The organism is Paenibacillus turicensis, assembly GCF_050461185.1.
GTDB classification, from domain to species: domain Bacteria; phylum Bacillota; class Bacilli; order Paenibacillales; family Paenibacillaceae; genus Fontibacillus; species Fontibacillus turicensis_A.
Map to the genome: position 1 here is coordinate 1 of NZ_JBCMOR010000007.1, position 57,671 is coordinate 57,671.

The 57,671-nt window shown below is 36.5% G+C and carries 60 protein-coding genes, 1 pseudogene and 1 riboswitch (1 of these 62 running past the window's edge); of the genes and pseudogenes, 22 read left to right on the forward strand and 39 right to left on the reverse strand.

The window, feature by feature from the left end; all coding sequences use genetic code 11:
- Window positions 1–463 precede the first annotated feature (463 nt).
- Both ABE099_RS12450 and ABE099_RS12455 read left to right on the forward strand, forming a co-directional pair.
- Complete coding sequence (locus ABE099_RS12450) at window positions 464–1,057, forward strand: TetR/AcrR family transcriptional regulator (RefSeq protein ID WP_430031103.1); 594 nt, start codon at window positions 464–466, stop codon at window positions 1,055–1,057.
- Window positions 1,054–1,866: a CPBP family glutamic-type intramembrane protease gene (locus ABE099_RS12455; protein ID WP_430031105.1), complete on the forward strand. Its 813-nt coding sequence runs from the start codon at window positions 1,054–1,056 to the stop codon at window positions 1,864–1,866. Before ABE099_RS12450 ends, ABE099_RS12455 begins: the two co-directional genes overlap by 4 nt.
- Here the strand turns inward: ABE099_RS12455 and ABE099_RS12460 are convergent.
- Together ABE099_RS12460 and ABE099_RS12465 are read right to left on the reverse strand one after the other, a co-directional pair.
- Window positions 1,859–2,938 (reverse strand): glycosyl hydrolase, encoded by a 1,080-nt coding sequence (locus tag ABE099_RS12460; RefSeq protein ID WP_430031107.1) that lies wholly within the window; start codon window positions 2,936–2,938, stop codon window positions 1,859–1,861. The two genes, ABE099_RS12455 and ABE099_RS12460, sit on opposite strands and share 8 nt — an antisense overlap.
- 100 nt (window positions 2,939–3,038) lie before the next feature.
- Window positions 3,039–3,983, reverse strand: a complete 945-nt coding sequence (locus tag ABE099_RS12465) for a substrate-binding domain-containing protein (RefSeq protein WP_430031109.1) — start codon at window positions 3,981–3,983, stop codon at window positions 3,039–3,041.
- 258 nt (window positions 3,984–4,241) lie between these two features.
- Between ABE099_RS12465 and modA the strand changes: the two genes are divergently transcribed.
- A complete protein-coding gene (gene modA / locus ABE099_RS12470; RefSeq protein ID WP_430031561.1) occupies window positions 4,242–5,012 on the forward strand; it encodes a molybdate ABC transporter substrate-binding protein in 771 nt (256 codons plus the stop codon).
- Window positions 5,013–5,678, forward strand: coding sequence for a molybdate ABC transporter permease subunit (gene modB, locus ABE099_RS12475; protein WP_430031111.1), 666 nt, complete (start codon window positions 5,013–5,015; stop codon window positions 5,676–5,678). It abuts the gene before it with no gap.
- A gap of 39 nt (window positions 5,679–5,717) precedes the next feature.
- On the opposite strand, the gene ABE099_RS12480 is transcribed toward modB, so the two are convergent.
- The 12 genes from ABE099_RS12480 to ABE099_RS12535 all read right to left on the reverse strand — a co-directional run bounded on the left by ABE099_RS12480 (window position 5,718) and on the right by ABE099_RS12535 (window position 16,661).
- A complete protein-coding gene (locus tag ABE099_RS12480; RefSeq protein WP_430031113.1) occupies window positions 5,718–5,885 on the reverse strand; it encodes a hypothetical protein in 168 nt (55 codons plus the stop codon).
- 308 nt (window positions 5,886–6,193) lie between these two features.
- On the reverse strand, window positions 6,194–7,561 hold the full coding sequence (locus ABE099_RS12485; protein ID WP_430031115.1) for an NCS2 family permease: 1,368 nt from the start codon (window positions 7,559–7,561) through the stop codon (window positions 6,194–6,196).
- A gap of 97 nt (window positions 7,562–7,658) precedes the next feature.
- Window positions 7,659–7,758: riboswitch (purine riboswitch) on the reverse strand.
- Window positions 7,759–7,884: 126 nt separating this feature from the next.
- The gene (locus ABE099_RS12490; protein ID WP_430031117.1) at window positions 7,885–8,436 is read right to left on the reverse strand and encodes a DUF5823 family protein; all 552 of its coding nucleotides are present in this window, start codon (window positions 8,434–8,436) and stop codon (window positions 7,885–7,887) included.
- Window positions 8,437–8,478: 42 nt separating this feature from the next.
- Entirely contained in the window at window positions 8,479–9,357 is an 879-nt protein-coding gene (locus ABE099_RS12495; protein WP_430031563.1) for a helix-turn-helix domain-containing protein, read from the reverse strand.
- Window positions 9,358–9,578: 221 nt separating this feature from the next.
- Window positions 9,579–10,616, reverse strand: coding sequence for an NAD-dependent epimerase/dehydratase family protein (locus ABE099_RS12500; protein WP_430031119.1), 1,038 nt, complete (start codon window positions 10,614–10,616; stop codon window positions 9,579–9,581).
- 172 nt (window positions 10,617–10,788) lie between these two features.
- Window positions 10,789–11,613: a MerR family transcriptional regulator gene (locus ABE099_RS12505; RefSeq protein ID WP_430031121.1), complete on the reverse strand. Its 825-nt coding sequence runs from the start codon at window positions 11,611–11,613 to the stop codon at window positions 10,789–10,791.
- A 44-nt stretch (window positions 11,614–11,657) separates the two neighbouring features.
- Window positions 11,658–12,179: a ClbS/DfsB family four-helix bundle protein gene (locus ABE099_RS12510; RefSeq protein ID WP_430031124.1), complete on the reverse strand. Its 522-nt coding sequence runs from the start codon at window positions 12,177–12,179 to the stop codon at window positions 11,658–11,660.
- A gap of 198 nt (window positions 12,180–12,377) precedes the next feature.
- The gene (locus ABE099_RS12515; RefSeq protein WP_430031126.1) at window positions 12,378–13,736 is read right to left on the reverse strand and encodes a sensor histidine kinase; all 1,359 of its coding nucleotides are present in this window, start codon (window positions 13,734–13,736) and stop codon (window positions 12,378–12,380) included.
- Window positions 13,721–14,389: a response regulator transcription factor gene (locus ABE099_RS12520; RefSeq protein WP_430031128.1), complete on the reverse strand. Its 669-nt coding sequence runs from the start codon at window positions 14,387–14,389 to the stop codon at window positions 13,721–13,723. The genes ABE099_RS12515 and ABE099_RS12520 overlap by 16 nt, the downstream gene beginning before the upstream one ends.
- Before the next feature lie 31 nt (window positions 14,390–14,420).
- Window positions 14,421–15,191, reverse strand: coding sequence for a lantibiotic immunity ABC transporter MutG family permease subunit (locus tag ABE099_RS12525; RefSeq protein ID WP_430031130.1), 771 nt, complete (start codon window positions 15,189–15,191; stop codon window positions 14,421–14,423).
- A 1-nt stretch (window position 15,192) separates the two neighbouring features.
- Window positions 15,193–15,948 carry a lantibiotic immunity ABC transporter MutE/EpiE family permease subunit gene (locus ABE099_RS12530; protein WP_430031132.1) on the reverse strand — a complete coding sequence of 252 codons (756 nt, stop codon included), beginning with the start codon at window positions 15,946–15,948 and terminating at the stop codon, window positions 15,193–15,195.
- On the reverse strand, window positions 15,945–16,661 hold the full coding sequence (locus ABE099_RS12535) for a lantibiotic protection ABC transporter ATP-binding protein (protein ID WP_430031134.1): 717 nt from the start codon (window positions 16,659–16,661) through the stop codon (window positions 15,945–15,947). Before ABE099_RS12535 ends, ABE099_RS12530 begins: the two co-directional genes overlap by 4 nt.
- A gap of 173 nt (window positions 16,662–16,834) precedes the next feature.
- Between ABE099_RS12535 and ABE099_RS12540 the strand changes: the two genes are divergently transcribed.
- Together ABE099_RS12540 and ABE099_RS12545 are read left to right on the forward strand one after the other, a co-directional pair.
- Window positions 16,835–17,359 (forward strand): PadR family transcriptional regulator, encoded by a 525-nt coding sequence (locus tag ABE099_RS12540; RefSeq protein ID WP_430031136.1) that lies wholly within the window; start codon window positions 16,835–16,837, stop codon window positions 17,357–17,359.
- Between the two features lies 1 nt (window position 17,360).
- On the forward strand, window positions 17,361–18,113 hold the full coding sequence (locus ABE099_RS12545) for a CPBP family intramembrane glutamic endopeptidase (RefSeq protein ID WP_430031138.1): 753 nt from the start codon (window positions 17,361–17,363) through the stop codon (window positions 18,111–18,113).
- Here ABE099_RS12545 and ABE099_RS12550 read toward each other — a convergent pair.
- Window positions 18,056–19,216, reverse strand: a complete 1,161-nt coding sequence (locus tag ABE099_RS12550) for a VanZ family protein (protein ID WP_430031140.1) — start codon at window positions 19,214–19,216, stop codon at window positions 18,056–18,058. The two genes, ABE099_RS12545 and ABE099_RS12550, sit on opposite strands and share 58 nt — an antisense overlap.
- 161 nt (window positions 19,217–19,377) lie before the next feature.
- On the reverse strand, window positions 19,378–20,223 hold the full coding sequence (locus tag ABE099_RS12555; RefSeq protein ID WP_430031142.1) for a Cof-type HAD-IIB family hydrolase: 846 nt from the start codon (window positions 20,221–20,223) through the stop codon (window positions 19,378–19,380).
- 202 nt (window positions 20,224–20,425) lie between these two features.
- On the opposite strand from ABE099_RS12555, the gene ABE099_RS12560 reads away from it, so the two are divergent.
- The 3 genes and pseudogenes from ABE099_RS12560 (at window position 20,426) to ABE099_RS12570 (ending at window position 22,047) form a co-directional block, all read left to right on the forward strand.
- Complete coding sequence (locus tag ABE099_RS12560; protein WP_430031144.1) at window positions 20,426–21,025, forward strand: DUF2812 domain-containing protein; 600 nt, start codon at window positions 20,426–20,428, stop codon at window positions 21,023–21,025.
- A gap of 122 nt (window positions 21,026–21,147) precedes the next feature.
- Window positions 21,148–21,240, forward strand: a pseudogene (locus ABE099_RS12565) (helix-turn-helix domain-containing protein); the annotation flags it as partial.
- 36 nt (window positions 21,241–21,276) lie between these two features.
- Window positions 21,277–22,047 (forward strand): ImmA/IrrE family metallo-endopeptidase, encoded by a 771-nt coding sequence (locus tag ABE099_RS12570; RefSeq protein WP_430031146.1) that lies wholly within the window; start codon window positions 21,277–21,279, stop codon window positions 22,045–22,047.
- Here ABE099_RS12570 and ABE099_RS12575 read toward each other — a convergent pair.
- A complete protein-coding gene (locus ABE099_RS12575; RefSeq protein ID WP_430031148.1) occupies window positions 22,028–22,705 on the reverse strand; it encodes a Type 1 glutamine amidotransferase-like domain-containing protein in 678 nt (225 codons plus the stop codon). The two genes, ABE099_RS12570 and ABE099_RS12575, sit on opposite strands and share 20 nt — an antisense overlap.
- 136 nt (window positions 22,706–22,841) lie before the next feature.
- On the opposite strand from ABE099_RS12575, the gene ABE099_RS12580 reads away from it, so the two are divergent.
- Window positions 22,842–23,777: a helix-turn-helix transcriptional regulator gene (locus tag ABE099_RS12580; RefSeq protein ID WP_430031150.1), complete on the forward strand. Its 936-nt coding sequence runs from the start codon at window positions 22,842–22,844 to the stop codon at window positions 23,775–23,777.
- A gap of 19 nt (window positions 23,778–23,796) precedes the next feature.
- Here ABE099_RS12580 and ABE099_RS12585 read toward each other — a convergent pair whose 3' ends face one another.
- Complete coding sequence (locus tag ABE099_RS12585; RefSeq protein ID WP_430031152.1) at window positions 23,797–24,735, reverse strand: NADP-dependent oxidoreductase; 939 nt, start codon at window positions 24,733–24,735, stop codon at window positions 23,797–23,799.
- A gap of 249 nt (window positions 24,736–24,984) precedes the next feature.
- Entirely contained in the window at window positions 24,985–25,620 is a 636-nt protein-coding gene (locus ABE099_RS12590) for a GNAT family N-acetyltransferase (RefSeq protein WP_430031155.1), read from the reverse strand.
- Between the two features lie 269 nt (window positions 25,621–25,889).
- Between ABE099_RS12590 and ABE099_RS12595 the strand changes: the two genes are divergently transcribed.
- Window positions 25,890–26,429, forward strand: coding sequence for a TetR/AcrR family transcriptional regulator (locus ABE099_RS12595; RefSeq protein ID WP_430031157.1), 540 nt, complete (start codon window positions 25,890–25,892; stop codon window positions 26,427–26,429).
- A gap of 238 nt (window positions 26,430–26,667) precedes the next feature.
- Window positions 26,668–27,159, forward strand: a complete 492-nt coding sequence (locus tag ABE099_RS12600; protein ID WP_430031159.1) for a cysteine hydrolase family protein — start codon at window positions 26,668–26,670, stop codon at window positions 27,157–27,159.
- Between the two features lie 65 nt (window positions 27,160–27,224).
- Here ABE099_RS12600 and ABE099_RS12605 read toward each other — a convergent pair whose 3' ends face one another.
- Window positions 27,225–27,701: an NTF2 fold immunity protein gene (locus tag ABE099_RS12605; RefSeq protein ID WP_430031161.1), complete on the reverse strand. Its 477-nt coding sequence runs from the start codon at window positions 27,699–27,701 to the stop codon at window positions 27,225–27,227.
- Window positions 27,702–27,831: 130 nt separating this feature from the next.
- Between ABE099_RS12605 and ABE099_RS12610 the strand changes: the two genes are divergently transcribed.
- Together ABE099_RS12610 and ABE099_RS12615 are read left to right on the forward strand one after the other, a co-directional pair.
- Window positions 27,832–28,728, forward strand: a complete 897-nt coding sequence (locus ABE099_RS12610; protein ID WP_430031163.1) for an ABC transporter ATP-binding protein — start codon at window positions 27,832–27,834, stop codon at window positions 28,726–28,728.
- Window positions 28,725–29,510: an ABC transporter permease gene (locus ABE099_RS12615; RefSeq protein ID WP_430031165.1), complete on the forward strand. Its 786-nt coding sequence runs from the start codon at window positions 28,725–28,727 to the stop codon at window positions 29,508–29,510. The genes ABE099_RS12610 and ABE099_RS12615 overlap by 4 nt, the downstream gene beginning before the upstream one ends.
- A gap of 44 nt (window positions 29,511–29,554) precedes the next feature.
- Here the strand turns inward: ABE099_RS12615 and ABE099_RS12620 are convergent, their stop codons facing one another.
- The 7 genes from ABE099_RS12620 to ABE099_RS12650 form a co-directional block, all read right to left on the reverse strand.
- Window positions 29,555–30,157 carry a response regulator gene (locus ABE099_RS12620; RefSeq protein ID WP_430031167.1) on the reverse strand — a complete coding sequence of 201 codons (603 nt, stop codon included), beginning with the start codon at window positions 30,155–30,157 and terminating at the stop codon, window positions 29,555–29,557.
- Window positions 30,138–31,829, reverse strand: coding sequence for a hypothetical protein (locus ABE099_RS12625; RefSeq protein WP_430031169.1), 1,692 nt, complete (start codon window positions 31,827–31,829; stop codon window positions 30,138–30,140). Before ABE099_RS12625 ends, ABE099_RS12620 begins: the two co-directional genes overlap by 20 nt.
- Window positions 31,830–32,147: 318 nt before the next feature.
- Window positions 32,148–32,627, reverse strand: coding sequence for a GNAT family N-acetyltransferase (locus ABE099_RS12630; protein ID WP_430031171.1), 480 nt, complete (start codon window positions 32,625–32,627; stop codon window positions 32,148–32,150).
- A 62-nt stretch (window positions 32,628–32,689) separates the two neighbouring features.
- Window positions 32,690–34,180 (reverse strand): alpha/beta hydrolase family protein, encoded by a 1,491-nt coding sequence (locus tag ABE099_RS12635; RefSeq protein WP_430031173.1) that lies wholly within the window; start codon window positions 34,178–34,180, stop codon window positions 32,690–32,692.
- A gap of 200 nt (window positions 34,181–34,380) precedes the next feature.
- A complete protein-coding gene (locus ABE099_RS12640) occupies window positions 34,381–35,157 on the reverse strand; it encodes a DUF1295 domain-containing protein (RefSeq protein ID WP_430031175.1) in 777 nt (258 codons plus the stop codon).
- On the reverse strand, window positions 35,144–36,991 hold the full coding sequence (locus tag ABE099_RS12645; RefSeq protein ID WP_430031177.1) for a DegV family protein: 1,848 nt from the start codon (window positions 36,989–36,991) through the stop codon (window positions 35,144–35,146). The genes ABE099_RS12640 and ABE099_RS12645 overlap by 14 nt, the downstream gene beginning before the upstream one ends.
- A 4-nt stretch (window positions 36,992–36,995) precedes the next feature.
- Window positions 36,996–37,385: a DUF2177 family protein gene (locus ABE099_RS12650; RefSeq protein WP_210091270.1), complete on the reverse strand. Its 390-nt coding sequence runs from the start codon at window positions 37,383–37,385 to the stop codon at window positions 36,996–36,998.
- A gap of 177 nt (window positions 37,386–37,562) precedes the next feature.
- Between ABE099_RS12650 and ABE099_RS12655 the strand changes: the two genes are divergently transcribed.
- Complete coding sequence (locus ABE099_RS12655) at window positions 37,563–38,141, forward strand: TetR/AcrR family transcriptional regulator (protein ID WP_430031179.1); 579 nt, start codon at window positions 37,563–37,565, stop codon at window positions 38,139–38,141.
- Window positions 38,142–38,530: 389 nt separating this feature from the next.
- On the opposite strand, the gene ABE099_RS12660 is transcribed toward ABE099_RS12655, so the two are convergent.
- On the reverse strand, window positions 38,531–39,028 hold the full coding sequence (locus ABE099_RS12660; RefSeq protein ID WP_430031181.1) for an LURP-one-related/scramblase family protein: 498 nt from the start codon (window positions 39,026–39,028) through the stop codon (window positions 38,531–38,533).
- A gap of 90 nt (window positions 39,029–39,118) precedes the next feature.
- Window positions 39,119–39,838 carry an HAD family hydrolase gene (locus ABE099_RS12665; RefSeq protein WP_430031183.1) on the reverse strand — a complete coding sequence of 240 codons (720 nt, stop codon included), beginning with the start codon at window positions 39,836–39,838 and terminating at the stop codon, window positions 39,119–39,121.
- A 393-nt stretch (window positions 39,839–40,231) separates the two neighbouring features.
- On the opposite strand from ABE099_RS12665, the gene ABE099_RS12670 reads away from it, so the two are divergent.
- Complete coding sequence (locus tag ABE099_RS12670; protein WP_430031566.1) at window positions 40,232–41,149, forward strand: endo-1,4-beta-xylanase; 918 nt, start codon at window positions 40,232–40,234, stop codon at window positions 41,147–41,149.
- Between the two features lie 157 nt (window positions 41,150–41,306).
- On the opposite strand, the gene ABE099_RS12675 is transcribed toward ABE099_RS12670, so the two are convergent.
- The 3 genes from ABE099_RS12675 to ABE099_RS12685 all read right to left on the reverse strand — a co-directional run bounded on the left by ABE099_RS12675 (window position 41,307) and on the right by ABE099_RS12685 (window position 43,003).
- Complete coding sequence (locus ABE099_RS12675) at window positions 41,307–41,789, reverse strand: YehR family protein (protein WP_430031185.1); 483 nt, start codon at window positions 41,787–41,789, stop codon at window positions 41,307–41,309.
- A gap of 231 nt (window positions 41,790–42,020) precedes the next feature.
- Entirely contained in the window at window positions 42,021–42,479 is a 459-nt protein-coding gene (locus ABE099_RS12680; protein WP_430031187.1) for a YehR family lipoprotein, read from the reverse strand.
- A 155-nt stretch (window positions 42,480–42,634) separates the two neighbouring features.
- The gene (locus tag ABE099_RS12685) at window positions 42,635–43,003 is read right to left on the reverse strand and encodes a hypothetical protein (protein WP_430031189.1); all 369 of its coding nucleotides are present in this window, start codon (window positions 43,001–43,003) and stop codon (window positions 42,635–42,637) included.
- 204 nt (window positions 43,004–43,207) lie between these two features.
- Between ABE099_RS12685 and ABE099_RS12690 the strand changes: the two genes are divergently transcribed.
- Genes ABE099_RS12690 through ABE099_RS12705 form a run of 4 tightly spaced genes read left to right on the forward strand, consistent with a single transcriptional unit; the run spans window position 43,208 to window position 46,236 of the window.
- Window positions 43,208–44,335: a helix-turn-helix domain-containing protein gene (locus tag ABE099_RS12690; RefSeq protein ID WP_430031191.1), complete on the forward strand. Its 1,128-nt coding sequence runs from the start codon at window positions 43,208–43,210 to the stop codon at window positions 44,333–44,335.
- Complete coding sequence (locus ABE099_RS12695) at window positions 44,328–44,540, forward strand: PLD nuclease N-terminal domain-containing protein (protein WP_430031193.1); 213 nt, start codon at window positions 44,328–44,330, stop codon at window positions 44,538–44,540. The genes ABE099_RS12690 and ABE099_RS12695 overlap by 8 nt, the downstream gene beginning before the upstream one ends.
- A complete protein-coding gene (locus ABE099_RS12700; protein ID WP_430031195.1) occupies window positions 44,537–45,475 on the forward strand; it encodes an ATP-binding cassette domain-containing protein in 939 nt (312 codons plus the stop codon). Before ABE099_RS12695 ends, ABE099_RS12700 begins: the two co-directional genes overlap by 4 nt.
- Complete coding sequence (locus ABE099_RS12705; RefSeq protein ID WP_430031197.1) at window positions 45,472–46,236, forward strand: ABC transporter permease; 765 nt, start codon at window positions 45,472–45,474, stop codon at window positions 46,234–46,236. The genes ABE099_RS12700 and ABE099_RS12705 overlap by 4 nt, the downstream gene beginning before the upstream one ends.
- Window positions 46,237–46,267: 31 nt before the next feature.
- Here the strand turns inward: ABE099_RS12705 and ABE099_RS12710 are convergent, their stop codons facing one another.
- Window positions 46,268–46,795 (reverse strand): flavodoxin domain-containing protein, encoded by a 528-nt coding sequence (locus ABE099_RS12710; RefSeq protein WP_430031569.1) that lies wholly within the window; start codon window positions 46,793–46,795, stop codon window positions 46,268–46,270.
- A gap of 1 nt (window position 46,796) precedes the next feature.
- A complete protein-coding gene (locus tag ABE099_RS12715) occupies window positions 46,797–47,288 on the reverse strand; it encodes a MarR family winged helix-turn-helix transcriptional regulator (protein WP_430031200.1) in 492 nt (163 codons plus the stop codon).
- Between the two features lie 178 nt (window positions 47,289–47,466).
- On the opposite strand from ABE099_RS12715, the gene ABE099_RS12720 reads away from it, so the two are divergent.
- Window positions 47,467–48,339: a hypothetical protein gene (locus tag ABE099_RS12720; protein WP_430031202.1), complete on the forward strand. Its 873-nt coding sequence runs from the start codon at window positions 47,467–47,469 to the stop codon at window positions 48,337–48,339.
- Window positions 48,332–49,234, forward strand: a complete 903-nt coding sequence (locus tag ABE099_RS12725) for a hypothetical protein (protein WP_430031205.1) — start codon at window positions 48,332–48,334, stop codon at window positions 49,232–49,234. Before ABE099_RS12720 ends, ABE099_RS12725 begins: the two co-directional genes overlap by 8 nt.
- A gap of 156 nt (window positions 49,235–49,390) precedes the next feature.
- On the opposite strand, the gene ABE099_RS12730 is transcribed toward ABE099_RS12725, so the two are convergent.
- The 5 genes from ABE099_RS12730 to ABE099_RS12750 form a co-directional block, all read right to left on the reverse strand.
- A complete protein-coding gene (locus tag ABE099_RS12730) occupies window positions 49,391–52,489 on the reverse strand; it encodes a type I restriction endonuclease subunit R (protein WP_430031207.1) in 3,099 nt (1,032 codons plus the stop codon).
- 188 nt (window positions 52,490–52,677) lie between these two features.
- Complete coding sequence (locus ABE099_RS12735; RefSeq protein ID WP_430031210.1) at window positions 52,678–53,913, reverse strand: restriction endonuclease subunit S; 1,236 nt, start codon at window positions 53,911–53,913, stop codon at window positions 52,678–52,680.
- Window positions 53,910–55,457, reverse strand: a complete 1,548-nt coding sequence (locus ABE099_RS12740) for a type I restriction-modification system subunit M (protein WP_430031212.1) — start codon at window positions 55,455–55,457, stop codon at window positions 53,910–53,912. Before ABE099_RS12740 ends, ABE099_RS12735 begins: the two co-directional genes overlap by 4 nt.
- Before the next feature lie 271 nt (window positions 55,458–55,728).
- Window positions 55,729–57,267 (reverse strand): glutamine-hydrolyzing GMP synthase, encoded by a 1,539-nt coding sequence (guaA, locus tag ABE099_RS12745; protein ID WP_430031214.1) that lies wholly within the window; start codon window positions 57,265–57,267, stop codon window positions 55,729–55,731.
- Window positions 57,268–57,345: 78 nt separating this feature from the next.
- On the reverse strand, window positions 57,346–57,671 hold the end of the coding sequence (locus ABE099_RS12750; RefSeq protein WP_430031217.1) for a transglutaminase-like domain-containing protein. It continues 2,158 nt past the right edge of the window; only the last 326 of its 2,484 coding nucleotides appear in the window; its start codon lies off the right edge, out of view; it ends in the stop codon at window positions 57,346–57,348.

Genomic DNA, 57,671 nt, shown 5'->3' on the forward strand with positions numbered 1-57,671 from the left:
TATTGAAAAGAGCGATAAGCTCATTTTGAATCTGACGAGATTAATTCATTGAAATTAATCTACTGATTTTTGAATTCCACTTTCGTGAAATTCACTCACTCGTTGTTTAGTTTTCAAAGATCAACTTTGTTACTTTTTGTTGATTTGCTTAGTTAAAAGCTTTGTTTCAGTGTTAATTGCGTTCTCAGCAGCAACTCTTATAATATATCATCTTTCGATCGGTTATGCAAGTCTTTTTTTCAAAAAGTTTTTTAAGCTCTTGTTTAAATCTTATTCTCACTCTTCTTTAAAAGTCTTGTTTCTCGACCGGATTCATAATATATCACGATTATAAAAAAGAAGCAAGTCTTCCAATCATATTTTTTTAACTACCATTATATTTTGGATTTTACTTTACAGTAGCTTGTCTCAACTGATATTATTGAATTTAAATTCAATGAAATTATTTTCAAGGAGATTCAAGATGACTAAACGTGATGAGCAAAAGGAACAACGTCGAATTAAAATACTAGAGACTGCTTTAGATTTATTTATTCGTAAGGGATATGGTGAAACCAAAATTGCTGATATTGCTAAGGCCGCTAATATGAGTATGGGTCTGCTGTTTCACTACTTCAGCTCGAAAGAAGCATTATATGAAACACTGATCAAAATCGGATGTGAGAAGCTAAAGATGGATTTACCTATTTCAAGTAATTCATCTATCGAGATATTTAAAACTGCGGCTGAGAATATTTTATCCTTAATTACATCTAGTCCTTTTGCTGCAAAAATGTTTGTCCTTATGGAAAATGCTAATCATCTTGATATTTTGCCACATGAGGTCAAACAACAATTAATAGAAGGAGACACAATTATTCAGAAAAGTATTTCTATTATCAAAGAAGGACAAAAACGTGGAGAAATTAAAGAAGGTGATCCAGAAGCTCTTTCTGTAGCTTTTTGGTGCTCAATTCAAGGCATTGCTCAACATATCGCACTATATCCAAGTGCAACATGTCCTGAAGCAGACTGGTTAATATCTATTCTTGAGAGGAAAAGGAGCGATTCTGCATGACAACAAAAATAAAAACAAAAACAAGTTTAATTATTTTTATAATTGTAGCTTTAGCAAGCGGATGGCTTGGTGTGCTATTAGATTTAGTCATTAAAAATAACGAACAAGGGAATTCCCTTGGTATGTTGTTATGGTTGGTGTTACCTCTTTTAACTTCTATTATATTAAGATGGATTAACCGCGACAGTCAGGGATTGGGAATTAGATTGAATTTTAACAGGAATCTAAAGTGGTATTTTGTAGCCTTAATCGTTTATATACTAATCACAATGATCACAGTAGGCATAGGGATATTATGGGGAAGCACTACTATTAAGCTTGAACTTAATATCGTACTTCCGTTAATTGGTTCGGCACTTGTTACCTCATTTATTAAAAATATATTCGAGGAGTTTGCTTGGCGAGGTTATTTAACTCCAAAACTGATTGAGCTTAAAGTTAATGATTGGTTGATCTACATTATTTCAGGTCTTGTTTGGGCATTGTGGCATGCCCCCTACTACTTCTTCTTTTTACCTGGTCATTATTTTGAAACGCTATCGAGAGTAGATACCCTTTTAGTTGGATGTATACTTATGGTGATTTGGAATGTGATGTTTGTTGAGATCTATCGTATAACTAAGTCAGTATGGCCCACGGTTCTAATGCATGCCGTCGAAGATGCTGTGCCTACTTTATTAACTACCGGAGGATTCATTATATTTACAAAATATGATTTATGGCTAAACCCCATCACTGGAATTGTTGCTACAATATTAATTTTAGCTAGCGGGCTTGTGCTTCGGCGTGTACGCATGAGAATTAGTTAAGCTGTGCTTCAGCAAGCAACGGAAATAAGTTATCAAAAGCATGGGTGTTATTATCAAAAACATACCCTCCAGCATATTTACCATGTTGGGTTTGGAAATAAAGCATTCGCTTGTTCCATTTCTCCGCCCATTCCGTATCATTCTGCTGGAGTGCGAGCAAAATAGCTAATGCATATACAGCAGGTGATTCATACTCCACCGAAGGTTGAAGGGTATTACGATTATAAGCACCATATATTTTATGATGTTGTGCATATTGCTCCTGTAAAAACTGAAGCAAAGGCTTATTATCCATCCCTGCCTCTCCTAAATGCAAAGCTACAATTAATTGATCAATCAAATTCACCTTTTCATCATAGGTGTATTTTCCTGACCCTATTTCATACAGCTTAGGATAAAACAAGGTGTCTTTAGGCATATGCTCTAAAATGGCAATGTATTTGTCATAATCTTCAGAGTTCATAAGCTGATATTTTTTCATCAACTTAAAGGCATCCACATCTACATACACTAAGCTTAATGTAGGTGAATAATAATGATTAGCTTCATCATAAAAGTCCACAAGATAACCTTCGAGGCGGGTTTTGTCCATAAGATAAGTGTTAATCTTTTTTGCTAATTGAAGATCAGCTTGATCGCCCCATAGTTCATAGGCTTGTAGCAAAGCACGAATAATACGTAGGTCATCTCCTAACGCGTTCGTAGTAACATGGGATACTCCATCTTTATCAAGTTTCCAATAAACATGTCCTTGTGGGCTCATAAATTTACTGCGAAGTTGTTCAGCCATTTCAGAAAACAATTTCTGATCCTTGATCGTGATTCCATATTCTAGCCATAAGCCAAGTGATTCAGACAAAGCCTCTCTGCCTGCGACAACATTAGGATCTGTTGAAGGCGCATCCTGCAAATAGCTTGCGATTGTTCCTGATGAATTAAACATCTGATTGCGAACAAATTGTTCTGTTAAAGCACGAGGATTATTTGTTAGCTTCATAATAAAAAACACCGCCATAACAACACAAATAAGAACAATGATTACAAATACACGCCATTTTCTTTGAATAATCATGAAAGTAGAGAAACCTCCATTTGAACATCTACTAATTTATCAATTATTTATTGTTATCATGCACTATTTGGGTTCTAGATATTTCTTTTTTCTTCTTACGTTAGGTTTCTACTAATATTTTACCACTTTGAGATAAGTCATAACCCTGAATAGCACTCAATTCCTTGTGAAAGCTATCTGAACGCAAAATCTGCAACACTTGTTCAATCCATGCCATCCGATCGGGTGTACGTAGCATCACAATATCATATTGCTCTTGAATGAGTGGGATAAACTGTACTGAACCTACAATATTTGCTGCCTTCTCAATCCCAATCCCTACATCCGCTTCCCCAGAGGCTACTTTTCCTGCTACAGCTAAATGATGTGTAACTTCATTCTCATATCCAATTATAGTAGTTGGATCTATGTGAAGAAGGCGAAGTTGCTCATGAAGCAACACACGTGCGCCAGAACCCTTTTCACGATTAATCATTACTAAACCTGGTTTGGCAAGATCCTTCCAAGTTTTTAAACCAAGTGGATTCCCCGCTTGAACATACATTCCAGCTTGACGAGATAACAATCGAATAACGATATAAGAGAAGCCATTCAAAATTTTACGTATATAGGGAAGATTATATTCACTTGTATCCCCATCCCATAGATGTGTGCTCACAATGTCAGCTTTCCCTTGATACATCGCAATAAGACTGTCCAAGCTACCTGCAAATGAACGAAGCGGTCGAAGTGAAGTAGGATCATAATTCTCTAGATGCTTACTTAAAATATCTAGGCTAATATCCTGACCCGTAATCACTATATTATTATTTGCATTACCAGTTGTGGAGAGCGGAGCTTCTGGAACATGGATCATTTCCTGACGCTGGGATTTACTTTTAGATCGTTGCTTATAGGCCTCAAGATCAGTGGCATCTACACGCATTTGTTTGCCGACACGATAGGAAGGTAGCTCGCCTTTTTTAATCAGATCATACACAGTGAGCTTTGATATTTTTAAAAGTTTTGCAATTTCCTCGGTAGTATAAGAGACAGGAGTGTCCATCGTCGTCCTCCATTTAAAATAATTAGGTATGTTTTCATAGTTGAAAATGAATGCGTTAAGTGGCTATTAATCATGTTACCACAGAATATATACTAGGGAACTCCTTATGGTGAACAATAGGGATTTCACTAGTTTACAGTCCATTTTTACATATATATAATGAAACTCAATTCATACATATTATAACTAGATATAACTAATTATATCTAAATAGGAGATGTTATTTTGAGAAAATACTCAGTGATCAGTAAGCTTTTAATGGTTTCAATCGTGATGTCAATCATTTTAATGCTAGCAGCTTGTGGCTCACAAACAACTACTAAATCAGATCAAGCAGAGTCAGTAGAGTTAACAATTTCTGCGGCTGCAAGCTTAACCGATGCCTTGAATGAGTTAAAAGCTGTATATGAAAAGCAACATACAAATGTAAAGTTAAACTTTAATTATGGTGCCTCCGGTGCATTACAACGGCAAATTGAGCAAGGTGCGCCTGCTGATCTATTTATTTCTGCTTCTAATTCTGTCCTTAAGTCTCTTGAGAAAAAGGGATTTGTTAAGGATGGAAGTCCATTACTACTAAATGAATTAGTTGTTGTAGTTCCTGCCAGCGGCGGAGCAGATATTAAACAGTTAGATGATTTAAAAGGTGATAGCATTAAAAAGTTAGCGATTGGGATTCCAGATAGTGTACCCGCAGGTAAATATGCACAAGAAGCTTTAACAAATCAAAAACTGTGGGACGGTTTACAAGCAAAGCTGGTTCAGGCTAAGGACGTTCGTCAAGTTCTCCAATATGTTGCTACTGGAAATGCAGATGCTGGATTTGTATATAAAACGGATGCACTGTCTACAAATGAGACTAAAATCGCATTCACTGTAGATGCCGCCTTACATTCTCCAATCACTTATCCAATTGGTTTAGTATCATCCACGAGTCATGAAGAGGAAGCACGTCAATTATATGATTATTTAAAAACAGAACCTGCGCTAAAGATAATGGAAAAATACGGTTTTAAAAGAGCGAATTAATTGATCGCTATTAATTGGATTGAATTTTGGCCACCCATCCAGTTATCCCTGCAGGTGGCGTGTTTATCTTCTGTCATTGTACTCATCCTCGGTGTAATGACAGCTCGTTGGATGAGCTTGAAAAAAATGCGTGGTAAGTTGTTTTTAGAAACCTTTTTTATGTTGCCATTAGTTTTACCTCCAACTGTAGTTGGTTTTCTACTATTGGTGATGATGGGAAGACGTAGTTGGTTAGGTCAATGGATTGAATGGTTGTTTCATGCTCCGATTATTTTTTCATGGTGGGCTGCTGTGATTGCTTCCATTGTTGTCGCTTTTCCACTAGTGTATCAAACGATGAAAACTGGCTTTGATGGCGTGGAGCGTTCACTTGAAGATGCAGCTAGATCAGCAGGAGCGAATGAGTGGCAGGTATTCCGTTATGTCACGCTTCCTTTAACAGCTCCATCACTATTAACGGCAATGATTCTTGGTTTTGCCCGTTCACTTGGAGAGTTTGGTGCAACATTAATGATCGCAGGCAACATCCCAGGTAAAACACAAACATTACCTACTGCCATTTTTGTTGCTGTAGATGCTGGAAACCAACCGTTGGCATGGGCATGGACGATTTCAATTGTATGTATTTCGTTTGTTATGTTGTTTGTTGCAAGAAGAAAAGCTTAAGGGTTCAAAAAGGCATAGCTATGAGTAGTTTATAGCACGCTAATAGTTATGCCAAATCTCAAGTGTCTCTCCACTACGTACTTTATTAATCCGGTCTACAACAGCTAACACATCAGCACCAGTAATTTTCCCATCTGGATCAAGCTTTCCGTTTTCCTTACCCGAAATTCGTGAGCCATTTCCATACGTGTCATGGAAGCACCCCACTCTCTCGATGGAAAATCAGACTCCATATAAAGTTGATTAAGCTTAGCTGGGATAACAAACTGTTCGTACCATTTAATATCTTCTCCAGTTGCAGGCTGATAGTCTCATCTTCGTTACCCTCATCTCTTGTCTAAAGATAATTAAATATTTACTACTATACAAAACTTCATTATATTAACCACCATTCTAATCGTAGAATAATAAGTAAGAAAAAAAGCGTCCTTAAGTTAAAAACCTAAGAACGCTTATATAATAGTTTACTTTTAAGTTACTTTAATTTTTTGTATTTCTAGCACGAATATTTAACTTTATTCACCACCGATAAATACGTAACGGCAAACCACCAATACTGCTAGCAACCACATTAACCAGTGAACCTTCACCTTGTTTTTCGTAAACAATGTTGATACCCCACCTAAAATTACGTAGGATACAATCCCAGCAGAAATCCCGTTAGCAATACTTCCAGAGAATGGCATCAAGACGATGGTAAGGAATGCAGGGAATGCATAAAGGAAATCGTCCCACTCGATGCTACGAACTTGACCGATCATTAGCACACCAACGATGATTAATGCTGGTGCAGTTGCAGCTGAAGGTACTACTGCCGCCAGTGGTGCAATAAATAAAGCGAGTAAGAACATTACACCAGTAGCAACAGACGTTAAACCTGTACGTCCACCTGCTGCAACACCTGCTGTACTTTCTACATAAGAAGTGATTGTACTTGTACCCAAGAATGCACCCGCACTTACACCCACTGCATCAACAAGCATCGCTTGTCCAATTTTCTTTTCGCCTTCTTCTTTGTTTTTCATTAGACCAGCACGAGTAGCCGTTCCTACTAATGTGCCAAATGTATCAAATAGTTCTACAAACGTAAATACAAATACGATTTCAAATAAACCAAGCTTAAATGCTGCGCCAAGGTCAAGTTGACCTACCGCTAAGTTATCAAAAGTAGGGATCCAGTTAGCCCCAGACAAACCGTTAAGATCTGTAACCCCCATCGGAATACCAATTAAAGTAGTAGCAACGATACCGATCAGCATTGCACCTTGTACTTTTAAAACTGAAAGAATTGCAATGATAATTAAACCAATGAGTGTTAATTGTACGTCAGCACTGTGAACAAAATTTCCAAGTGCAAAATTAAGCTGATTCCCTAATGCAAACCCATTTTCGACTGTTCCAGTCACATTTGCACCAATTAAATTACTCATTTTGAGTCCTAGACTAGCTACAAACAAGCCGATACCGACTGTAATGGCTGCCTTCAAGCTTTGAGGTACTGCAACCAAAAGTAATTGGCGAATTTTTGTTACCGTCAGGATCAAGAAAATAATACCGGAAATAAATACAGCACCTAATGCTGCCTGCCAAGTGATTGTACCGTTAGAGCCAAGTACAACCGTCATAAAATATGCGTTAAGTCCCATACCTGGAGCAAGCGCAATTGGAATATTAACAAAAACACCCATTGCAATAGTAATTAACCCCGCACCAACTGCAGTAGCAAAAAATACGCCATCCGTTGGAATACCTGCGCCGCCAGGGCCTAAGAACAAATTGTTTACGAGTAAGATGTAGGCCATCGTCATAAACGTCGTAATCCCTGCGATAATTTCCGTTCTTACATTCGTTCCGTGTTCCTTAAGTTTAAAGAACCGATCCATGGTTAAAAACTCCCCCTTAATATATGTCGGGTAACGACAAAAAACCGGGCTAATTCCCCTCCCCGGCTTCGTACTAAATAGAAAAGCGTTAAAACAAACGCGACGCTCTTCTCTTCGTAGCCAGATCATTACGGTGATCTTGTAGAAACTTCTGAGCCAATTCTCAGAATTATACGAAAAGCTTAATTACAATTGTCGAAAAACCCATTTATAAGTCCATTCACAGGACTTACTACATGAATTATTCTAGGCGTCGTGTCACGTCTTGTCAATAAGAAAAACGAATGTTTATCACAAAAACAAGATTAATGTTCGTGATTTGTTCATTTTTGAAAGAACTCACGTTGACCAAATTGGTATACTAACGATAAGGCTCCACATATTAAAAATAATATAATTATATGTTGAATAATTATTTCGTTACTAAGTAACGTATAGAACTGAAACACTTGGAGCATACAGTAGCCTAATCCTACACCTATTACAAAGGAGCTAATTTCTAAATGTTCTTGTCGCATACCAAAATAGTTCAGCAACCTCAAAATTAGCAACACAATGTTACACGCAGTAACTACGATCATGCCTAGTGTATACAACTGCATTGATTCATAGTGATTAACATTAAAATCAGTTAAAATTTTCAACAAAATAATAGCTACGATCCACAGTGCAAATTGACCTAAAACTTCTAACACTATCGTCGTTGTATAGCCTTTGCTGCTTTGTTTAGATAATACCTTATATATCCCAATCCCTATTGCTAACATAACTAACACCAGAGTTAAACTATACAAGTAGCTTTCAAGTTTACCAGTGAAGAAATCAGCTAAAAAATTTATTAATACTTGAATTATCACTTCAATAAATGAAAACATCCCATGTCCCCCAATACCATATCTCTTTTAAGCACAGATAGCTTAGTCCTCAAAGGTTAGGTTTTGTGGCTCTATAGGTAATGTCTCATCTGCACCCGTAAATTGGGTTACTTCGATATCTTTGCCTACTTCTTCAAATTGACAATTGTCTAACCACACTTTACCTGATCCAGATAATAAAATACCAATACTTATGGTAGCCGCCTCATCTGGTATATCTAATACACAAGCATAATAATTCCATGATACAGTTCCCTTAATACTGCGGTATTCCATATTGTCAAAAGCTAGCATGTTTTGTTTTTGGTCGTCAACTCTCATCCACAAACCACACCACCCGTTAACATTCTCAGTTTGCACGAAACCTGAAAAACGCATTCTTTTACCGATATACTGTTTAGCTTGAAATTGCTGCATTAACGTGCCAAATTCATTGGTAGTGACATCTATTTCTTGATTAGAAGCCAAACAAAGCGACTTACTTCCTTCATGATAAGTTTCATGATCCAAATGTACATCATATTTATTAGGACTTGTTCCTGTTGTAAACCATCCATTGATATTTGACACTATAATCCCTTCTTTCATAGGTATAAGTAATTTCATTTGTGAGCGGTACGACGCTGGCGGCAATGAATACAATGCTTTAAACGCCCTCGTAAATGCTTCTTGACTTTCAAAACCATAATGCAACGCAATATCCAAAATACGCTCGTCCGTATACAATAGCAGGTATGCCGAAGAGGTTAATCTGCGATAACGAATATAAGTATTTAAGCTTTGACCCACATATTTACTAAAAATACGATGGAAGTGATATTTAGAGAAGCCAACCTGCTTTGCCACAATATCTAAATTCAAATCCTGATCTAGATTTTGCTCAATATACTTAATACTTTGCTGAATAATATCGTAATAAATGTAATTCTCTCCTTTCTTCTCTTGTTTGTATCTATATTATAGCCATGCATTATACATAAATTTTTGATAGATCTTGCTATAATTTTGCCAAAGGATATGACAACAGTCTTAATTATAAAATAAAAAAATAGATGCCCTATTTAAGAAAGGCATCCATTGTCACTTCATTTCCCTCACTTTAACTTACCCTAAACTTGATATATTCTTGATATATTCTTCTCTCATTTCAGCTTACTTAGCAGCTGATCTTCCTGTTCATAAATTCGCAGCTGTGCATGATAGTCAGGTAAGGTTGTATCCGCGATACAAGCAACCTCCCATTTTACTGTTCGTTTAAGTGTTTCATCATAAGGAATAATATCATACGCTCCAAACTCTTGTTCAAATCGTTCACTACTTGCAACAATAGATTGATTGGTGTTGTATGGGAATGCTGCAAATGATGGCAGCTCTGATTTTGGTAGCACAATAATTTGACCATTCCAATCTAATGTAGCAGCGATATTTTGAATATGCTCTAGCATCGTAGGAGCATTTGGATTCGCAATATTGTATATCGTGTGCTTCCCAACTGGGGCAGCAATGGCTAATGCCATCGCATGAGCAACATTTTCAACATAGCTATGGCTCCAACGCCAGTTAGCAAAACCATCATCAAGTAAAATGTGTGGCCGATGATCTAGCATTGGCTTGAGCTTCAAGTAAGAAAATAGTCGGTGTTGTGGGTCCCCTGGTCCGTAAATGGCTGGTAAGCGTAAGATCGTCACGTGGATTTCCTGCTGGGATTGCCATACTTCCTCTACAAGTAATTTATCATATAAATTATCAAAATCATCTTCTGGCTTCATTTTGTCGCGATTCGGAAAACGATTAGGTCTAAGCTTTGAATCTTCGGTTAATGGTATCGGTTCAAGTTCTCCTTGGACTTGCCCTTTTACAATGGCAAAAGCACGGTATACGTCATGACTGGATGTAACAATTACCCGACTCGTTAGCCCTCGCACAGCTTGAAAAATGAGTGCAGCACTTTCCGCCGTACCCGAAGCCATATCAACCACCACATCAGGTGCAAATTGCTCAAAATGAGAGCGGTAGTCCATAATATGTTTAATTTCACCACGAATATGTTTCACCGACTGCAACCAAGAATCATTAGCTGAGCCGCGATGGAAAATAGCAACCTCATGTCCTTCTTCAATAAGTTTCTTTAAAATATACAACTCAACAAATGATGTCCCACCTACAATAAGAACTCTCATTATGCATCCCTCCAGCTTATACACCAGATTTTACACTATAAAACACTCATTCACACCTTTACCCTCTAAAAGACTATTTTAAACGATTTTTAAGTAAAAAAAAGAACATAACGATGACAAAATGTCATGTTTATGCCCAAATTAAAATACTGCTATATGTTATCTCCCTATATTATTTGAGTAATTTAACAGGAAAACATGCCTCGGTTACCCATTTTTCTGGATTAGACTCTTGAGCTGGAGATACATGATAAATGTTAAACATTGGTCCATATAGTTCATAACCGTGCTCTTCGATCCACTGTGCCACCACTTGGGATACCATCCCCATTTGATCATAGGTTCCATTTATCATAACAGAAGCAATCTCTATAGGTAATGTCGTATATTGCGATAAATCAGCCAAGTTTGCTAAATCAAACTTTATGTTTCCTTCTATAGATACTTGCACTTCAACATCTATATTATGTGCTTTATGTTCTAGATCGTGGAAAATCGCCATGGGGCACGGGTCTGAAGCCATCTGTATTTTTTGTTGTGCAATTCCAGAATATAAGGTATTCCATAAATGTGCTTCATGATGATAAGTTTCAATCACACGTCGAACGCTAAGTACATGCCGCTGGGGTATCTCCTTTAAAATCACATGGTAGGGATGAATTTCTGCTCCTTGCTGTAATAAAGCAGATATGTGTGTGACCTGTTTTTCGATCACTTTCAATTCTTCCTGCAATTCCATTTGTTTAACACTTAAAAAGCGGTGCAAATCATTCTGGTTCATGTTTCCCTCTAACATCTCTTTAATCAGGGTTAGGCTAAAGCCAAGCTCCCTAAGCTGTCCTATTTTCCCAACCACACTAAGCTGCTCAGCAGTGTAATAGCGATAACCGGAAAATTCATCTATATGTTTTGGTAGTAACAAACCTAACTTGTCATAATGACGCAACATTCGAATACTTACCCCAGATAGTCTTGAGAAATCACCAATTTTAAACAACAATCATTCTCCTTTAGTGTAGTTGGTTCATATCTTATCTTGGGTTATCTCTGTATTGCTTTTTTCCACTTTCGGATCTTTGTCCTAAAATTTGTGAACGGTGAGATCGTATTGATTTTAATCCAACGTACCATCGGCCAAGTAGGATTATCCCCTGTCCATTGTCGTACACCTTGTGTAAAAAGTTCTTCCTCTGTTAGTGTATCCAGCCAGTCCTGAAATTGCTGCTCTAACAACTGGAATTGTTGACGTAATTGTTCAAGTGTATACGGTTTACATTCTTCATAAAAGGCTTGATACATATCACCTAGGCGATTCCATTTGTATCCTTCCTTTGGCATATGAACCTTCTGTCCTGCCTTTTCTGCCTTGTCCCATCCCATTACTAACTGAAGCCAACCAATCTGATATGCAATAATTTCTGCGGGTGTACGATCTACACCTTCAACTTCAATATCACGATCCGTATTCGTAAGATCATTAAATTCCTGATCAAGCAAAAGATATCTTTTATGAATTTCATCCTTAAGTTGTTGTTTAGTTTGAGGTAACGCAGATTGTGCCATCGATCCTATCCCTCCTAGCATGCCTTTAATGAGCTGAAAGCCATAGTCATAACTCATAGATTATGGTTCATGGTTTATGGTTCATAGATCATAACTATAACTTAGCTCTTAACTAGATTGTAAGGTCTAACATTATGTCAGAGTCAAGCCAACCTTGTCTCAATTCAAGCTTAATGCTTATAACTTAAAGCTGTATGCTCAAAGCTCAATCACAACCTGCCCACCACCTGAATCAGCATTCCGTAAAGTCAGCTTTCCACCATGTAATCCAACAATGTTATGAGCAAATGTAAGCCCCATTCCATAGTGGCCTTGAGTGGATCTACTTTTATCCCCCATATAAAACAACTGAGTAGCTTGTTGTAGTGCTTCATTCGTAAATCCTTGACCACTATCAGTAATCGTTATAACGGTTTTCTCACCTACTAATTGCGTATGCAATTTAATAGTACCTCCATCTGGAGTATAATCAACCGCATTACTTAAAATATTCATGATCGCACGATGAAATAAGTCTAAATCAACAAATAGGGTAAGTCCCCTATCATGATCCATGGTTATATTTATGCTTACATCCCGCCCACCTATATAAGCTATTGTTTCTGAACGTACTCGTTCCAACCATTCATTTAATTGGATATGTACTTTATTCACAGACATAGGGTTTTGGCTTCTAGACATGTGGATCAGTTGATTAATATAGTGTTCAATCTTAGTATTGGCAGCTAAAATATAATTTGTATACGTGTTTTGTTCTTCATCTAAATCAGATAAGCTGAGTAGCTCCGCATTTCCCTTAATTACCGTTACAGGTAGCTTAACATCATGGGCTAAGGCAGCAATTTGCTCATTTTTATTTTGTTCCACCTTCCATTGTGATTCCAAGGATTGCTTGAGTGCTCCTCTCATCTCAGAAAGAGATTGTATGATCTCATCAAACTCTTGAATATTTGAATGAACATCTTCAAAGTTCAAATCTTGCTGTTGTATGTGCCCTGTTAGGTTATTGATCATTTTAAATTGCTGCTTAAAGCGATTTACATAGATCATCGTTATACTAAATACAATAAAAAGGAAGCAGATTAAACTAATAGCCACTTCTAACAATTCGACATTAGGCAACCACTGTCGCAGTACTGGAGAGCCAAATTGTGCTCTTAATTGATAATATAAAACAACATATTGCTGCTTGGTCTCAATTAAGCGGTAAACTTGTTGATCTTTTACACTTACCTTCATTTTTGTTTTTAGAAAAGACATTGCAACAGATTGATCTAAATCACCAGTTATATACTGCAAATTTTGCTTATTAAATACGCCAAACTTAAGCCCACTAGGGATTATTTCAGCCGTAACCTCACCAGCCTGTTGAATGATAGGTTCTACTTGGAGCACTCGTTGCTCATCATAGTTGGCGGGTAAAATAAACCCTGAATTGATTGCTAGTAGATGGAGCATTACAAATCCCATGCCTATTCCAATCACACTAATTGCCATCTTTACTAAGTACATGAGAAATTCTCTTCTAAGATTGCTTTGACTCATTCGGATTGCCATTTATACCCTACCCCCCATACCGTTGAAATAGGGTCTAGCTCATATTCTTTAAATTTCTTGCGAATGACACGTATAAACTCAGTTATAGTTGAAAATAATGCATTACCCTCAATACCATATAATTGCTCATAAATTTGTTCTCTGGTGTATACATGATCCTTATGTTTTACAAGTAGTTCACAGATTCTATATTCATTTTTAGTTAAATGAATTTGATTTTCTCCCACCCACACCTCTTTGGCTGCAAAATTAAATGAAACACCTGACACGGTCATTGTGGCAATTTGCTTATCTCTATGCTCACGTCTAACATGGGCATTCACCCTCGCACTTAGCTCCATTACACCAAACGGCTTAGCTATATAATCATCACCACCGGTAATTAAGCCTTGCACGATATCTTCTTCTGCTGTTTTTGCAGTTAAAAAAATGATAGGACAATCGATAGAGCCTCTAATTCGTTGACATAATTCAAACCCCGTTTCTTCAGGCATCATCACATCTAATAAAATTAAATCGTAGCCTTGAAAATACGTAATAGGTTTATTTCGGGTATTATTAATTAGGTAAACATCATGGTTACTTTTTTTCAAAATATTACCGATTAACACTAGAACTGCTTCATCATCATCCACCGCTAATATTTTTGCCAAATTTGGTCACCTCTATTATTAGTTACACCAATTAATCAGAGGATTGTCTTCCCTCCCACTTATTAAACCACCATAGGCTAATTCCAAATAAAAGGACGGTATACAGGGTCATGTACTGAATTCCATCAACCATTTCTTTCTTAATGAGGGTAAGGACATCCTGCGTATAGATTGAGCTTTTTAACACTATAAAACTATCCACAAATCGAATACCCCATGCCCAAGGTATATATTTCCATACCCCATCACCAAGTCCTGTTGCCATTAGTGCAGTTAATAATAAGCCTGCTCCGCCAAGTGTAACGGAAGCTGATAGACCTAGCACAAATGCAATAAAGAGATAAATGAAATACAAAACAATACAGCTAAAAATAAGGAAAATACTCGCTTTGATATATGTTAGGTAAGGAATCCCTTCTATACCAAGTATATAAGTAGCACCTAGCATGAAAATAGCTACAGCTATCAAGATGGCACCACTTGTTAATAAAATTAATGACATTACCTTCCCTATATAGTTTCTAGATCTAGATATTCCACCTAATAACACTTGATAGTGACCTGCCTTTTCCTCTTGCATACTAATCATGCCACAAATCAAGCTAATTAGAAAAGGAAGAGCAATACATATTGCGTCCATATAAAATCTAAAAAGCTTTACTGGATCCTTTTCATGTATAACACCAAAATAAGATAAAAAAAGGAGTGCACATATAAGTGGGATAAGTAGAAAAATCCACTTTACCGACGTAGCCTTTAGCTTTATCCATTCCGCAGAAATTGCTCGCCCTAAAGATATCATCCTACTTTGCCCCCTTCACGGAGTTGTTCACTGGAACACTCTTTTTAAAGGCGAGTGAAGTTAGTGCTGTTATAGTAATGACAAGCGATGCCGCTAACAATATACCGATTATGATGACAGAGCCATCCCGAAAGTGACTACTTTGCGAAAGTAGTGTACCATTTGGATGCACACCAATGATCGGCATCATTAAGCGAATGGACCAGCTCCAAGGATTTAACCACCATAATGCTTTCGTTGAAAAGGCAATGCCTAACACCAAGCCCCCAACAATATTAGTGATGAGCGCAGCTCCCATGCCCCACTTTTTAGCCAAGTATAACATGAGTGGAATCTCCCATAATGAAGTAAACCAAATCAACAGTAATCCCTCTAATTGTCTCATCTCGAATAAGGGCATTCCTGGGAATACAAACGATAATAAACCCATCATAACTAAAAATAGCAACAAAGAGAACAACGCCTGCAAAGCAATTACGATAACTTTAGCCACCCAAACTTTGGAAGGTGAAATCGGTAATAATAAAATATTGCTATAGTCCCCTGCCTTCTTCTCCTTCTGGTTCGATTGTGCACACCACAAGGCAATGGCTATAGGCATAAATAAAATACTCCACCAGTTAAATGTATTTGTTACAAAATAAACTGGGCTCATAATAAAGGATATTAAAATATTTATTAAGGCAATAAGCCCTATAAGTGTAATTGAAAAACTTCGTTTTACTTTCAAGCACTCTGCCCGAATATAATTTATCAAGATCTCGCACCCCGCTTTCTTTTGTTCTCCTTCACCACATCCAAAAATAATTGTTCTAGGTTTTGCGGATGATCAATATCACCTTGGTAACCAATAATTCCATCACTGATAATTCCAATATGCTCTGCGATTTGACCTACTTCAGACAAAATATGACTTGATAAAATGACGGTAATCCCTTGACTTGGGAATGATTTAATAAGATCACGTAGCTCCCCAATCCCAATCGGATCAAGTCCATTCGTTGGCTCGTCCAAAATAAGCAGCTTCGGATGATTCAGCAGTGCAATTGCAATTCCAAGTCTTTGCTTCATCCCCATAGAAAACTTCCCTGCGGTTTTCTTTCCCGTGTGTGTGAGGTCTACTATTTTAAGCACCTCTTGAATTCTTTCCTTTGGTAAACCAAGCATCGTGGTACGTACTAACAAATTTTCATAGGCAGTTAAATTAGAATATAGTGGCGCAGATTCAATTAACGCACCAATATGCTCTAAATCCTTACGTGTCCATGAATGCCCATCAAAATAAATCTCACCTGAGGTTGGAGCAATAAGTCCTGTCATCATCTTTAAAGTTGTAGACTTACCCGCCCCATTTGGACCTAACAGTCCATAAATACTATTACGCTTCACTGCTAATGAAATATCTCGAACGACAAGCTCCTTACCATATTTCTTAGAAACTTGATTTAACTCTATTAAGTTCGTTGTCACCCTTATCACCCTTTCATATTTCAAACCAGTTTTTATCTCTCGTCTATAAGGGTATCCATCAAATCTCAGAAAATAATCAAGATTTATAAAAAATGTTGACAAACGCTTAAATTTATATATCATATAGATATATCAAATAGATATATATTTTCTGAAAATGAAAGGAAATTAACATGATTAATTACGTTATTCTTGGCATTCTAATGGAATCACCAATGTCCGGTTACGACCTCAAGAAAGTAGCTGAGCAGACGATAGGTATGTTTTTCAAAATGAGTTATGGCAGTTTATACCCAACATTAAAAGCACTCACTAAGTCTGGAGAAATCACAGAGCAAGAAACACTTAACAGTAAAAACAAAAAAATATATACGCTTACCGATCAAGGTAAAGCAAGCTTTGTGAAGTGGTTAGCTGAGCCATTACAAAGCAATAAAAAAGAATATATGGTTAAAATTTTCTTTTATGATTATTTAGATGAAGAGACGAGACATACCAATCTAAGGGTTTATCAAGCGCAAACATACAAAAAGATGATGGAGATGAAGGGGCTACAAGACATTGTAAATGAGGAATTAGCTTCCATTCCAAACAAAGAGGATTATTATTACCGCGTATCTACGATGTATTATGGCTTACAATTTTATGAAATGGAACTAGCATGGTTAAATAAAATAATTGAAAAGGATAACTTATAATATGGAAAATACAACTACATCTAAGCATAAAAAGCCAATGAATCTATACCTAAAAGTTATTTTAGTCGAATTACTTGTAATCTTTTTCTACACAGCTAATGGCGCTTATGTATCAATAACACAACCAGAAAATCCTGTGTTGCAATTTGTTGGTTTAATCCCGTTAGCAATTGGACTCATTATTTACGTATTACGTGGTCAACGCTGGAAGGACTTATACTTAGATTCTAAAATAAAATCTTCAAAAGATATTTTAGTCTACGCACCTTTACTTATCGTGTTAGTCATTATTTTCATCGGAAATGAAGGCTTGAACCTAACCTCTATTCCAAACCTATTGCTCATGTTGATCTTACAAATCTGTGTGATTGGTGTAATTGAAGAAATTATGTTTCGTGGCATTATGCTTAGAGCATTGGAGAATAAAGGAACTACTGTAGCTGTGTTAATCAGCAGCGTGCTATTTGGAATTACGCATGCTCTCCAATTGATGGGCGGACAATCACTAGAGGATACGATTTTGCAAATTATATATGCGTTTGTACTTGGTGCAGTATTGGCGTTACTTGTTCTACATAAACATACCTTGATAGCAACAATTTTATTTCACGGGGTGCATAACTTTCTGAATTTTATGGCAAAAACAGAACGCACAGCGTCAATCCTTGATTATGTTATTGTTGCTATCTTGGTGATCTATTTAATCTGGTTATCTTTTCTTGTTGTATATAAATCAGACGCTTCATCAAAATAATACCGGCGTTTTTGTTTGCTAAAGGTAACGATCACAAAATGGATAAACAATACCAGCGTTACACTGATCGCAGTCAAACCTGCACCTAGATTTAAAAAGATAGATGCTTTATAAAATGGGGAATCCATTGGGAAATCCACGTAGTTTAAAACTTTCATAAATACAATAATAAGGTATACGGCATAAATGGCACCAAAACGTTTAAGCAAACGTTTGGTTGTTTCAAAACGACTAACTTTACTATCATAGCGAAAACGCATAAATTTTGTACCCAGTGTGGCTCCGTTCCATCGCCATGGAACAATAAATAAACTAACAAATAGCACCACCGTATTAACTATTAACGTATTCACGATATTAACTTGTAGCAAATTCAAAACAATTGTAATCATCACATTACTAATAAAAATATCAATGGCAAATGCCAGCAACACAGACATACTTCGTACTTCGTCCAGTGCCAACAATTTCTCGGCCTTCTCATTAATTTTTTCTTTTGATGGAAATAACGCTAAAATGGCAGGTGCAATAAAGAAACCAATTATGCCCCCAGCGGTATTTAACATCAAATCATCCACATCAAAAATACGATAAGGACAATTGTATATGCCATAAATCCCCGTAACCTGTGTAATTTCATAAAAGAGGGTTAGTAAAAAGGTAAGACCTAACGCTCTTTTCCAATATTTTCGTTCTTGAAAGAAATAACGTAAATAAACGCCAAAGGGCAATAATAGTAAAAAGTTGAAAAAGGCTTGGTAAAATGACGGTTGGCTAAATAAAAACCGATACGTTGCGGGTTGCGACAACACAATCCCACTATTCTTTAAGGTGTCAGCTACAAATTGAAACGGGACCAAGGAATAAAATTGAGTGCCTGGCTTTTGAATTGAACAAGTATCACGTGTTTCAGGCAAGGGTAATAGCACTAAAAATAGAGCCGCTAAAAAGTAAAAAATAAAAGAAAATGAAATTAGCGTGGTGGACAATGGGAAATAGCCAAATTTCCGATATGTATAGATTAGCCATGGAATAAATATGATAAAGGCGATCACGATAAAAACCATAGCTGCCACAAAAATGGGCTGTGTATAAGAAATCATGTCATCTCCCCTTATAAAAATTCAAATAACCCATGCTCATTGAGGTCACTCACATTCCATTATTTTATCCTTATAACGGGTTCTAATTCAACTGGGTAAGAACATTTTTTTAAGCAAAATAGCCGACTTCACTACGGAAGCCGGCTGATAAAATCGTCCATCTAAATAAGCTTATGCTTTTTGAAGCTATTATAAAGTCCGTTTTCCTCAATATCATCGGTGATATCATCAGCAATATTCTTTAACTGAGGTCTTGCATTACCCATCGCCACACCAACCCCACAATATTCTAGCATTTCGATGTCATTTAGACCATCACCAAACCCAAACGTATTTTCACGAGGAATACCTAAATGTGTAATGACCTTCTCAATCGCAACAGCCTTATGAATATCTGGCACCATAAGCTCTCCGCTATCTTTACCAAACATCGAAACGGTACACTGAATTACTTCGAACTTCCCCTCAAACTCTCTTTTAATTTGCTCAAAAGGGACAGATGCACTTTCTAAAAAGCAAACCTTGTTAACATCACTACGATATAAATTAGCTTCACCCACAATTAAGCCTTCGATAAAGGGATGGGGCTGTTGTTCTTTTTTCAACCGTGCAAGGCTATCATTTTCAACATCACCATAAATTAAACGATCTAAATGAGGAATTAAATTTCGACTCGCATATAATCCTCCGTTGGATTCTAAATAAAAGTCGATATCATGGGCGTTAAAATAATCAACCATATAGCGTACATCCTCATCAGCTACTTTATGGTGATATAGCATTTCACTGCCAACTTCAGCAAATCCACCACCTGCGCCAATGATACCATCAAAACCAATTTCCATAATAAAATCATACAGCTCCGCTTTGGATCTGCCTGTACATAAAAAGATCAAATGTCCATTTTTTCTAGCCTCAATACAAGCTGTACGTGCAGAATCAGGTACACTCCCATCATCTAAAACTAAGGTGCCGTCTACATCTAAAAAGATGACTTTTTTGTCCAAGTTATAATCGCTCCTGTCTGATCTATATTAAGATTAATAATAATTTTAAAATTGATGCTACTGATAGCAAGCTTAATTTATGTAACTGGTTCCATGTCAAACATAATTATTTGGCAAAGGGAAGGTTGCTCTTCTTTTCACAATTTAGCTATTATAATGATATGAACTTATTTGTACGATCAAAAGGGAGTGTCGTTTTACAATGCGTAAAGTTGTTTTTAAATACTTTTTTGATGTCATAGATGGACAACAAAAGTGGTTAAATGAAATGGCAGATCAAGGTTATCGCCTGACGAGAGTGAGTAACTTCTCCTTTCACTTTGAAGCGTGTGAGCCACACCAATATCAATATCATGTTGAGCTTGTAACGGAAAAGTCCTATCCAGCACTTATTAGAAGACAAGAGTTGTTGATGGAGCAAGGTCTGCGTTCATTTTCTAAAAATATTAGTCTAAATTTATCCGCAGGCAAAGCAAAAAAAGGCTCTTGGAGTAAGGCTTCTAGTGGAAATATAGGGGATCCTGCAAACTACGAGCTACTTATTTTAGAAACTAAAAAAGAAGATTTCGGCGGGGCAAGCATTACCGATGATGGAGATATACTTCGTAAATATCGCGATATTCGCGCGGTTTATCTCTTTTTATTGCTGTTAGCTGCTGGGTACCTTACTTATCGTTATAGTGCAGCTTCGGCGCTTGAGACCACCAATCTGATCATTAATGGGTTACTTGCAATAACTAGTGGGTTTAGTCTTTTTGTTGTATTGAAGTATAGTAGGTTGATTGGGAAAATGAAGGAATAGAAGAAGAGCGTGCTAATTAAAAAAAGGACCCTCTAGGCTGACAATTGATGACTATATAGGTACCGTCCTAAGGAGGAAAGGTTTTAATGTTTTTTGGAGAGAAGTAACAGAGCCTTAGAGAACTTAACGGGCTATCCAGAAAGGAACTTGCTGATGAGCTTGGCGTTAGTGAGCAAGCAATCTGGCAATATGAAAATCAATTGACTTCTCCAAAGATGGAAGTTATCAATACTTTAAATTATAAGTTTAATGTGAAGGCTAAGTTTTTTTATACAGCATCAACCATAAATAACGTTGCGTTAGAAGAGTATATTGCTTATCGCGCTGATGATCGGGATTCACGAAAAAAAACTAAAATGGAAACGATTTATATTGATTTTGTCCACTTTTTCTTAAATCAGCTTGAAGGATACCTTGATCTACCCTTAAATAAAGTTTTGTATTTGCGAAATGAAATCTTGAATATGATCCATATAAACAATGAGCATCACATTAAGCAAGCTGATAGATTAAAACTAATTGAGGAAATCGCTTATCATGCTCGTCAAAAATTAGAAATAGCTGGTATATATATTTTAGAAAAAAATATGGGTATGGATATTGATGCCTATAGCTTGTGGACTAATAATGACCGTGCTTATATCGTGCTTGGCAATAAGAAAAAGTCAGCTGTAAGAAGAAACTTTGATTTAGCCCATGAGTTAGGGCATCTTTTATTACATTATAAAGTAGATATGAATTCCTTATCTAACGAAGAGCATAGACAAGTTGAACCTTTAGATTTAAAAATCCCGATTGTAAAACCAGGAAAAATACGTTCTCTGTTTGAAATATTATTAGAAAATAAGCTAATTAATATTAACTCTTTTTTAGAGCAACATCATTTAGACATTCAATTTTTATGCAAATTATTTGATATTGAACCTACTTTCTTTAATGCCTTTAGCCAAAGTAAAACTTCCTATTTCGATAAAAATGCTGTGTTACCTTTTAATACTAAACTTAGTCGTTTAAAATCTTAACCTTGTCACCCTGAACTATGATAACCTGTTTATTACTAATAGGCTGTAACTGTAAAACCTCACCATACTGCTCGATAATGTCTTCTGTTGCTTGGACAAAGGGCTCATTCATATGGTGAGGAACTGGGTAAAAATCAACAACATGTAGTGCATCAAATGAGGTTAACTCAGGTGCCGCCTCTACATCATCCATATGTTTTACAAACTCAATATTTGGCGCCATAATTAATGAACCCGCAGATTCACCAACATACAGCTTTCCTTTTGCAATTTCATCCATTATGATTTTATCTGCCCCCGTTTTACGCAACTCCTGTAGCAAATAAAAGGTGTTTCCGCCCGATACGTAAATAAAGTCGTTTCCTCTAAGCTTACCATCAATCTCCTCTGCTGACGCTGTACTTACTTCAAGCTCGTCCACAATAATACCTAACTGTTCTAGCTCTTGTTTTGCAGATTCTACATACAGTTTATACTCCTCAGGAACGTTTGCCGTAGGGATAAAGGTAACAGTTTTTCCTTCTAGTAAATTTCCTGTCAAAGAATTTCCTACTAATAAATTTTCTGCTACCTGGTCTCCTACTAAAATTTCTGTTGCGAAATCAACGAATAGGGCTGTCACATCCGTAAAGGATGAGGATAAAAATAAATTTTTCATGGTCATATAGGCTCCTCATATCAAATTAAAGTGAAAGTGAACATTAAGAAACAGATGAGAAATCTTCAAGTCTTTCCCTTGCATTCATTATAAAATATAATGGTGTCATATTATGAAACCTTTTGGAGATTAGTTTATGAAAAAAAGTGAACGTTTAAATAAAATGCTCATTTATTTGAGTGAAAAATCAGAATTTAACTTGAAGGAGCTAATGCAACAGTTCCAGATTTCAAAAAGCACTGCCCTTCGAGATATCGCTGCATTAGAAGAAATTGGGTTGCCTCTTTATTCAAGTCTTGGCAAAAACGGGCGTTATCATATTGTGAGTAACAAACTCCGCTATTCCATCAATTTCTCAAATGATGAGATTTATGCGCTTTATTTTACCCTGCTCACGCTACAAAATTACAAGTCTACGCCCTTTCATATTGATGCGGAATATTTACAACGCAAATTCGAGCTATCTGTTTCCAGTCAAACCAAAGATAAGCTACTTCGCCTGTCTCAATATTTACATTTTGAAGGTACTACTCATTTTAATGAAAGCCCTTTGTTACAGCAAATTGTTATGTATGCCATCGAGGAGCAGCCCGTTACGATTTCATATAGAAGCAAGGATAAGCTAACAGAGATAGACGCTCAAATTGTTTCCATTTTATCTCGTTTTGGACAATGGTATGTACAGATTTTTGATTTTGGCGAGGAAGGCTTCCGGGTATGTCGGTGTGATAAAATTACGGCGATAAATAGTAATAAGCATGTTGAACCTCTTCCTAGAAAAGAGATTCAACGACGCTTAAATGAAGAAACTAACAGTGTCAAGCTAAGGTTTAAAGTAGAGATCGACCAACGCGGGATCGATTTATTTCATAAGGAGTCTTATCCAAGCATGACCCTAGAAAATCATCAGGAGCATTATTATATAGAAGGGTACTATAGCCAAAATGAGCTTCCATTTATCGTAAAATATTTACTGGGTTATGGATCATCCATTATTTCAATTTCCCCTGTAGATTTAAAGCAAGAGCTTATTTCTTATATAGACTCACTTAAAAATCATTTTAATTCATAACCACTTTATCTATACTCACTTAGTTCATTACAACAACGATTTTGCCCACAGCGTGATGACTTTCGCTTAATGCGTGTGCATCATAAATTCCTTGTTGTGAGAAAGGAAATGTTGCGCCTACAACAGATTTAATTTTCTTTTGCTCAAGCAAATCTGCCATTTCTTGAAGCTGCTCGCCATTTGGATCTAGCCAAATATTTTTTGCTATAACATCATATTGTTTAACCAGTTCTTCATCAAAATTGCTTACAATTGAAATAATGCGCCCGGTATGCTTTTTAATGACCTTAAAGCTATTCCGCTGTACATCGCCACCCATTGTATCAAATACAACATCAATGTCAGACAATACCTCTTCGAATTTTGTATTGCGATAATCAATCACTTCATCTGCCCCAAGTGATTTCAACAACTCGTGGTTGCGCTCACTTGCCGTTGTAATAACATAAGCACCTGCTTGTTTCGCTAATTGAATCGCATAGATCCCTACGCCACCAGCCCCTGCATGAATGAGTACTTTTTCACCTTTTTTCAAATTACCATGTGTGAAAAGTGCTTGGTACGCGGTTAAACCCGCCAATGGAACTGCTGCTGCTTCCTCCCATGAAATAGAAGCTGGCTTGCGTGCTAACAAATGGTCATCAACTAATGTATATTCAGCATAGGTTCCAAATCTCGTTGTGTCAGGACGGGCAAACACCTCATCTCCAACCTTCCAATCAGTTACCTCGCTCCCAACTTCAGTAATTACGCCTGCAACGTCCCAACCTAAAATAATCGGGAACTGCCAGGGCATCATTTTTTGTAAATAACCTTCACGTAGTTTCCAATCAATTGGATTAATTGAGGTTGCCTTTACTTCAACGACAACTTGATGTGCGGTTGGGACGGGATTAGGTACTTCCATTTCTTTTAATTCATCTTTACTTCCGTAATTTTCGATTACAACTGCTTTCATTGTTTATTTCCTCCTTAAATTTAAATGCCATTAAATTATGCTTAATTAAATTTTATAAAATTAATTGATGTATCAACTATTATAACTCTTTATATATTTTTTTCAAGTTTTTTTATTCTTTAAAAAGATTCCCCAAACATCTAGGGAATAAAACAAAAAAATCCCTGTCCCTTTAATAGGGATAGAGATTTTAGCATTATTTATAGGATGGAAATCCTTGTTTGGATTGCTTGCCTTAACAGATACAAATTAACTTTTAAGCTCCAATTTGAAGCTCCAATTGTGTGCAAAACCATCTCTAAAATGAAGCTTATCTGCAAAAAACTGAACGAACCCATTTTTACTATAGAATCTTTGATTTACTTCATTGTTTGTAATTAAGGTTAATCTACGTCCACCCTGTTTTTTCACAAATGGAATGACACAATCTTGAATCATTTTAGTTCCAAGCTGTTTTCCTTGATGAAGCTTACTTACTGCTAGCATACTTAAATACCAAGAATGAGGAGTGCCATCTATACATTTTTCTGAGGCTTTATCCATTTTGTCCATAAAATGCAACAGTCTATTTTTCACCATGTACGGTATAAGACGTAACCCCCCTGACCACACATAATCCCATAAAGTTAAGCTTTTAAACTGAGGTGATTCTAATAGTGCTAACGAAACAATTTCATTATCAATTGTACCTACGATACTAGTCCCTTTACGAAGAAAGGTAGCAAATTGGACATAATGCATTTCATATAAAAATCGGTGGTATTCTGCCTTAGTTTTAAAAGTACTTTTTACAGATTGCTCATAAATGACATAATCCGCAAAGGAGGTTGCCGCTAGCTGGGACATCTCCTTAAGATCATTTGGAGTTGCTTTTCTAAATATCAAATATAAAACCTCCTTTATTTAAGGCTCAATCTTGAAATTAGTTCTTGACCGCTAACCCAATCGCAAGAACGCTCTGGATCGTAGCTTCCAGACTCCTATCGTAGACAAGCACTAATTTCTAAATACAGCCTTGTTTAATGAACAAGTGTTGATTAATTAGTATGTGTTCATTATAATGAATCCATTACACAGGGACAATATACAATAATTTTGCATGTGTCTATTATTGAACAGTTATGTGCTTATTGTTTATAAAGGAGGACGTACAAATGAGCGTAGACAGAAGAACAATTCGCACTCGTCAAGCGATTAGAGATGTATTCATAGACCTCCTTCAAAAGAAATCACTGAATAAAATTTCGGTTTCTGAAGTCACGAATGCAGCAAATATTGGTCGGGGTACTTTTTATTTACATTATGAAGATGTATATAGTTTGTATGAGCAGCTTGTTAATGAACTGTTAGAAAACTTAGTCACCTTGTTCCATCATGCTTATCCTGAAAAGGGCTCTAACAATTTTATGGTATTATCCCAAAAGCTTATCAGCTATATAGAGGAAAATGCATCACTCTTTCTTTTGCTCATCGGAAAAGATAACGAGGGGAAAATGAATCAAAGACTCAAAAAAATATTCGTTGACCAAGTGATCGAGATTGAACAAATTGACAAATCAGATTTTACTAGTATTATAGAAACATCATTTACGGTATCCGGTATTGTTGGTGTGTTGACCGACTGGTTAACCGCTGGAATGGATATCGATAAAGAGTATTTGACGGGAATTATTAATGAGTTGATTCAAAAATAATGGCGTTGGCTCAAAGTTAAAATAAGTGGTGAGGGAAAAGTGAATGACACTCAGAACAGAGGGTTGCTCCGCTAGCTGTTAAAACTGGATTTGATGTAATTACATGAAAAATAGGTAAAAATCCAGTTTTAAAGGCTACCATTTCATTGCTCCACAATCCCTCTTTCCTCGTTCAGTATCTCATTGAAGATTCACCACTACTTTTAAATATGAGCCAACTTATTCAGGAGGGGAAAATATGGCTGATGTACTTGTTGTGATTGATATGCAAAATGGGGTTAATTCAGAAAGTGAACCTTTGTACAGGTTAAAAGATGTTATTCATGGGATTAATGATCGTATCGCTAGTTATCGGGAACAGAATTTACCGATTATTTTTATTCAGCATACAGGTGAAGGGTTACCTATCACAAGTAAAGACTTTGAAATTTTCGCAGACATCAATATAAGTGAAAACGATATTTATGTTACGAAAACACATGCAAACTCCTTTTTCCACACCACATTAAAGGATGAACTGGACAAGCTAGGTGTAACAAGCATTGAGTTTTGTGGGGCACAAACACAATTTTGTGTAGATACAACCATTCGTTTTGCACATGGTCTTGGATATTCTCTGTTTATGAAACAAGGATTACATACTACAACAGATAATGATTTGTTATCCGCAGAAACAATTATGAAGCATCATGAGAGTCTTTGGAATCGTCGTTTTTTAACCTTTATATAGATTGGCTCTGATAGCAGTAACATTAGCTACACAGTCAATTTTCACTTTTATTTATTGGGTAAGCCTTATCTGGTTCCATACATCATGATAAGCTTGCCCTCTTCTTTTGTAAGAGCAATATAAATCACTCCACCAAATGTACCCGCAGGGAGCGAACCCTCCACGATCCATGCTTCGGCAATTGGATTAAAGCTAATCGCAAATGGGGTATCCTCTAAAAACAGTGGGTGTGTCTGTGCTAAATAAGGAAAAATGGCTTGGGCTACAGCATGCTCATCTGAAAGTTCTCCAAATGTAGTGTGATCCCCTAAACGATCCTGCTGTGATAATCGATCAATATCTGCAAAATACAGCTCATATTTACCAATCAGCGTTTCATCATCTATATTACGATGGACAAGACCGTATTGTATGGTCTTCTTTACGTTATAAACCTTACTTTTACTCTTCTTCTTCTCTTCAACCTCAACCGTAATGTGATTCACACGAAGCTTATCTCGCTCGGCCTCCTGTGCTTTAAGCATCATTTGCCACTTTTCCATATGCCCCATCCCGCTCCCCCTCCCAATTGACTATATTTGCACAAATTACTCATGCTCCCCTGCTACGATTACTATAAAATAAATCATGTAAGCAAGCTATATTATATTTTAAAGGTAAGGAGCAGATCACATGTTATTAAATCTAAAAGACGTATCCATACGTTATCATAAAGCAGATAAAAATGCAGTCACTGGCGTATCCTTTTCCATAGAGGAAAATAGCATTGTATCCATCGTGGGACATAACGGAGCAGGTAAAAGTACGCTGATTCAAGCCATCATGCAAAATTTAAACTATGCCGGCTCAATTACATATGGATTTGATAAAAATGAACTATATAAATACATTAGAGTGCAAACTCAGACCTCTACGTTCGAAAAAAATGCAAAGGTAAAGGATATTATTCAGCTTTACATTGAACTGTTAGATAGTCAAGAAACGGTGGATAAACTGTTGCAAAGTGTGCAAATGCTCCCTTTTAAAAATGCTTATCTTGAGAAGCTATCTGGTGGGGAGAAACAAAAAATTGCGGTATTATTAGCGACGATCGGCAAACCGAAGCTTATTATTTTAGATGAGCTAACAACAGGACTTGATGTCATGTCTCGCAGAATGATATGGGATTTACTGAACAAAATTCGTAAGGAAAAAGGGATTAGCATTTTGTTAACAAGCCATTTCCTAGATGAGGTTGAGTACTTATCTGATTATGTCATTGTGATGGAGCAAGGTGCGATCAAGCTACAAGGCACAGTACGAGATATTATTGATAATGCTTTTGCGAAGCAAAAACTAGCCACCTGTCTTGTGGATTCAAGCTTTAGATTTACGAACCTGAAATATGCCTATAAACAGCAGAGTAATAAACTCATGATAGAGTACAAAGAAGATGATGAAAAAGACGTGTTTGATAACCTAAAAATTTGTGGTGGCTACGATATCCAGTTACAGCAAAGGACGTTCGAAGATGCTTTTCTTAAAGTGATTGGTTATGAGTTGGATGAGAAAGGGGAAACAAAATCATGAATATGCAAAAGAGACTATTCAGCTTAACAAAATATAATCTTAAACTTTTATTTAGAGATAAATCCTCTGTGCTTATGGCATTTCTCATGCCAATCGGATTTTATATTTTATTTGGATATATGCTTCAAAATGTAGAGTTTAGCGGATCAGCATTATCTGATCTCCTCGTTCCATTATACATCATTATTATTATAGGAAATGCTGTCATTAGTGTATTTGGTGCATTTTATGTCCAAGCGAAAGAAAGTGGTAATTTGCAAAAGTTTAAGTTTATGGGTGTCAGTGAGCTTTGCTTCTCAATCACGTTATTCATTGCTACATTCACATTTCAGCTTGTCGTTATTTTAGCTTTTATTATATTCACTTATTTTTACAATGGCACCGTATTCCCAATGCAAAATCTAATCCCTATTGTTATAACTATTTTAGTAATTGAAATTTTCCATTTTGCGATTACGTTCTTTTTAACATCAATTTTAAGAAAGGCATCGATCTATAACCCAATTTCTTTAGCCTTTTACATGTTTCAAATGTTCCTTGGTGGTCTAACATTTCCTATCGAAATGTTCCCTCAGTTTTTGCAAAAAATAATTTATTATATTAATCCTATCGTATACGGACGTAACGCCCTGCTGGCGGCATGGACAAATAACCCAGTCATGGGGAACGTGGTGAAAGATAACATAATTTTATTATGTATCTCCCTTGGACTTGTGCTCGTCAGTATTGCCATCCAGCGCTTCATTTTTGCTCAGAAAACCTCGGCGGTGCTCGCACATTAAGAAATTAAAGCTAATGCCGTTGGGATATTGCATCATTTTATTTCTCAACGGTTATTAGCAAGCTTAATCATTCCAAGCTCAATCCCTTTTACGATAGCAGCCACAGTGGAGTTCACCATGAGTTTATCATTTATAGACATGAGATGATTGTTTACAGTGCGTCTACTAATGAATAACTTATCGGCAATTACTTGCTGTGTATCGCCATTACTGGCATACTGCAAAATTTCCTTTTCGCGTGGGGTCAGTTCTTCAACTACATCCTCATCGCCATTTTCCATAAAGATGGTATGGCCTTGCTGAATTTGTCCAATATGATCAATTAGATTTTCGACGGACATATTTTTATCTAAAAACCCTTTTGCCCCCATGCGTTTAGCTTCTGAATGGTACTCATAAAGGTTGTAGCCGGATAGAAAAACCACCTTCATTTCAGGAAAATGGTATAACACTTCTCGGCATACATCGAGTCCACTGTACGTTCCCATATGAATATCCAATAAAATTAAATCAGGCTGCTCTTGCTGAATAATCTCTTGTATATTTTCTGGAGTCTGATAGCATATAAAATCGTCCACATAATTAGCCATCACGATCTCAAGGCTTTTAGCAAACAATTTATGATCGTCAAATAAGAGTATCTTCATATGTTCTCCTTGGTAGTTTCAGAGTAAATAATTTGTAGCTTTCCTGCTGTATCCATTCAAAGCTACCGCCAAGCATGCTTGCCTGGTGTTTCAAGCTTGAAATGCCTAAATGTTTAATTTGGGTCTCCATCTCTTCCTGTTTAATTGGTTTACCATCCTCTCGCATTTCCATAATCCACTGATCCGTAGTATACAGGTGTATCCATATATTTTTTGCTTCTGCATATTTACACGTATTAGCCAGCAGTTCTTGTAGGGTCCGATAAAATAAATAAGTCGTTCCCTCATCCATCTTTTCCATAATGTCGTACTGAATATGTGGATTGGGAATTGTACCATATCGCTTGCGTAACTCATCAGTTAAGATATGTATGTTACGTTCAAAGGATAAATCTAAAAGCGTAGATGGATAAATTTCATGCATTTGAGAGCGTATAGACTCATTTAGATCGGTTAACGTTTCTACTGCTAACTGCTGTAACGCTGGTTGCTCCGTTGGTAATATGGCAACGATATTTTTGGTAGCAATAATATTTTGTAAAATATTATCGTGCAAGTAATAGGTTACTTCCTTACGGAATTGTAGCTCCTTGCTAAAATTTCCACTTTGCTCAGCACCCATCACCTTTAGCTTCTTCACCAGTTCCCACTGATTAAGTCTCTCACTCACATAACGAGCTAATGCATAGGCCATGTAATATTGATGTGGGGTGTAGCTCTGATGGGTATTCGTCTCATGAATACTCAGTAGTACATGTTCAACGTACAGTTGCTTCTTACCCTTTTCGATTAACTCACTAGAATTATGAAAGTAACCGCTACAATAAATACATTCATTTTTATAAATAATTTGAACGCCATCATTTTGAAAAATATCTGCTAGCTTTGAATCGAATCCTGACCAAGACAACTGTTGTTCCTGTTGTCCTAGTGCATCCTCCCACTTTTCCAGAAACCAATCATCTAATTGATTTTGAACAACCTTATATTGTGTGTTGATCACCTTTTGTATAGATAGACAAATAAATACAACAAGTACCGCCAAGACGATACTGATGCTGAAATATAACCCCAACATATTTTCCCCATTATAAACCCACTTATAGCTAGCTACGGAATAACCTAATAATACAACTAGCATCGTTAAGAAAACGATACTTTTACCGTCAAATACACGATAAAGGGACTTTTTAATCCCTACCGATCCTACAAAGAGCACGTAAATTAAAAAGCTTGTGGGCAAGGTGAAAATTGTATTTTGCTGATAAGGTAACAAAGACGCTGAAGTGACTGCTAAAATCGCTAATATATGTAGTAAGCCAATTATAGCCACATTCCATTTTTGTATCCCACCCATTTCTGAATCAATTACCATCAAAACGATGTATGCAGTACAGGCAATAAATAAAAATGAAATATTTAATGTAAGTGCCATTAATATACTGGCGGATGCTACGCTAAAATAAAGGATTTTAGTCCAATGCTGAACCGAGATTCGAATGGTATAAATTATCGTAGCTATAATAAAAATAAGCCCTGCACTATAAAACAAATACGCAGAAATAGAGTACAGTAAAAACATCCATAAAAAAATATGGATTGGCACATAATATTGTGGTTTAGCATGATGAGTAAAAAATAAATACGTGCACAACAATAAGTTGCCTACCACAAATACAAACAAATAATGTGGGAGTAAAGTAACCATTTTAGTCTGAAATAAGTAGGTTAGTATTAGCACTATGGAATATACAAAAAATAGCATTTTAGTGCTGATAGTATTATTAAATTTAACTGTAAAAGGATGCATAGTCGTCCAACCTTAATCATTAATATGGTGTTGCACTGGTAGCTACGGTGCAGAGGGTGGCTTCGACCCCTCTTACAGCCTGATTTTCTTGAATTTATTTCCCATCAACTACTAATTTCTAAGCTGAGCCTTTTTATTGAAGTATATTTATGGATGGAATTTGATTTTAAGAGACAATCTTCAGAATTTCTCTGGCTCTGCGCTAGTATGGGTTAGTTCACGGTTCAACAGCATTACTAATTCACCTTCTTCGAAGATGTTTGTATCTTTAAAGCCAAAGCTCTCATATAGCTTCTTAGCTATAATATTGTCAGGCTCAATGCTAATTTTAATTTGCTGTTCCGTGTAGCTCTTCCAGATTTCATCTATTATTAATCCTAGAGCTAACTTACCAAATCCTTTGCCCTGATGGCGGTAATCAATCATATATCGCATGATCCATAGTTCGTCTTCATCAATTCCATACATGACAAAGCCAACCATTTCCTCATCCTCATAAATCGCTTTAGTTTCCATTGCAGGCATATATTTAGATTGAGCAATCGAGATCACATTGGAAGCAACAAACTGTTCATTAAGTGTAATCTCTCCATTTGTATTGGTAGTTAAAAATGAAGCCTTGACAACGTTATCCTTCGTTATTTCTTTTAAGTTTATCATAGGTATTCCTCCTCCTTAAATCATAACGTAAACAATATAAAAAAACGACAAGAATTGGATTCTTATCGTTTTGCTTTCTTTGTATATTCGGAGCTAAAATGCACTTCTGGATACTGGTTAGATGCACCATCTAGCAGGTGATTTTCCTCGCCTTTTAAATATTGATCAAAAAATGCGCCCACATAAGATCTAGTAATGTCTATGCTATGCACCGAATCCATTTCTTTAGAAAACAGTATCGGTGAAACTAATGCAATATCGGTGAAGCTTTGGTGATAAAAATGGTCTACGATTAAGTAGTAGGTATCATTTGTGCTCTTTTTCATGACGGATTGTAAATCTGGTAAAAATTCTTCATAGGAAACAGCTTCCTTCACGCCTGAGTTAGGATCCAGACTTTGCTCTGTTTTGCCCGACATGATGTACATGAATGGTTGCTTTAGCCCCTTCTGAGCGACAGTGCCCCAAAATCCCCCCTCCAAGCTGACACCAGCTTTAATTCGTTCGTCTTGTGCCATCGTTTCGACGGTGGTTGCTCCACCATAAGAGTGTCCAAACATACCAATCTCATCTAGATTTAATCGGTTAGCTAATAAGCTATCTTGTTTATTCCAAATTTCTAGCTGATCTAATATAAATTTAGCATCGTTTGCGCGGATCGATACGCCCTCCACATTGCTATCATATAGCTCTTTCGAGGTATCAAAATCTGGATTTGGTGTATAAAACGTATCTTTTCCATTGGTTAACTCCACATGCGCAGACGTGTATGGATGATCCATCCCAACCACAATATAACCTCTGCTAACAAGCTCCTCAATGGCGGTCATACTTTGAAAACGTGTTGAACGAACACCTGGAGAAAATAAAACAACAGGATAACTTTGTTGTGTATCGGATAGCTTTGCATTAGCAACAACATGGGTATCAATGAGTGAAACATGGCTAAATAGTTGCTTTGGTAAACCAAACACTAAGCTAACCGCTTCACCAATTTGCGGTGGGAATGACTCTCTTGCCTGTTGCTTTATTTCAGCTTTGTCCACTGGATACCATACATTAATGGCAACCTCACGTTTAACATTTCCCGCCGGATCTCCATTTAGAGTCTCTGTCCGTGTTTCATCTGTTAAGTTTTTAGAAATGGTTCCTATTGCATAATCTCCGCTAGGCTCTGGCATTGTAAATATAGGTAGTAATGAGCTAAACACAGTAGCCGCTGCAAGTAGTACAACTAAAATTAATGTACTTAAGCTTTTTAACGTAAGCTGTACAGATCGTTTTACTTTTCTTGTTCCATTTGCAGGCTGTTCATATTTAACTATCTTATAAATAAGAGAAGCGACCACGATCACTAAAACAACATATGCAGGGATCATTTGCACACGTACATGTTCAATTATGGCATGCAGTCCAAAAACAACAATCAAACTGCTCAACACGCCAACGTAAAATTTCTTACTTTGATTAACTTTGTTACCTTTACTTCCCCATACAATTAAAATTGAAGCTACGAGTAGAAGAAGGATACTCATTATTTCTAATATTCTCATTATGATTCTCCACCTTTTTATTTTATTACTGACTAGCTATAGCTGATCTACGGCTAATCCATTACTTATCTAATCCTAGTATAAAGGTTGAAGTATACTTCAATGTCAAGGTGCTAGGTAGGCAAAAAAAGAAGACTGGATTCCAGCCTTCCTCAATTCATGTTTTATTATGCTGTTTGTTCATACTCTTCTGCTATATATTATTTCGCAATTTCTTTTGTACCAATCCAAGGTATAAACCGCGGAGTTTTAGCTGCATAAGCTTGATAATCCTCACGCTCTTTATATTTACGCTCTAAGAGTGGAATACCAGATACTTTGTTAATGAGGAGTGTAATCAGAATTGGTGAAATGATACCGATCCATGATCCGCTACCTTGTAGCGTAGCAATGAATACCCCCCACCAAAATACGACTTCGCCAAAATAGTTAGGGTGACGTGTGATCGACCATAATCCCTGCGTCATCAGCTTGCCTTTATTAGCAGGATTTTGCTTAAACTTTTTCAATTGATAGTCACCAATCGTCTCAAATAACAAGCCAATTAACGCAATAATGACACCTATAGCTAAGGTCCAAACATTCATTTCTAAATCAAGCTCAGTTACACGCATGGAAGAGAACATCATCAAATATAACAACACGCCTTGCAGTACAAACACATTTAAAAAAGCTTTAAGTCGAGGGTAATTATTTCCCCAACGTTTACGAAGATTGACGTAGCGATAGTCTTCAGGCTTATTCCAATTTCGACCTGCTAAATAAATCCCAAGACGCAATCCCCAAACCACGACAAGTCCTAGACTTAGTGTTGCCTGCAATTTCGGCTGGTAAATAAAAATAAGATTAAGTGCAACAACACTCATACCAAGTCCCCAAGCAATATCCACTAAACCATAGTTTTTCTGCTTTTCACAAATCCAAAACCAAATTAAGAAAAAAACAAGTACAATTGCAGCTACATTAAGATAAATCATGTATATCCTCCTTGTAAATGACTGCCACTGCGGTTGCATTTCTACCTGCACTTAGTGCAATAATGGAAGAGGTTGTTGTTACGTAGTCTACTGGAATGCCTTCCGCTTCAAAATAGGTTGCCCATTTATTTGCATCCTCCGCGCTTGTTGTATACCCGATCGCAATGCGTTCAATAAATTTTTTATTTTTAAGGATAATCTTCTTAATTTTTTTCTGATTGCCTGATGTAGTGAACCCGATATGTGCAAGTGCACCACTGCCCATTGAATCTAGTTTAACAATCGGTTTAAGCTGAAGCTTTTTCACGATTTTCCCTAGCCGCTGTGGTATTCGCCCTGAAGTGATCATTGGTGCTAGATCAGATACAGATACATAAATTGCTGCTCGATCACGAGCCTCCATAATGCTTTGCTGAATATGCTCAAAAGGCATATCTGCCCCAACGTATTGGATCGCTTTTTGTACAAGTAGCCCTTGGGCGATGGAATTTAACCTTGAATCGATAACAGCGGTATGAAGTGGGCCCTTGTAGGACTCCAATGCTTTAAAAATACCTTGATATACACCACTAAGCTTAGAAGAAACGGTAATAAAAAGTACATTTTCATAGCTTGACTCCAAGCCATCCAGCATCCGTAAAATTTGAGCTTGCGTCATCATCGAGCTTGACACGGTATGCTGTTCATCCTCTGCTAAATCCACCACTTTTTGATTGCTCATCGTAATTTTATCTAAATGCTCTACATCATCTACAAGAATCGTTAAAGGAATAATATGAATGTTATGCTCATCAATAAGATGCTGCGGAATATCTGCAATAGAGTCAGTGACGATCGCAGTTTTGGCTGTATTTACATGTGCATCATAATATTGCTGCTTCATATCGTCTGCTTTAATATGTGTAATCGGCCCAAGCTGCTCCATTCGTGGAACGACCTCTTGTGGGACATCAGTATGCAAATGAATACGAGTACTAGCTACGCCAGTAGCAACAACTAAAGAATCTCCAAACTCCTGAACTAATGGCATCACTTCTGCCGCACTATGTCCACCTTCAATGACCATCTCCATGCAATAACGTAGCACTGGTGCATGATCAGCATGAACTTCATGATGAGCTTCAGTATGAATATGTTCATCCATCGCTAAGCCCATTTCAATCTCTTCACTAAATTCGAGCTCCTCTTCTTCACCCAGTAGAGCATCTGTTAAGCCAGCAATAAATTCATAAAAGCCTTGTGCTCCAGCATCCATCACCCCATGCTTACGTAAAATAGGGTGTACGGTTTTAGTATCCTGTAACGTAACATAAGCTTCTTGCTTTGCAGACATTAAGGTCTCCGATAAAGGTGCTGTGCCAAACGATGAGTATAACGAGTTTGCCCATGATTTCATCACAGATAACATCGTTCCTTCTTGAGGATCAAATACGGCTTGAAAGGCATCTGTCACTGCATGATAAAATGCGGTCACTAGCGCCTCATTGGATTCACCATTGCTAGGGCGATAATTTTTTGCGACCCCATTAATGTATTGTGCAAAAATCATACCTGAGTTCCCTTTAGCTCCAATCAGTGCTTGTTTGGCAATGGCGTGTAACGTATCACTAACTGTCTCATGTCTGTTGCTAAGTGCTGACAAAATCGAACGCATTAAAGACACAAGATTATTCCCAGTATCACTATCTGCAACAGGAAATACGTTAAGTCGATTTAAATCGTTACGAACGAGAATGACACGTTGTGCCCCTCTCTTTATTGCTTTCATTAAAGCCCCACTATTTAAATCTTCATTGCTCAAAGCACCATACGTTAACGTTTGATTATTTAACATGATGTTAAAACCCCTTCATCATCCATTTCGTAATTAAGGCTGTTGCACTCGTTACAAATCCACCCCAAACGATATCAAGCACAGTTACTTTCCAAGACCAACCGTTAATGGTTGCGAGGTTAGTAAGATCATAGGTGGCATAACAAATGACACCAAAGAAAAATCCACTAAAAATGATTTGTCCATATCCTTTTGCATCTAAGTTAGGAGCGATTACAAAATAGATCATCGCTACGATAAAAAGCACATAAAAAATAGCTGCAGGTAAAAAATTCACTTTGCCAAGCAAGGGACCTAATTCCTTTTGGTAAAAAGATTTTGCGATGAATGCCAACCATATCCCATCAATCACCAAAAAAACAAAGGTAGCGATCCCGAATAATTTAAGATACAATTTGATCATCCCTCCTTGAACTTATCAAGTGATAAGTTGTGATAAATTGAGTTTAACACAATATTTATTTGTTGGGTAGCCTTAAGTTTGAATTAAATTGAGATTTATGTGAGCGAAGAGGCTTGCCTAAATTTGTATATCCTGCTTAAAATAAAAATAATGAAATGAGGTGACGTCTTGAATCCAGATATGCGGCAACAAATTATAAATACAGCAACACAGCTCTTTATGAATCAAGGTTATTCTGCAACATCAACAAGACAAATTGCTAAAATACTTGATATTACACAACCTGCTATTTACCATCATTTTAGTAACAAAGAAGCGATTTATATCGAGGTTTTATCCTGCTTTGCGATTGAGGTAGGTGGAGAATTACAAAAGATACTGAATGAAAATGGTACTCCCGATCTAACGTTGAAGCGGATGGGACGTTACTTGAAAAGCCAGCATCCTATGAATTTTTCTCTGATGATGCATGATATGGATACTGAAATATCAGCTGAAGCAAGAAAAGAACTTTTTAAAATTTGGCAAGGCAATTATTTCTCACCGTTTATTCAATTTTTTCATTCTATTCAAGCCTTGCTGAATCCGAGAATCGAAGTGGATACTGTATCCCGCCATTTTTTGCGTATTTTATCTGCATACATCAACGATGAGTCCCATAATAAACAAGCCGATGCGCTTGCGATTGATACAATGGTGGATATTTTTTTATATGGCGTGATGGAACCTCACTCAAATAATAATTAAACGTAGGGCAACAAAGTTAAGCATTCTATGGAGAAGGTAAATAAATGAAGCTCGAGATGAGCTTGGAAGATTTGTTAGAGAAGCATAAAAAAACTAAGAAGCTTTGCTTTAAGGCTTCTTAGCTCTAATAATAATTGCAGTATAAAATCAGGCTCAATCTTAAAATCGGTACTTGACAATAAGCTAACGAAGCGAAGGAGCAGGGAGATGGTGGAGAAGCGAACGCGGCCGCCTTTAAGGTCACACTTTCATCCATTCAACACAGGTTATAAAGAAAATGGGACCTTAACAGCGGTTGAAGCCACTCCCTGCTACGTAGCCTCTTACTTCATAGATTGTCAAGAACCGATCTCTGTGTTGAGCCTAAAATCAATGAATAAAGTTTTGCGTTACGATGAGGAAGAAGAATGGGATGAATGCTCATCTGCCTTAACACAATCAATGGCTATGACCAAGGCGATGATCAGTTCCTCATATTGCTCGTCAAGGATTGATATCGTATACGTATCCGCAAGTTTAAACCATTCTTTTTTAATACTAGCAATCGTTTGACCTCCCCTAGATACGGAGAAATCCATGTCCCACCAGTTCCCCTGAACCTCCAATCCTGCTGCATAAATGTTGTACCGTGCTTTAAAAAAGGAAAACTCTTTTTCGATCATTCCAATTTCCCGACCATGACTGTTTATATAAAACTTAGGTAGGAAGCTAAACACCTTTTTTGTAATCTCTGCAACTTCATATCCTTGCGTATTTGTAATGGTAAACGATTTAGGAATTTTCATGAAGCTTCCCTCTACAAAATAGCAAGGTTGCTGGGATTCATCCATCACCGTAAATTTTTCGCCTAAAGAAAATAGCTTTTGTTTGACATACAATGTTTTCATTCAAAAACTCCTCTCTCTTCTCACACTTATAATTAAAAACTTAGAAGTTGAAAAAATTGGACTTCAAAACTTAAAGAGCTAATCCTTCATCTAAAGCTCCGCCTCAAGCACTTCAAGTACCGCAGCATAATGATCAAAGGCATAATATGCCTTTTCATTAATTTCTTTTCGCTCATGATTAGAGTATTTGTCATACATCGCCACAACCTCAATACCTGCACGATTCGCCGCATCTACACCAATCAATGAGTCCTCGAAAATAAGACATTCTTCTGGTCTAACATTGAATTCACCCATCACTTTATAATATATTTCAGGATTAGGTTTAATTTCTGTGACATCCTCCCTTGTATAGATTTTTGAAAAAAACTGATCTAAAGGTGCCTTGTTTATTATGTTTTGATTTAGAGTACGATAAATATCTATGACGGATTTTTTGGTTGTGGTTGTAATGATTAATGTAAGCCCACCTTTTTTTAATTTAGCAAGCACCTTCTCAACGTCCTTTTTATAATTAACCTCATTTGTTAAAAAATCATTCGCAATTTCATAACGCAGCTTGACAACTTCCTCAGCAGTTAACTGAGAACTATATTTTTCTTTTAAATATTCACAATATTTCAAATAAGGATTAGCAGCACTACTAAACTGTCGTAACACTGTATCCCGTTGTACCTGCACTTCTTCACTGCCGACCTCAGCTCCACCAAGCTGAGCAATAAGCTTACGATCTACTTCGTTCCATATCCCCACTGAATCAATCAATGTTCCATCCATATCAAAGAAAACTACCTTCTTATTTTTAAACATATTTATTCTCCATTTCATAGTTCTGTTATCTAATATTTTAACACCATTTAATATATAAACAGCTTCAGTTTATTTGATTTATATTATTCTCTACATATCAAACATACTTTTTTTAGTTAAATTAATATTTTTCTAGTAAAAATTTACCTAAACTACTTCCATAAACAACCATTAATAGGTTATAATGTTTTTGAAAGTGCTTTCATTTAATGTTTATAAATAAAGAAGAGGTGGTAAGTGCCGGTAACCACGGTGCACAGCTCAAAGGTTATGACTGACAGTAGGCAGTAGTTAAACAGCAGGCATTAACATAAATAAGTAACTTACAAATTATAAGGAGGTATAATCATTATGTTTAAAAAGAAATGGGTAAAACAAGCCACGACATTGCTCATGTTGGTTGCCATGTTCGCAACGCTCCTACCTGCGAGCGCTAATGCAGGATTGGCAAGAGGTGATAAATTTTTAGGGAATATTTTCGCTAATAATCCACCATCTAATTTTGCAGTGTACTGGAATCAAGTCACTCCTGAAAACGCTACCAAATGGGGGTCTGTTGAAGGTAATCGTAATAATATGAACTGGGGCGGCGCAGATATTGCCTATAATTATGCTAAAAATAACAGAATGCCTTTCAAGTTTCATACTTTAGTTTGGGGTGCTCAAGAGCCAAACTGGGTTAAAAATCTAAATGCTAATGATCAACGTGCAGAGGTGACTCAATGGATTAGAGCCGCTGGTCAACGTTATCCGAACACAGCATTTGTAGATGTAGTTAATGAGCCATTACACCAAAAACCTTCTTATCGTAATGCAATCGGTGGTGACGGAGCTACAGGCTGGGATTGGGTAATCTGGTCCTTCCAACAAGCTAGACAAGCATTCCCGAATGCTAAGCTACACCTTAATGACTATGGTATTATCAATGATCCTAATGCAGCATCCCGATTCATCAATATCGCAAATATTTTAAAGAGCAGAGGCTTAATTGATGGAATTGGTATTCAAGCTCATCATTTCAGTATGAATAACGTTTCTACGCAAACGATGAATCAAGTACTAGGCATGTTAGCTGGAACAGGTCTACCCATTTATGTAACAGAGCTTGACATGACTGGAGACGATAACACTCAATTGCAAAGATACCAACAAAAATTCCCAATTTTATGGAAACACCCTGCGGTTAAAGGGATTACATTATGGGGATATATTGAAGGCCAAACATGGGAACCAGGTACTCACTTAATCCGCAGTAACGGAACTGAGCGTCCTGCTATGCAATGGTTGAAGCAATATATGAGCCAAAACTAGAATGAATTAAATCATTTTGACGATGTAATAAACATGAAAAACTTGTATGAAAAAAGAGAAGGGGATATTACCTGCTGACGGTAGTGTCCCTTCTCTTATTTTGTCAATAAAATATATTGTTGTTATGCTATTAAGCGATTAAGTACTATGTATGTAGTTACTTTTTCTCAACATAACCAGACAACTTTAAATCATCTTCTGATTTCTTTAAGCTTACTTTCGCATTTTTACTAGATTCCGGAAAATTAGTTCCCAATTTAGCATTTAATTCCTTAAAGTCAGCTTCTTCATAGTTAACTGATAAAGATTCTGAAGCTTCAGAATCACTATAGGTAATTTTATGCGTAACCCCTTTTACTCCTTTATATTGTTCTACCATTGGATTTAGTAGTTCCTCAGCCTCTTCTTTTGTTGTTACACCTAAAACTGAAAATGGAATCTTACTGTCTGTGCTTTGTTCAATTACAATATCCCCTTGATACTTGTAAGTGATAACCATTGCCACACCATTTTCTTCTTTTTCATATGCCTTAGTTAAAAGCTCACCTTTTCCACAAGCACTTAACACTAATACCAACACCATCAAGCATAGAACAGAACTCATTGTTTTCTTTTTCATTGTTGTCTTTTCCCCAATCATTTAAATTTTAAATAAATATACAATTATAAACCTCACTTTCCAATTTTTTATTAACATTTCAAAGTATAACAAAATAAAAAGTAAACTAGTATATTAAAAGTCATACTATGTTAGCGTAAAAACCAGCAATAAAAAGGCTGGAAAACCTTATTTAGGTCTCCCAGCCTTTTTCTATTCATGTATCTTCATTTACTACAGTATATAAAATTAATAGTCATATCATTCACGATACTATTTTTTCTCTGTATATCCCTGACTTTTCAGTAGCTCTTCTGATCTTTTCATACTAATTTTTTTCACATCTTGATTGCTATCAAAACTCATGCCAGGCAAACCTCTTAATTCACTAATATCTGCTTTACTATAATCAAGCTTGATGTTTTCAATCATTTCAGTGTCTTTAATATCAAGGTCATACGTTATCCCCTTAATATTTTGAAATTTCTCTACCAGTGGTTTTACTTGCTTTTCAACCTCTTCTTTGGTTAATCCCATATCACCGAATTTTGTAACACTACGTGATGTTTGCTCAATAACAATATCATTTTGATACTTATACGTGAGTGAAGAGGAAGTACCGTTTACCTCTCTTTCAAAGGTTTTTGTCAAGGTTTCCCCTTTCCCACAAGCTGCTAAAACTGCAATCACAGTAAGCATTAAAAAAACTGTTAAAATCTTCTTCTTTTTCATTCTTAAAACCCCTATTCTTCTTAATTAATTTTCCCACTTTTTTATTACCCACTACAATTTAACTTTAATCACAAAATAATTTATATTCTTTTTGAGTCAATAATAAAACCCCAACTACAAATAAAATTGCAATTGGGGTTCGTTTCTAAAATTATTTAGGTTATAACATTCTGCCTTAAAAACCTTAGAAAATCGCCTTGCATAGACCCAAGGGTCAGCATTTTTTTGATGATACTGAACCTCCAATGCTTACCTCCCACGTCAAATGACCAAATCGCTGAAAATAATAGTCCAAATTTAAATTTTTGATTTTGTAAATTTGCTACATCAAATTCAAACTTTTGTACAACTTTTGAGGACCACGCATTCAGAAATAGGATGATTACTCTACGGTTGTTCATAAGTAAAATCGCGCGACTTGTAACTGATGAAAGGGCTTGAGAAACAGCATAACAAGTCAGCATATCAGGTTCTTTATGTTGTGCAGCTAGACCATTAATCGTTTTTTGGGTGATAAAAAACATAATCAATCCTCTTTACTATATTTATTTCCATATTTAAACCTAAATCGGCCTCACTGTAAAGCAAAACTCTATAATCCACTTTATCATCTACTTTATTTTTCACACTAGTATCGCCTCAGTTGATTTTTCACCCCAAAAGTTAACGATAGCTCCATTGGATTTCACGCTAATAAGGATTAAAATTGAAAAAAAGGGGATGATGAGATGCTTTTAAGTGTTGGAGAGGTCATTACTGAACAACGAAAGAAAAAACGTGTCACACAGCAGGAATTAGCTGATTTTATTGGTGTAACAAAAGCTTCAGTGTCAAAGTGGGAAACAAATCAATCTTATCCCGACATTACATTGTTACCACTATTAGCCGCCTACTTTGATATTAGTATTGATTCGTTATTAAACTACAATTCACAGTTAACCTCCGAAGAAATTCGAAACATATACCGTTCCTTACAAAGCTCATTAAAAACATGCCCAGAAGAAGCCTTAGATTCGTTAAATCGTCTTATACGCCGTTATTACTCGTGTTATCCATTTGTTTTGCAAATGGGATTGTTTATCCTTAATCATTTTGATTTGTTACCTGGAGAAAGTCGAGAGCATAAATTTGCAGTGTACATTGCGAAGGCACAGCAATTGTTCCAGCATGTGGCCTCCAATGCAACAGAGGCAAAGCTGTTAGACGAAGCTCATAAGCTTCAAGCATATACCTTATTCATGCTAGGCGAATACGATAAAGTACTAGCGCTATTAGGCGAATGTACACCCGCCTGCTTTCCAATTGAACCTTTGATCGCCGGAGCTTTTCAACAAAAGGGACAAAATGAAAAGGCCATTGGTGTGTTGCAAAGTAGTATTTTTCAAAACGTTGTGGTTACAATGAGCTTTTTAACAAACTATTTACAACTGTTATTAGAGCAGCCACATCAATTTAGGGAGACGGTGGAAAGAGGACAAAGTTTAGCGCAAGTTTTTCACTTTGAACAGCTTAATCCAATCCCCTATCTTAATTTTTTATCATCCGCAGCATACGGCTATGCGGTATTCCAAGATGATGAGCACCTCGCTCCAATTTTAAACGAATATATTAACGTCCTACAACGTACAACATTTCCTGTCGTCATTCATGGCGATTGTTATTTTGATCATATTGATGATTGGATAAAGCAACTAGACCTAGGAAACCAGCTCCCTAGAGAAACGTCGCAAATAAAAAAAGACTTTATTAATTTATTTCTCCATAATCCTGTTTTTGAACCTTATAAACAAAAGGGAAATTTGAAGCCTATTTTTGAGAAGCTAGCAATAATGAGAAAGGAAGAGGAGCATGAATAACTTAGATTTTTTTATGGAGTATTTACCATTTTTTATCCCTCTTATTATTTTACAACTAATATTAGCCGTGACGGCATTAATTCATGTCATTAAACATCCGCAGTACAGATTTGGGAATAAGGGGCTTTGGATTGTGATTGTTTTAGCTTTTCAAATTGTTGGACCCGTTATTTATTTCACGCTTGGAAAAGGGGAAAACATATGAACTTACTCCAAGTTGACAAGGTAACAAAAACATTTGGTCAAAAAAAGGTATTAAATGATTTAAGTTTTGTTGTGCAAGAAGGGAGTATATTTGGTTTTGTTGGTGAAAATGGTGCGGGCAAAACGACCACAATGAAATTAATTTTGGGTTTAGATCAAATGACACAAGGAAACATCTCCATTTTAGGAGAAGCCGTTACCTTTGGTGCAACAAAAACAAATCGTTTTACAGGTTATTTACCAGATGTCCCGCAGTTTTACGATTACATGACAGCGCGTGAATATCTGTTGTTGTGTGGTGAAATTACTGGACTTGCTAGAGGCGAACGAATCAAACGTGTAGAGGAAATGTTAGGGCTTGTTCATTTATTTAATGTCAAAACACGTATTGGCGGCTTTTCACGTGGGATGAAGCAACGACTAGGTATCGCGCAAGCCTTATTAAATAAACCTAAGCTGTTAATTTGTGATGAGCCAACCTCTGCACTAGATCCTAATGGCCGCAAGGAGTTCCTTGACCTGTTATATTCATTGAGATCAGAAACGACGATTATTTTTTCAACTCATATTTTAAATGATGTAGAGCAAATTTGCGATCATGTAGGCATTTTAAATGGAGGTAAGATGGTGGTCTGCTCGTCAATATCAGAACTCAAAAAAAATCATGGGCAGCAGCAAGTTAAAATCGTATTTGAGCAAGCACATGATAAAGCATTATTTTTAGAGCAGCTTGAGAAAAGTCCTCTCACGAACCCCTATACGATCGATCCTACTGGCTTAGCTACTGTTATATCCTTTAAGGCGGCGCAACGAGAGAAGTATAAGAACGACGCACAGCAATTACTAAAATTAGTACAGCAACATAACATTTTACCCCTTGCCTTTGAGCAACAAGAAGCATCGTTAGAGGACATCTTTCTGGAGGTAATTCGATGAAAAACATCCTGTTTTTTTGTAAAAAGGAGCTTTTAGAATATTGGCGTACGAAAAAGCTACTTGTCCTATGGATTGCCTTTGCTGCCTTTGGAATTATGAGTCCTTTGTTTGCTAAATTAATGCCTCAAATTTTAAAGGCAAGCTTTGGAGAAGCCTTGCCCATCGAATTACCCACTCCAACCTCGATTGATGCATGGGCTCAATTTTATAAAAACATTTCACAGATCGGAATTTATCTACTCATCATCATGTTTAGTGGCATCGTTAATCGGGAGATCAGTAAGGGGACACTCACTAATCTAGTAACAAAAGGTTTAAATCGTACCGTAGTTATTATTAGCAAGTATTTTTTAATGTTGATATTATGGAGCCTTGTTATTGTAACTTCATTTGGGATTACGCTAGGCTACACTCAATATTATTTTCCAGATCAGCTTAGCCCCCATTTTTTTGCTGGATTCCTTTTATTGTGGTTATTCGGCTTGTTTATTAGCAGTGTAGTTGTGCTTAGCTCTACTGTTTTTCGCAGTATCTATAGTAGTTTATTTGGCGCAATTGGACTAATGATTTTATTGTATGTGCTGAACCTATGGGAGAAGGTAGTTAAGTGGAATCCCATCTCATTAATGTCCGTAAATATGGCTGTTGTGCAAGGGCAAGAGGTATGGTCAGATTATGTGCCTGCCCTCGCGATGGGCGGTTTAGTTGCGGTGGTGTTTCTGCTGATGGCAGTAGGTGTGCTTAAGAGGAAAAAGCTTTAGTTTATAGTTTATTGGAGCTTAGATTAAAATTTCAAAGCTTTACAAGTACCTTATCTAATTGAGTGGAATCTATGGAGTCCAGTTTGCCCGCCTGTTCATAGGCTTCAACGATATCCTTGTCGTTATCGCTAAGCTGGTCGACTGGACTTTTTTTCGCCTTCCGATATAAGGCTTTGATCAGCATTTTATGCACAAATGAAAGTTTATCCACTTCAAGCTTGCCATGTAGGTGGTAAATCGATTGCAATTTAAACTTAGATTTTTTGAGCATTTCGCTCACAAGCTTGCTAATATTCGAGTTATTATTTTCTCGGTTAGGATTGTAAACACCAACAACAACGAGGGTCAATTTTATTTCACCAAGCTTATTATTTTCTTTCAAAAACTTATCTAAAGCATAAATTTTTCCTGCATACACAGGAGCCACAAAAATAATCTCATCATATTGTTTAATGTTGTCTGGATTTTCATTATAGGAGCACAGTGGATAACCTTTTTCCTCTGCAATTGTAACTGCATATTCTCTACTCGTTCCGTAACGCGAAGCATAGACAACCATTTTACTCACCACTTTTTCCTCCTTCGTTCTCTTCTCGTTCCACTCCTGCATATAATTTTGTGATTAGCCCATAAAACAAATGAATTTCCTCATCTGAATAGTCGTTAAATATCGCGTTTAGTTTCTCCGTGTGAAGCGCAGAGATTTTATCAGCATAGTCCTCTGCCTTTTGGGTTAGTGAAAGTGAAGTATTTTTTTTATTGCCCACTTCATGACTAATTGTGATAAAGCCTTTTTCTTCAAGTGATGTCGCTAACTTTTTAATATTTTGCCTAGACGAGCCTAGTAACGTGCCTAAATGAGTAAGTGTTGTTTTTTCGTCTGAATACTTAATCATCGTTAACAACATGAACTGTTTTAACGTAAGCACCTCATCGGTTTTATCAAAAATGGTTTGTAACCGATTTTGCAAAATCGAGATGCTGGAAAAAATACCTCTAATTTCATTTTCTCTCTTCCCTGCAAATTCCTTAATCATATGATTAATTTCCATAGCTATACCTCCGAACAGCAATCATAATTGTTATTTGCATTATAGTAACTAGTTGCTATAATGTAAATAGGTAACTAGTTACTAAATTTAATATATCCATCAATTAACTAAGTGGCAAGCACATTAATTAATCAATTCAGTAACTATACTCAATCATGAACAGAAGGGAGTGGTAGGTATGAATGTAAAAAGACTAAATAACATTATTGTTGGTTCGATCATTATTTTAGCCACAATTACAGCTTTATTTGGAATTTTATCTAATCAATCTATTAATGAGCATGAGGTCGTTCAGACAATTTTTGGGGAGTCGGTTACATTATACGGAAAAGGTCTATATCATAATGAATCGATTTCTATGGCTTCCCAAGTGATCGCACAAGAGATGGTCACATTATTAGTGGTTGTTCCTTTGTTATTCTACGCTCTAGTCCTCAATCACCGAGGGAAAATCAAAGGGGAAATGTTACTAACAGGTACATTAGGTTATACGCTTTATATGTATGCAACTTATTGTTTTGTAGCTGTATATAATGATTTCTTTTTAATTTATGTTGCGCTGATGTCCTTGTCCTTTTTTGGCTTCGTTATCAATATGTATCAGCTCTTTTCACAAAGAAATACAATTTATTTCTCTAAGCTCCCGAATAAATTTATTGGTTATTCTACCGTTGTTTTGGGCTTATTAATTTTATTTATGTGGTTAGGTAGATTAATTCCACCGTTAATTCAAGGAGGCATACCTATTGGGTTAGAGCATTACACCACATTTCCGATTCAAGCGCTTGATCTTGGGATTGTAGTACCTGTCGCCATTATTAGTGGATTAGCATTAAGCAAAAAACACATATTAGGTTATCTATTAGTTCCGATTATAACGATTAAAGGGATTACAATGCTACTGGCGATTGACGCGATGATGATTGGGATGTTAAACAGCGGGGTTTCCGTAGATGGGGTAGAGCTTGTTGTGTTTCCTTTATTTACGATACTATTTTGCTTTAATTTATATTTTATATTGAAGAGCTTATTGGAGAATAAACATGGATAAAAAAGCCCATTGGAATTGGATTCAGATCTCCGCAATTTCGATTTTTATATTATTAGCCATCATAACACTGAGTGGAATTTTATCTTTTTCTACACAACATAAATATGTCGTCACCAACTTATATGGACAAAATGTTGAAATGTATGGGTATGGCGTGTATCAACACGATTCTTACTTTAAGGCTCCCATTTTAATTGGCTCCGATTGGGCAATGTTTTTAATGGTAGTTCCTCTAATCGGATATTATGTCATGAAAGGGACCAAAACTCTTCAAGCAAAAACTAGCTTCTTTCCGATACTTGGCATTGTTTTGTATTACGCATTTAGTATTTCCTTTGGTGTAGCTTACAACCAACTGCAGCTAGCTTACATCCTTTTAACAACGGTGGCGTTTTTCACGCTCTTTTCATTGTTAATCAATATAATCAGGGAAACAAAGGATTACTCCTGTGACTTTGCCATCAAAAAAGGAGAGCTAGGCTTTTTAATCGTTGCTGGAGTAGCTAATATTATCGCGTGGCTACCTGACATTTTGAATTCGTTATTTACAGGGCAACCCCTAATGCGAATTGAAATGTATACCACAGAAATTACGTATGTGCTGGATATGGGCATTATTAGTCCATTGGTATTTATTACAGTTTACTTGCTAGTTAAAAAGAAAAGTGTTCTTGCACTATTATTGTATCGCTTGATTTTAGTTACCTTAAAAATTATAGGCTTCATGCTCCCTATCCAAACGGTTGTTCAGTTATTAGCAGGCATAGAGATTCCACTTCCTGAGTTGGTTACTAAGGTGGTCTTATTTGTGATCTTAGCCTGTATGGCGATTTATTTTGATGGGCGGAATAAGAAAAGAATTGTGAAGGTGATTGAGAAAAATAGTGGATTATAAGGGTAAAGTTAGCAATGTGTGATTAACAAATACTAGTTTAGCGGTAAATATAAAGGTGATGATGTAGACTGAAATAATTCTACACCACCACCAATGCAGTTCTGACCCTTTAGAATGATAACTAAAATATTCTGGTGTTCAACCGGCTTGAATTTACTAAATTTTTCCCCCAACTCCCTTAAACTTATCTACAAAGGCAGAGATTTTCTGAAAAACGCTCTGTTTTTTTGTTAAATACTGAGGATTAAGCGGACTCATTTTAGGAAGAACTTCATTTAGCTCCGTTCCATTTTCACTTGCATATTCTCTTTTTAACGAGGTTAAAATATATCTCTTTGCAGCTTCTTCATTCAAATTTTCAGAGCTTATTAATTCTTCTGCTTCACGTTTTTGTTCCGTTTGAGCAAATGAGAAAAATTCATCAATAATACTTGCTTTATCTTGTATACTATCTAAATCAGCTTGGTTTATAAAATCAACTACTAAGCTTTCTTTTGCACGATTTCCTACACTAGAACGAATTAAACGACGAACCTCCTCAACCAATGATACTTTATCCTTCATCTTTTTGTTATGCTCAAAAATAAGTTCAAGAATGTAATCTAAATTGATCTCTTGGGATTTTAACAGATCTACTTCAAAGACAACATCATCCCAATCAATGGAGGAAACTCCTTTTTCTTCTCCAGTTTTTTCACGACGAAACCAATCGCGAATATCATTATATGAAGAACGATAATCTTGGACAGTTCTTTCTTCTAACACTTGAATCTCTTGCATAACAGCTATATCTTCATCCGTTACATAGTGAGTGGACTTAAACTCTTCTAAAGCATTAGGGTCAGTTATATCTACGGTTTGTAAAGCCTTTAAAGCTGAATATTCATCATAGTTCTGTAGTATATTTTCAATACGTAAATATTCACCAAAAAGTTTAGTAAATTCTTTCTTATCCTTTTCAGTCACAATCTCATCCACATCAGGAAAACGTTCCTGTAATTCTCTTACTACATCTGCATAACCACGACGAGCTTCACCCGTTGCCACATCAGCGAAGCCTTCCATATACTCTTTATAGCTTTTTTCCAGCACTACATTTTTAGTGTTTTTATCTCCAAACAGAGTAATGGCATCTATAGTTGCTTGTTCTAAATCTCTAAAAGTAACAATATTTCCAAAGGTTTTCGTAGAATCATAAATACGATTAGTTCTCGAAAAAGCTTGCATTAAACCATGATACCTAAGATTTTTATCAACGAATAGAGTGTTTAATGTAGGTGCATCAAAGCCCGTTAAAAACATGCCAACTACAATCAACAAATCAATTTCTTTGTTCTTTACTCGTTTAGCAAGATCACGATAATAGGTTTGAAATCCCTTACTATCTAAACCATAACTAATTTTAAACATCCTATTGTAGTCTTGGATGGCTGAATTTAAAAACTCTTTTGCACTACTGTCCATTGCTGAAGGCTCAAAAGTTTCATCAACAATTTCACCAATCGCAGTTTGTTCTTCATTTGCAGCAAAGGAGAAGATTGTAGCAATTTTAAGAGGGTTATTGCTTCCTTGTTGTAATTTGCTTAAAGATTCATAGTAGAGTTTAGCCGCTTCAACACTACTCACAGCAAACATAGCGTTAAATCCTTTTCCATTCGCATTTAAACGATGAGTCTTATTTTTAAAGTTATTAAGAATATATTGGGAAATTTCTTTAATTCGTTCAGGATGTAGTAATGCTTCTTTATTTTCTGCTGCCGATAACTTTTGCTCGTCCTGTTCTTGCTCAATACTTTTGAACTTGGGACGTACATCGTTATAATCAACCTTAAACTTTAAAACCTTCTCATCTCTGATGGCATCCGTAATGACATAAGAGTGTAGCTCTCTACCAAAGACAGAAGCAGTCGTTTCTGAACCTAACGCGTTCTTCGGGAAAATTGGTGTACCTGTAAATCCAAATTGATAGAACTTTTTAAACTTTTTTTTGATATTTCTTTGAGCTTCACCAAATTGTGAACGATGGGCTTCATCAAATATAAATACTACTTGTTTATCATATATTGATAACTCTGGTTCGCTTTTCATTAGGTTGTTCAGTTTTTGAATCGTCGTCACAATAATTTTATTATCATCTTTTTCAATATTACGCTTCAATCCTGCGGTACTATCTGAACCATTCACACTATCAGGAGAAAACCGCTGATACTCCTTCATCGTCTGATAGTCCAGATCTTTCCGATCTACAACAAAAAAAACCTTATCTATAAAATCCAGTTCGGTTGCCAAACGAGCTGCTTTAAAGCTAGTAAGCGTTTTCCCCGAACCTGTCGTATGCCAAATATATCCACCACTTTCAACTTTACTCCATTTTTTGGCTTGGTAAGTGCTTTTAATTTTCCATAGTATTCTTTCTGCCGCGGCAATCTGATAAGGTCGCATAACCAGCAGGTTGTCGCTCACATCAAATACAGAATATTTCAGTAGTACATTCAATAAAGTATCTTTTTGAAAAAATGTAGCTGTAAAATCTTTTAGATCTTTAATTAAAATATTATCCGCTTTGGCCCAATTCATCGTAAAATCAAAACTGTTTTTATCACGTTTCGTTGTATTTGCAAAATAACGGGTATCGGTCCCATTAGAAATTACAAAAATCTGTATATATTTAAAGAGAGAGTTTTCTGAATTAAAGCTCTCTTTACTATATCGATGAACCTGATTAAAGGCTTCACGAATCGCAATTCCACGCTTTTTAAGCTCCACTTGTACTAACGGTAAGCCATTGACCAAGATGGTCACATCATATCGATTGGCTTGTGTTCCTTTTTGCTCAAATTGCGAAATGACCTGCACTTTATTGTTGGCCACATTTTCCTTATCTACCAGGTAGATATTCTGGATATGCCCGTCATCAAAAACAAAGTCATAAATGTAATCATTATGAATTTTACGGGTTTTATCGATGTGATTCTCACTCGATTTGTCTAAATAATGTTCACAAAATCTAAGCCATTCAGCATCTGAAAATTGCGTTTTATTAAGCTCTTGTAGCTGCACACGAGTATTTGCAAGCATCTGCTCAGGATTAGATAAATTAGGAAGATACTCATAGCCTTGATTTGCTAAATCCTGAATCAATTCTCGTTCTAGATTAGATTCGGTTTGATAGCCAACCCCTTTTTCTGCTATCTTAGTATATTTATCTAGCACTATGTAATTGTTTGATTCTGCGATGGGTTTGTACTCACTCATTTTTATGCCACCTTCCAAAACCTAAAGTTACTTGTCAAATGATTAACTTCATTATAGTACCAATTTAAAAAAAGTATTGTAAGTTGTGATAACAAACCATAGTCCGGAACAACTTTTTTTGATCAAATGAGCCAAGTCTACTTCCAATTGAATAAGATAGTTATCAATTAATGATGTCATTGGAACATCTATAAACACATTACCTCACTTTTCGGAAATGAAAATAGCATATTACGGTAATAATCATATTGCTTTTTACGCAATTCTATTTCACGAGGTAAGCCCTCAGTAATAGAAGATGTCAAAGCGTCGAATTTATCTAGGATAGAAACAATTCGTTTTTGCTCAGCAAGCGATTTATCTAAATCATTTGGATATGGAATTGGTATAGTAATTTTTTTTACTGTTGGAACCGTCAGTTGAGGTATTCCTCCCTTGGTACCACCAATTGGAGTCATATCTAATGCGTAATCTAAATATTTCGTTGTAATTATACTTTTTTCTGGAACTAAAACAATCAAACGTATAATCGGAGTGAATTTTGCTTCTCTTACAGTGTGATATCCAATTTTAGCACCCCGAGCTGAAATAGTTACTGCATCACTTTCAATCTTGTAACTATCTGAAAACCCGTATAACCCTTTATCTTCAGTTCCATTTGCAAATATCGGATAAGGGAACTCATTGGTTGGTAACGTTTGTCCTTTTACACAACCCTTAGGCAGATCTCCACCAGCAGAAATTGATGTACAAACCTCCCCCAACGTTTTCCATTCAACTTCACCCTCTTCAAAAGTCAATAACTTATCACGATAATAGGTATATTGCTTTTTACGTGCTGTAAGCTCTGCTGTAAGCTCTGCTGTAAGCTCTGCTTTAAGCTCTTCGAAGGTGTCCAATATCCTGACGATTTCCTCTTGCACTTTTAGAGGGGGGATGGGGATTGTGATTTTTGACATATCGGCAGCTGAAACATCAATAACTTTTGTTCCTTTTGCATACTTTCTTTTTTGACTTGCAAACATTTCTGTTTGTGTGAAATAAGCAAAGTACTTGCTTGTAATTTGAATTGATGGTTTAAAGATCGTAGCGTGACCACCAGTAACAGCTTGCACTTTACCAAGATAAACAACGGCCTTTCCGACATCGTCCAAATTTTCACTTGTATTTGTTATAACAACATCACCAAAATCAACTTTTTTTAATTTTTTTGCTGTCTCATACGAAACAAACGATATTGTTTCCGTAGTAAATGTACCGTAATAGGTGTAAATTTGGCCGTAATGAATTGCCGGAACCCCAAATTCTGTAAAGTCCGATTTTGGTAATCCATTCCCCCGAACTAATTCACCAACCTCAGCCATGGTCTTCCACTCCACCTCAACCCCATCAAGCAATTTCTCCATAAAATTCGATTTAATCAAGATTCAATCACCTCAATAATGTCATCAATTTCAGCACGAAGTTGGTTTATCCTTGCTACAGTCGTTTTTATCTCTGCATTTAGCTTATTTATATCAATGACTTCTCTTGTATCTTTTGCTTCCACATAGGAGCTCACAGATAGGTTGTAATCATTTTTAACTATTGCATCATAATCAACAGATTTTGCAACATATTCAACATCTTCTTTACTGTCAAATATTTTAATTATTTTCTCAATGTGTTCATCTGTAAGTATGTTATTATTGGTTGCTTTCTTATAGAATTCTGCTCCACTTGCATCAATAAATTGAGTTTTATTTTCCGTTTTATGCTTAGAGAGAACCAAGATATTAACTGCTATTGATGTTCCATAAAAAAGGTTAGGTGCTAATGAAATAACCGTTTCAATAAAGTTATTATCAATCAGATATTTTCTAATCTTTTGCTCTGCACCACCACGATAAAAAATTCCAGGGAAACAAACGATAGCAGCACGACCTTTACTCGAAAGATAACTTAGCGTATGAAGTACAAAGGCAAAATCGGCTTTAGATTTTGGGGCTAATACACCAGTAGGAGCAAATCGTTCATCATTAATCAGCGTTGGGTCATCACTACCAATCCAATTTACGGAATAAGGTGGATTAGATACAATAGCATCAAAAGGCTTTTCATCACCAAAATGAGGATCTAAAAGTGTATTTCCTAAAGCAATATTAAACTTATCGTAGTTTATGTTGTGTAGGAACATGTTCATACGAGCAAGATTATACGTTGTATGGTTAATCTCCTGTCCATAAAACCCATCTTCGATAATATGAGCATCAAACTGCTTTTTGGCTTGTAATAACAGTGAACCCGAACCGGCTGCCGGATCGTAAATCTTATTAATTGTTGTTTGCTTGTGTATTGCCAATTGCGCAATAAGCTTTGACACAGACTGTGGTGTGAAGAATTCTCCTCCAGATTTACCCGCATTGGCTGCATAATTAGAGATTAAAAACTCATAGGCATCACCAAAAAGGTCAATTTGATTATCTTCAAATTTACCAAAGTTAAGCCCTGCAACACCTTTAATAACAGCAGCTAAACGTATGTTTTTATCTTTTACTGTGTTCCCTAATCTATTACTTGTCGTGTCAAAGTCAGCAAATAACCCTTTAATATCTAATTCAGAAGGATAACCATTTGCTGAGCTTTCGATAGCAGAGAATATCTCAGCTAGATCGGTATTCAAGCTTTCATTTGTGTTGGCGGTTTTCGCAATGTTAACAAATAACTGCGTCGGATATATGAAATATCCTTTTGTTTTAATAGCATCTTCTTTAATTTCTTGCGTGATAATATCATCATCAAGTTCCGCATAGTTGATGCTTTCGTCTCCCGCTTCAATATAGTTAGAAAAGTTCTCGCTAATGAAACGATAAAATAGCATACCTAAAACATATTGTTTAAAATCCCATCCATCTACAGAGCCACGAACATCATTGGCTATTTTCCAGATTTGAGATTGCAATTCGGCACGTTGTGCTGTGCTTGACATTTATATTCCTCCAATTATCCTTCTTACTGTACATCCACATTATACACCATGCCACTGTGGTGAAATCGGTTGATTAGAAATATACCTAAAGTAAAGCATGATGTGCTTGTGCAGCTAAAGCCTAATAAAAACTCCCACCGACAATCATTCAGTGAGAGTTTTTGGCGACAATCTTAGAGAAGATTCGAACAAATCTTGGTTTCAGAAAGTCTTATAATTTTATCCAAACGGTTTAAAATCAACTTTTTTCAGTGTATAGAGTGTCGCTTTACTATTCCCACTCAATCGTAGCCGGTGGCTTCGATGTCACATCATACACAATCCGGTTTACGTTATCCACTTCGTTAACGATCCGCCCAGAAATTTTCTCCAGCACATCCCAAGGGATACGTGCCCAGTCGGCAGTCATACCATCGATAGACGTTACGGCACGAATACCTACAGTGTAGGAATATGTTCTGCCGTCTCCCATAACACCAACACTTTTCATGTTAGGTAGGGCAGTGAAGTATTGCCAAATTTCGTTATCTAGTCCTGCCTTCGCAATTTCCTCACGTAAGATCAGGTCAGAGTCACGAACAATTTTAAGCTTTTCTTCCGTTACTTCCCCTAATACACGAATCGCAAGTCCTGGTCCTGGGAATGGTTGACGCCATACGATCTCACGAGGCATACCCAACTCTTCCCCAACCTTACGAACCTCATCCTTAAATAACGTATTTAGTGGTTCAATCAAGGAGAATTTCATATCCTCAGGTAAGCCACCTACGTTGTGGTGAGATTTAATCGTTTGGGCTGTTGCTGTACCACTTTCTACAATATCCGTATAAAGTGTACCTTGTGCCAAGAAATCAAAATCGCCAAGCTTCGCAGATTCCTCATCAAAGCAATAAATAAATTCATTGCCGATAATTTTACGTTTTTGCTCAGGATCATCTACGCCCGCAAGCTTGCTTAAGAAACGCTCACGCGCATCTATTTTTACAACATGGATATCAAATTTACCAACAAAGGTTTCCATTACACTCTCTGCTTCACCTTTACGCAGCAAGCCATGGTCAATGAACATACATGTAAGTTGATCGCCAATTGCACGATGAATTAGCATCGCAACAACGGAGGAATCTACCCCACCACTTAGTGCACACAATACCTTTTTATCGCCAACAGTGTTGCGAATTTCCTGCACTTTATCTTCAATGAAGGATTCCATACTCCAGTTACCTTCTGCATCACATACACCGTAGATGAAGTTAGAAATAAGCTCGTTCCCACGTACAGAGTGACGTACTTCAGGGTGGAACTGAACACCATACATTTTACGCTCTTCGTTAGCAAAACCAGCGATTGGTGCTGATTCCGTTGAAGCATCTAAGACGAAGCCTTGTGGCAACGCAGATACATGGTCACCATGACTCATCCATACTGTTTGCTTCGCATCTAAATCCTTAGCAAGCTTAGAGCCTGCCACAAAATCAACGTCCGATTTACCATATTCACGTTTAGCCGCGCGTTCTACTTTACCGCCAAGATCATGAGCCATCAATTGCATTCCATAACAAATCCCTAAAATCGGAACCCCGATATTGTAAATCTCAGGATCAATTTTAGGTGCATCTTCCGCATACACACTTGCCGGTCCACCTGAAAATACAATACCTTTTGGATTAAGCTCACGTAAGCGTGCTGCTGTCGTATTATAAGGCAACAATTCACTATACACGCCCAAATCACGAATTCTTCTTGCTATTAACTGGTTGTATTGACCACCAAAATCCAGTACAACCACGATTTCATTTGGCTTATTCATACTCGGCCTCCCTTAATTCATGACACTAATTATACGAAACGTTAAAACAGCTCGTCAAGGGCATCCAAGCACTTGTCTCTAGTGCTTTACCATTTTCCAGCATAAAGTGAGAAAGGTGGTCGTCTCCTGACGACTAAATGTCACACCACCATAATACAACTGCTCCCACAATAAAATGAAGCTTAGTAAATGTTGCCTACTTCCTTCATCCATTTTAGACGAATTAGCAATAAGCTGCTGCACATATTCTCTTGGTGTCAACCTGCCTTGCTTCTCCCCATATTTTTGACTCAGCTTATTCCATACAATTTTAGAGGAAAACAATAATATATCTCTGGTAGGAAAGCGGATTGTATTGCTGAGAAATTTGATTCGATTTCTTTTCAAACTCCAGCTAAGTGCAA

Bases quoted from the DNA above. Each gene is read 5' to 3' on its own strand.
- ABE099_RS12510 (WP_430031124.1), bottom strand. From the start codon at position 12,179: ATGGCACAATCTGCGTTACCTCAAACTAAACAACAACTTAAGGATGAA.
- ABE099_RS12620 (WP_430031167.1), bottom strand. From the start codon at position 30,157: ATGAAGATACTCTTATTTGACGATCATAAATTGTTTGCTAAAAGCCTT.
- ABE099_RS12580 (WP_430031150.1), top strand. From the start codon at position 22,842: ATGAAAAAAAGTGAACGTTTAAATAAAATGCTCATTTATTTGAGTGAA.
- ABE099_RS12665 (WP_430031183.1), bottom strand. From the start codon at position 39,838: ATGTTTAAAAATAAGAAGGTAGTTTTCTTTGATATGGATGGAACATTG.
- ABE099_RS12540 (WP_430031136.1), top strand. From the start codon at position 16,835: ATGATTAATTACGTTATTCTTGGCATTCTAATGGAATCACCAATGTCC.
- ABE099_RS12680 (WP_430031187.1), bottom strand. From the start codon at position 42,479: ATGAAAAAGAAGAAGATTTTAACAGTTTTTTTAATGCTTACTGTGATT.
- ABE099_RS12705 (WP_430031197.1), top strand. From the start codon at position 45,472: ATGAAAAACATCCTGTTTTTTTGTAAAAAGGAGCTTTTAGAATATTGG.
- ABE099_RS12610 (WP_430031163.1), top strand. From the start codon at position 27,832: ATGTTATTAAATCTAAAAGACGTATCCATACGTTATCATAAAGCAGAT.
- ABE099_RS12635 (WP_430031173.1), bottom strand. From the start codon at position 34,180: ATGAGAATATTAGAAATAATGAGTATCCTTCTTCTACTCGTAGCTTCA.
- ABE099_RS12640 (WP_430031175.1), bottom strand. From the start codon at position 35,157: ATGATTTATCTTAATGTAGCTGCAATTGTACTTGTTTTTTTCTTAATT.
- ABE099_RS12700 (WP_430031195.1), top strand. From the start codon at position 44,537: ATGAACTTACTCCAAGTTGACAAGGTAACAAAAACATTTGGTCAAAAA.
- ABE099_RS12550 (WP_430031140.1), bottom strand. From the start codon at position 19,216: ATGATTTCTTATACACAGCCCATTTTTGTGGCAGCTATGGTTTTTATC.
- ABE099_RS12585 (WP_430031152.1), bottom strand. From the start codon at position 24,735: ATGAAAGCAGTTGTAATCGAAAATTACGGAAGTAAAGATGAATTAAAA.
- ABE099_RS12600 (WP_430031159.1), top strand. From the start codon at position 26,668: ATGGCTGATGTACTTGTTGTGATTGATATGCAAAATGGGGTTAATTCA.
- ABE099_RS12670 (WP_430031566.1), top strand. From the start codon at position 40,232: ATGTTGGTTGCCATGTTCGCAACGCTCCTACCTGCGAGCGCTAATGCA.
- ABE099_RS12595 (WP_430031157.1), top strand. From the start codon at position 25,890: ATGAGCGTAGACAGAAGAACAATTCGCACTCGTCAAGCGATTAGAGAT.
- ABE099_RS12615 (WP_430031165.1), top strand. From the start codon at position 28,725: ATGAATATGCAAAAGAGACTATTCAGCTTAACAAAATATAATCTTAAA.
- ABE099_RS12630 (WP_430031171.1), bottom strand. From the start codon at position 32,627: ATGATAAACTTAAAAGAAATAACGAAGGATAACGTTGTCAAGGCTTCA.
- ABE099_RS12660 (WP_430031181.1), bottom strand. From the start codon at position 39,028: ATGAAAACATTGTATGTCAAACAAAAGCTATTTTCTTTAGGCGAAAAA.
- ABE099_RS12605 (WP_430031161.1), bottom strand. From the start codon at position 27,701: ATGGAAAAGTGGCAAATGATGCTTAAAGCACAGGAGGCCGAGCGAGAT.
- ABE099_RS12720 (WP_430031202.1), top strand. From the start codon at position 47,467: ATGAATGTAAAAAGACTAAATAACATTATTGTTGGTTCGATCATTATT.
- ABE099_RS12575 (WP_430031148.1), bottom strand. From the start codon at position 22,705: ATGAAAAATTTATTTTTATCCTCATCCTTTACGGATGTGACAGCCCTA.
- ABE099_RS12710 (WP_430031569.1), bottom strand. From the start codon at position 46,795: ATGGTTGTCTATGCTTCGCGTTACGGAACGAGTAGAGAATATGCAGTT.
- ABE099_RS12515 (WP_430031126.1), bottom strand. From the start codon at position 13,736: ATGGCAATCCGAATGAGTCAAAGCAATCTTAGAAGAGAATTTCTCATG.
- ABE099_RS12560 (WP_430031144.1), top strand. From the start codon at position 20,426: ATGCGTAAAGTTGTTTTTAAATACTTTTTTGATGTCATAGATGGACAA.
- ABE099_RS12485 (WP_430031115.1), bottom strand. From the start codon at position 7,561: ATGGATCGGTTCTTTAAACTTAAGGAACACGGAACGAATGTAAGAACG.
- ABE099_RS12725 (WP_430031205.1), top strand. From the start codon at position 48,332: ATGGATAAAAAAGCCCATTGGAATTGGATTCAGATCTCCGCAATTTCG.
- modA (WP_430031561.1), top strand. From the start codon at position 4,242: ATGGTTTCAATCGTGATGTCAATCATTTTAATGCTAGCAGCTTGTGGC.
- ABE099_RS12645 (WP_430031177.1), bottom strand. From the start codon at position 36,991: ATGTTAAATAATCAAACGTTAACGTATGGTGCTTTGAGCAATGAAGAT.
- ABE099_RS12500 (WP_430031119.1), bottom strand. From the start codon at position 10,616: ATGAGAGTTCTTATTGTAGGTGGGACATCATTTGTTGAGTTGTATATT.
- ABE099_RS12675 (WP_430031185.1), bottom strand. From the start codon at position 41,789: ATGATTGGGGAAAAGACAACAATGAAAAAGAAAACAATGAGTTCTGTT.
- guaA (WP_430031214.1), bottom strand. From the start codon at position 57,267: ATGAATAAGCCAAATGAAATCGTGGTTGTACTGGATTTTGGTGGTCAA.
- ABE099_RS12685 (WP_430031189.1), bottom strand. From the start codon at position 43,003: ATGTTTTTTATCACCCAAAAAACGATTAATGGTCTAGCTGCACAACAT.
- ABE099_RS12460 (WP_430031107.1), bottom strand. From the start codon at position 2,938: ATGATTATTCAAAGAAAATGGCGTGTATTTGTAATCATTGTTCTTATT.
- ABE099_RS12465 (WP_430031109.1), bottom strand. From the start codon at position 3,983: ATGGACACTCCTGTCTCTTATACTACCGAGGAAATTGCAAAACTTTTA.
- ABE099_RS12715 (WP_430031200.1), bottom strand. From the start codon at position 47,288: ATGGAAATTAATCATATGATTAAGGAATTTGCAGGGAAGAGAGAAAAT.
- ABE099_RS12490 (WP_430031117.1), bottom strand. From the start codon at position 8,436: ATGTTTTCATTTATTGAAGTGATAATTCAAGTATTAATAAATTTTTTA.
- ABE099_RS12695 (WP_430031193.1), top strand. From the start codon at position 44,328: ATGAATAACTTAGATTTTTTTATGGAGTATTTACCATTTTTTATCCCT.
- ABE099_RS12525 (WP_430031130.1), bottom strand. From the start codon at position 15,191: ATGATATCTTTAGGGCGAGCAATTTCTGCGGAATGGATAAAGCTAAAG.
- ABE099_RS12455 (WP_430031105.1), top strand. From the start codon at position 1,054: ATGACAACAAAAATAAAAACAAAAACAAGTTTAATTATTTTTATAATT.
- ABE099_RS12545 (WP_430031138.1), top strand. From the start codon at position 17,361: ATGGAAAATACAACTACATCTAAGCATAAAAAGCCAATGAATCTATAC.
- ABE099_RS12730 (WP_430031207.1), bottom strand. From the start codon at position 52,489: ATGAGTGAGTACAAACCCATCGCAGAATCAAACAATTACATAGTGCTA.
- ABE099_RS12740 (WP_430031212.1), bottom strand. From the start codon at position 55,457: ATGTCAAGCACAGCACAACGTGCCGAATTGCAATCTCAAATCTGGAAA.
- ABE099_RS12450 (WP_430031103.1), top strand. From the start codon at position 464: ATGACTAAACGTGATGAGCAAAAGGAACAACGTCGAATTAAAATACTA.
- ABE099_RS12690 (WP_430031191.1), top strand. From the start codon at position 43,208: ATGCTTTTAAGTGTTGGAGAGGTCATTACTGAACAACGAAAGAAAAAA.